Genomic DNA, 54,194 nt, shown 5'->3' with positions numbered 1-54,194 from the left:
TCGACTGGCAACGCGTCGCGGCAGACGATGTCGCCTTCGCGATCATAAAGGCAACCGAAGGCGGCACCCATGTCGATACCCAATTCGCAACCAACTTGCGCGAAGCCCGCGCGGCCGGCCTGGCGGTCGGCGCCTATCATTTCTTCACCTTCTGCCGCCCCGGCGCCGATCAGGCGAGGAACTTCATTGCGGTGGTGCCGCGGGGCGAGCCGCTTCTGCCACCGGTGGTCGACATCGAGTTCGGCGGCAATTGCCCGCAGCGTCCGTCTCCCGAACAGTTGAACGCCGAGCTCGCCGCCTTCCTCGGTCCGGTCGAGACAGCGTTCGGCAAGCAGGCGGTTTTCTATCTGACCGACGAGGCGGCGGACGCCTATTCCGGCAGCATCCTCAGCCGCCAGCGCTGGCTGCGGTCACTGGCGATCAGGCCGCGCGAGAACGACTGGATCTACTGGCAGTATCACAACATGGGCCGCGTCGACGGCATCGAAGGCGATGTCGATCTCAACGTTTTGAAGGGCAGCCGCGAGACGCTGGCCGCTTTATCCGCGCCCTGAATCTAGGTCTTCAGGAACGCCGCAATCTCCTTGAACACATTGACGAACATCTCCTGCGTCAACACGCCCGTATTGGTGTTGTAGCGCGAGCAGTGATAGCTGGAAAACAGCGCGATACCGCCGGCCTGCTGCCGGCCGCCGTGGCGGAACGGAATGGCCGCCACGCGCTCGCCCAATGCCCGCACCGTCGACTGATGCGCGATCGAGCCCAGCGTCAGTATGGCGCTGAGATTGGGAAAGCGCGCGATGGTCGGCTTGAGAAAGGTCCGGCAGGTGGCGATCTCGGCGCCCACCGGCTTGTTCTCCGGCGGCACGCAGCGCACCGCATTGGTGATGGCCGTGCCGACAAGCTCGAGCCCGTCATCCGGCCGCGCCTTGAACTCGCCGCGCGCCAGGCCATGCGCGATCATCGTGCCGTAGAGCAGGTCGCCGGCGTAGTCGCCAGTGAAGGGGCGTCCCGTGCGGTTGGCGCCGCGCAGGCCGGGCGCCAGCCCGACGATCAGCAGCCTGACGGAACCTTCGCCTTCCGGGGGCAGGAAGGTCGGCACCGGCGCGTTGAACCAGCCGGGCTCGCGCTCGCGCCAAGCCGCGATGAAATCGTGCAGCCGCGGACAGAGCGGGCAGTCATGGCCGGGTTCGGGGGAGGGCGCGGCGATCAAGGCCGCCGCTCGTCAATAATCGTCCTCGTCGACCTCGGCGGGTTCCGGCCGGCGCGCGGGCCGCTCGGACGGGTCGCGGCCGACTTCGCTCTTCAACGACATCAGGTCGATGAAATGATCGGCCTGGCGGCGCAGGTCGTCGGAGATCATCGGCGGCTGGGAAGCCATGGTCGAGATGATCGACACCTTGCGGCCGCGCCGCTGCAGCGCTTCGACCAGCGTGCGGAAGTCGCCGTCGCCGGAGAAGATCACATAGTGATCGACGACATCGGCGAGCTCCAGCGCATCGACAGTCAGCTCGATGTCCATGTTGCCCTTGATCTTGCGGCGGCCGGTCGAGTCGGTGAATTCCTTGGCGGGCTTCGTCACCACCTTGAAGCCGTTATAGTCTAGCCAGTCGATCAGCGGCCGGATCGATGAATATTCCTGATCCTCGACCAGCGCGGTGTAATAGTAAGCGCGCAGCAGGTAGCCGCGCTTCTGGAAGCTCGACAGGAGCTTGCGGTAGTCGATGTCGAAGCCCAGCGCCCGGGACGTGGCATAGAGATTGGCGCCGTCGATGAAAAGAGCGATCTTTTCACGGGGATCGAACATTGAAAAACATTCCTTTCGAAAATTTCTGTCGTCTAAAAGCGTTTGACGAATAGGTCCGACAAATGGGCCTCGGTACCGTCACATCCGAGATAACGCGCAATTTGTGGATATCCAAGGGCAGGCCCCTGCATTGCAAGCAATTGTGATCGCCACTATGTAGGCAGCTTCATGGCGTAGCGCGGTGATGAGCCAGGCAACGGCCGGCAAAGCTGACGTCGACGCCATGAAGCTTGTATTTCGGCCGCGCCCGCGTTATGGAGCGCGTCAGCTTTCCATCAAATCCATCGCATGAAAGGGGCAGTCCATGGCCCGCGTAACCGTTGAAGATTGCATCGACAAGGTCGACAACCGTTTTGAACTCGTGCTGCTTGCCGGCCACCGCGCCCGCCAGATCAGCCAGGGCGCGCAGATCACCGTTCCGCGCGACAATGACAAGAACCCGGTCATCGCGCTGCGCGAGATCGCCGACGAGACGCTGTCGCCCGACGACCTCAAGGAAGACCTGATCCACTCGCTGCAGAAGCATGTCGAGGTCGACGAGCCGGAAGCCGAGGGCGAGGCGATCACCGACGAGACCGGCGCGACCGTCGCTGCTGCCGGCACCGACGACGCTGAGGAGAACGTTACGTTCGACCGCATGAGCGAGGAAGACTTGCTCGCCGGCATCGAAGGTCTGGTGCCGCCCGAAAAGAGCGACGACTACTAAGAGCTTTTGTCCGGGTTGGATCAACCATCCAGGACTTCCGTATCTTAAGTTTCGTGGCTATCTATGAGGTGCGTCGCACGCCAGTGCGGCGCATCAATCATTTCAGCACCGCGAGATCCCGCCCATGATGCGTCAGTATGAGCTTGTCGAGCGCGTCCAGCGCTACAAGCCTGACGTCAACGAGGCGCTGCTCAACAAGGCTTATGTCTATGCCATGCAGAAGCATGGCCACCAGAAGCGCGCCTCGGGCGATCCCTATTTCTCGCATCCGCTCGAAGTCGCCGCCATCCTCACCGACATGCATATGGACGAGGCGACGATCGCCGTTGCCTTGCTGCACGACACGATCGAGGACACGACGGCGACAAGAGCCGAGATCGACGAGTTGTTCGGTCCGGAAATGGGCAAGCTGGTCGAAGGCCTCACCAAGCTGAAGAAGCTCGACCTGGTCTCGAAGAAGGCCGAGCAGGCGGAGAATTTGCGCAAGCTCCTGCTCGCGATCTCCGAGGATATTCGCGTTCTTCTGGTCAAGCTCGCCGACCGCCTGCACAACATGCGCACGCTCGACCATATGCCCGAGTCCAAACGCCTGCGCATCGCCGAGGAGACGATGGACATCTATGCGCCCTTGGCCGGGCGCATGGGCATGCAGGGCATGCGCGAGGAACTGGAAGAAATCGCCTTCCGCTACATCAATCCGGAGGCTTATCGCGCCGTCACCGCAAGGCTCGCCGAGATTTTCGAGCGCAACAAGGGCGTCCTGCAGGAGATCGAGACGGCGCTTTCCGGCCTGTTCGAGAAGCGCGCCATCAAGGCGAGCGTGAAGAGCCGGCAGAAGAAGCCATGGTCGGTGTTCCGCAAGATGGAGGCCAAGGCGCTATCCTTCGAGCAACTCTCCGACATTTTCGGTTTTCGCGTCGTGGTCGATTCCGTCGATGACTGCTACCGCGCGCTTGGCGCCATCCATACCACCTGGTCGATGGTGCCCGGCCGCTTCAAGGACTACATCTCGACGCCGAAGCAGAACGACTACCGTTCCATCCACACCACCATCGTCGGCCCGTCGCGCCAGCGCGTCGAACTGCAGATCCGCACCAAGGAGATGAACAAGATCGCCGAATACGGCGTCGCCGCCCATTCGATCTACAAGGACACAGGCGGCAAGGTGAACGGCGCGGCGCATGCGATCTCCAGGGAGACCAACGCCTATGCCTGGCTGCGGCGCACCATCGAGCAACTGGCCGAGGGCGACAATCCAGAGGATTTCCTCGAGAACACCAAGCTGGAGCTGTTCCAGGACCAGGTGTTCTGCTTCACCCCCAAGGGCATGCTGATCGCGCTGCCGCGCGGCGCGACCCCGATAGACTTCGCTTATGCCGTCCACACCGACGTCGGCGATACCTGCGTCGGCGCCAAGGTCAATGGCCGCATCATGCCGTTGATGACTGAACTGAAGAATGGCGACGAGGTCGAGATCATCCGCTCCAAGGCGCAAGTGCCGCCCGCAGCCTGGGAATCGGTCGTGGTCACCGGCAAGGCGCGGGCCGCCATCCGCCGCGCCACCAAGAATGCGATACGCAAGCAATATTCCGGCCTCGGCGTCCGCATCCTCGAGCGCGCCTTCGAGCGCGCCGGCAAGACCTTCACCAAGGAGAGCCTGAAGCCGGTTCTGCACCGGCTGGCGCGCAAGGACATCGAGGACGTGCTGGCCTCGGTCGGCCGCGGCGAGCTGAGCTCCACCGATGTCATGAAAGCGGTCTTCCCCGACTATAAGGACGAGCGCGTCACCGTCGCGCCGCCCAAGCAGCGCGAGGAAGGCTGGTCGAAGATACGCAACGCTGCCGGCATGCTGTTCCAGATGCCCGGCACTCGCGCCGCGCGAAAGGACAAGGACCAGCAACGCGACGGCGCGGTGCCGATCCGTGGCGTGCGCGGTGACCTGCCGGTGCGCTTCGCCCCGGAAGGGGCGGTGCCCGGCGACCGCATCGTCGGCATCATCCAGCCCGGAACCGGCATTACCATCTATCCGATCCAGTCGCCGGCGCTGCAGGCCTTCGACGACCAGCCCGAGCGCTGGATCGACGTGCGCTGGGACATCGACGAACGCACCAAGGAACGTTTCCCGGCGCGCATTTCGGTCACTGCCATCAATGCGCCGGGTTCGCTGGCCGACATCGCCCAGGTGGTGGCGTCCAACGACGCCAATATCCACACGCTGTCGATGATACGCACGGCGCCCGATTTCACCGAGATGCTGATCGATCTCGAGGTCTGGGACCTCAAGCATCTCAACCGGCTGCTGTCGCAGTTGAAGGACAATTCGAGCGTCAGCGATGCGCGGCGCGTTAACGGCTAAATGACTGGACCCTGACCGCGAAAAGTGGAACGGGTCAGGGATTGAATGGGGGATAAAAATGAACACCGACGAAGTGCTGGGCATTTTCCGTGAGGCCGGCGCCGTTCTCGAAGGTCATTTCATCCTGACGTCCGGCCTGCGCAGTCCGGTCTTTCTGCAAAAGGCGCGGGTCTTCATGCATGCCGACAAGACCGAGCGCCTGTGCAAGGCGCTGGCCGAGAAAATCCGGAAAGCGGTGCCGGGCAGGATCGACTATGTCGTCGGCCCGGCGATCGGCGGCCTGATCCCGGCCTATGAGACCTCCCGTCATCTCGGCGCGCCGGCGATTTGGGTCGAGCGGGAAGGGGGCGAATTCAGGCTCCGCCGCTTCGAGATTGCCGAAGGCTCGCGCGTCGTCATCGTCGAGGACATCGTCACCACGGGCCTGTCGATCCGCGAGACCATCGATTGCCTGCGCGAGATCGGCGCGGAAGTGGTGGCGGCCGCCTGCATCATCGACCGCTCGGCCGGTAAGACCGATGTCGGCGTGCCGCTGATCGCGCTTGCCGAATATGAGGTGCCGGCCTATCCCGCCGACCGCCTGCCGCCGGAACTCGCCGCCATTCCCGCCGTTAAGCCGGGAAGCCGCAACATCTGACATCGCAATGTATGAAAACAAGCACTTGGGCGCATCGCTTGAATCTCCTTCCCGGAGATGCGCGCCGAGGCGGCGATGATCGCCGGCATCGACCATTTCGTGCTGACGGTTCGCTCGGTGGAGGCGACCTGCGAATTCTACGAGCGTGTGCTCGGCATGCGGCGCCTGGATGAACCGAACCGGCCGACCGCGCTTCTGTTCGGCGTGCAGAAGATCAACCTGCATGAGGTCGGCCGTACTTTCGAGCCGAAGGCCAAGACGCCGACGCCCGGTTCCGGCGATTTCTGCCTCGTGGCGGCAGTGCCGCTTGCCGAAGTCCAGGCTAGCCTCGAAGCCAATGGCGTGGCGATCGAAGTCGGTCCGGTCTTACGAACCGGCGCGCGCGGCCCGATGATGTCGGTCTATTTCCGCGATCCCGACGATAATCTGGTCGAGGTCAGCGAATACCGGCTCGACTGAGATCGAGCAGCATGGCGCAGCGCTGGCCCAAAGCCATGCCGTGATCGGCCTCGTCGCTGAGCAGATCGGCCAGCCGTCTGTCGACCTCGGCGCCTTCCAGGATGCGAAATCCGCACCGCTGATAGAAGGGTGCGTTCCAGGCGACGTCGCGAAACGTGGTCAGCGTCACCCCTGCCAGGCCGCGCTGCCTGGCGTCCCCAAGCGCCCGTTCAAGCAAAGCCCGGCCGATGCCCGAACCCTGCCGGTCGAGGCGAACGTCCAACTCCCAGATATGCAGCGTATCGCCCTCCATCCCGGCGCTCAGGAACCCGACCGGCCGGTCCTGATCGTCGGCGGCAACCCAGCATGCGCCACCGGCGATCAGCGCGCGGTGCCGCTCCGGGCTGACATTGTCTCCGTCGGCGAGCCACGCCAGGTCCGGAATGGCGCGGAACGCTTCCCCGGCCGATTGTTCGATAGGCGGCAATGCTTCGGTGTCCTCGGCCCGCGCCGGTCGAATGGTGATCATCGGCTCCGCATCCTGGTTCTTCTCCTCAGTTTCGCCAGAATGAAGCCGTTGTTACAGCCTGCGGCAGACCATCGCGGCGGCGTTTCGTTGTTACGCGGCCTGGCCGTCGCTATATCAAAGACTTGTTGCCTTTCTGCGCCATCGAAGCGCAAGATATGTGTGGCGCGTCCCGGTGGGCAGGGGCAGCGCGTGTTGGACCGGGAACTGGAACAGAGTGCTTTTTCGACGCCGAGAGCCTGATGGCCTCCTGGAGCGGGTGCGTACTTATCTTTGGCCGCGCCGCTCGTTCTCGCGTTCCGTGCAATATTTCTCCAAACGCATCCTGCGGCTGAAGGCGACGCCGCATTCCGTCGCCGCCGGCGTCGCCGCGGGCGTTTTCGCTTCCTTCTTCCCGCTTGGCTTCCACTTCATCGTCGCTGCCGTTTTGTGCTGGATCATCGCCGGCAATCTGGTCGCGGCGGCGCTCGGCGCCGTGTTCTTCGGCAATCCGTTGACGTTCCCGCTTTTGTGGGGCGCGTCCTGGGAAACCGGCAAACTGCTCCTGCATGAGCACCTGCCGAAGCACGGCCCGCCCGAGCATTTGGGCGAAATGATGCACAAGCTCTCCTTCGCGAAGCTCTGGCACCCCGTTCTGGAGCCGATGCTCGTTGGCGCGGTGCCGCTTGGCCTCGTCTTCGGGCTCGTGTTCTACGCCATCACGCGCTGGGGCATGACCGTGTTTCGCGAGCAGCGCAGGAAGCGCATGGTCGAGCGCGCCGAGAAGAAAGCGCGGCAGGGCGGGCGGGAAGTGCCGGCGGAATGATCATCGGCATCGGCAGCGACCTGATCGACATCAGACGCATCGAAAAATCGCTGGAGCGGCACGGCGGGCGCTTCATCCAGCGCATCTATACCGAGGTCGAACAAGCCAAGTCGGAAAAGCGCGCCGCCCGCGCTGCCTCCTATGCCAAGCGCTTCGCCGCCAAGGAGGCCTGCGCCAAGGCGTTGGGCACCGGCATGGCCGAGGGCGTGTTCTGGCGCGACATGGGCGTGGTCAATCTGCCGAGCGGCGCGCCGACCATGGCGCTGACCGGCGGCGCCGCGGCCAGGCTGGAGAAAATCCTGCCGAAAGGCCACTGTGCGCTGATCCATCTCACCATCACCGATGATTTCCCGCTTGCTCAAGCCTTTGTGATCATCGAGGCAGTGCCCGCCGAACAAGCGCCACATTGATTCCATTTGACCACGAGCGGCATGACGTTGCTCAGCGCCCGCCGAGACTCTATACCAACATCGCACAATCGAGGACGACATGAGCGTGGCTGAAAAATCGCAGAAGAAATCCGGCGGGCTTGGTGAAACCTTCTCCGTCATCATCCAGGCTCTGCTGCTCGCGCTCGTCATCCGCACGCTGCTCTTCCAGCCTTTCTCCATTCCGTCGGGCTCGATGCGCCCGACGCTCCTCGAAGGCGACTATCTCTTCGTCACCAAATGGTCCTATGGCTACTCGCGGTACTCGTTGCCCTTCGGTCCCGATCTCTTCTCGGGCCGCATCTGGGGCTCCGAGCCCAAGCGCGGCGACGTGGTGGTGTTCAAGTTCCCGCCGGATCCGTCGGTCGACTACATCAAGCGCGTCGTCGGCCTGCCCGGCGACAAGATTCAGGTGAAGGATGGCCAGCTTTTCATCAATGATGTCGGCGTGCCGCGCGTAAAGACCGGCCAGATCGACAATCCCGATGTCACCGAGGAAAACCGGCCGATCGACGTCTACCGTGAAACGCTGCCGAACGGCGTCAGCTACGACACGCTCGACATCAATTCCGATTCGATCGGCGACAACACGCGCGAATTCGTCGTGCCGGCCGGGCACTATTTCATGATGGGCGACAATCGCGACAATTCCTCCGACAGTCGCTTCGCCGTAGGCTATGTGCCGGCCGAGAACCTTGTCGGCCGCGCCAACGTCATCTTCTTCTCGATCGCCGGCAAGGCGAGCCCGCTCGAGATCTGGAAGTGGCCGTCGCTGATGCGCGCCGGGCGCCTGTTCCATTTCGTCCACTAGAGCGATGGCGGCCAGCAAGCGTTTGACCGCCGATGCCCTTGCCGAAGCGCTTGTCGAGCGCACCGGCCATGTCTTCGCCGACCGCCAGCGCCTGCAGCGGGCGCTGACCCATGCCAGCGCCCGGTCGACCCATGCCGGCGTCGACTACGAGCGTTTCGAATTCCTGGGTGACCGCGTTCTCGGCCTCGTCGTGGCCGACATGCTGCTCGCGGCCTTTCCCGATGCCGCCGAGGGCGAGTTGTCGCTGCGCCTCAACGCGCTGGTCAATGCCGAGGCGCTGTCGGAAATCTCCGAACAGATTGGCCTGCCGGAACTCGTGCGCGCCGGTTCCGATGTGCGCAATCTCGAGGGACGCAAGCGCACCAATCTGCGCGCCGATGCGCTGGAATCGCTGATAGCCGTGCTCTACCTCGACGGCGGCATCGAGGCTGCCCGCGCGTTCATCCACCGCTACTGGCGGCCACGCTCGCAAGCGACAGGGGCCGCGCGGCGCGACGCCAAGACCGAATTGCAGGAGTGGGCGCACCAGGCGGCCACCGGCGCCGTGCCGGCCTACCGCGTCGACAGCCGCGAGGGACCGGACCACGACCCACTGTTCACGGTCAGCGTCAAGGTCGGCTCTTTCGCTCCCGCGACCGGCATCGGCCGCTCCAAACGCGAGGCCGAGCAGGCCGCGGCGGCTACTCTTTTGCTGCGCGAAGGCGTATGGAGCGCGGCATGACGGAAATTGAAACCCCCGAGGCCCCCGCGACGCACTCCGGATTCGTCGCGCTGATCGGCGCGCCCAATGCCGGCAAGTCGACGCTGGTCAACCAACTGGTCGGCGCCAAGGTGTCGATCGTCACCCACAAGGTGCAGACCACCCGCGCCATCGTGCGCGGCATTGCCACGCATGACAACGCGCAAATCGTCTTCGTCGACACGCCGGGCATCTTCAAGCCGAAGCGGCGGCTGGACACGGCGATGGTGACCACCGCCTGGGGCGGCGCCAAGGATGCCGATATCGTAGTGCTGCTGATCGACGCCGAGCGCGGCATCAAGGGCGATGCCGATGCCATCCTCGACCGGCTGAAGGACGTCCGGCAGCCGATGCTGCTCGTCCTCAACAAGGTCGATCGCGTCAAGCCGGAGACGCTTCTCGCCTTGGCCGCGACCGCGAACGACCGCGTTCCGTTCAAGCGCACTTTCATGGTCTCCGCGCTGACCGGCTCCGGCTGCAAGGACCTGCTCGACTATCTCGCCGAGACGCTTCCCTTGGGGCCCTGGTACTATCCGGAAGACCAGATCTCCGACCTGCCGATGCGCCAGCTCGCGGCCGAGATCACTCGCGAAAAACTTTATCTGAGGCTCCACCAGGAGCTGCCCTATTCCTCGCATATCGAAACCGAGAAATGGGAAGAGAAGAAGGACGGCTCGGTGCGCATCGAGCAGGTCATCTATGTCGAGCGCGACAGCCAGAAGAAGATCGTGCTCGGCCACAAGGGCGAGACGATCCGCGCCATCGGGCAAGCCGCGCGGATGGAGATCGCTGGCATTCTGGAGCAGAAAGTGCACCTCTTCCTGTTCGTGAAGGTGCGCGAGAATTGGGGCGACGACCCAGAGCGCTACCGCGAGATGGGGTTGGAATTTCCCCATTGATGCTTGTCGCTGAAAGCGCTTGCCGTTCAAGGGACCTTGCGTGACTGCCGCTCACTACAGGCCTTTGGCTGTGAAAGCTTCGGCGAAGGTCGCCAGTGGTATCACGAGGGTCAACGGGGCACCCGTGAGCGACTCAGCGCCATACCCGCGATACCAGTTGGCCGCGCGCTCACTCTTGGCGTCGATAATAAGCAGCAAGCCGCCGCTCTCGGTGGCGACGCGGAGACAGCGTAAAGCGGCTGCGGCTAGAAGCTGACCACCGAGGCCGTGCCCCGCCACCGTCAAGTCGGTGGCAAGGCGCGCGAGCTTGAACCCAGACACTTCATGCCTGGCAAGGCCTTTTATCATGGTTGTGGGCACCAACTCGTGGGCCACGGCCGAGGGCGCGATCGTATAGAAGCCAAGGATACGGTTTCGGGCGGCGGAGGAATCGACGGCGCAAAATGTTTTCGACGCATTTTGCTCATGGCTCTGCCTGGCGAAGCGCCGCAGAAAATCATTCATCTGCACGTCACCGCAATCGAAGGACGCGCGATCATGCGATTTTGCGATCGGCTCCTCTTGCCAGGCAGGCAACGTCATATCGTGTCGGGGAGAGCCGCGATGGCGGCGCGCAGTTTTGCATTGGGCTTCGGAGGATGCTCAAGCAGATCGAGAATGCGCCTGAAGTCTCGTTCCGAGACCTCGATCTTCTCGACCGCCTTGATTACGGCCTCCGCCTCGGGCAGCACCTTGTCGAGGATGAAGTCGGTCATGTCCTTGTTCGACAGCGCCGCCGCGCGCGCTATCATCGCCTTTTGCGCCGGCCGTATACGGATGTTGAAGCGCTCGGATTTTTCACTGGCTGGTTTGGGCATTTCAGTTTTCCTTCGTATCGAATATAACGTACGCACATCATGCGTACAATCTTTCCCTCTCTTGATTTCGCCGCGCAACAGGTGAAAAGCTCGTCTCATGGAATGGCGCGACGAGGGAATCGTTCTCGGCACTCGCAAGCATGGCGAAACCAGCGCCATCCTCGAGGTGATGACGCGCGCGCATGGCCGCCATCTCGGCCTGGTGCGGGGAGGGCGCTCGCGCAAGCAGCAGCCGGTACTGCAGCCCGGCAACCGCGTCGACCTTCTGTGGCGGGCTCGGCTCGACGAGCATCTGGGTATCTTCCAGGCCGAGGCGATCGAGATGAACGCCGCGCGTTTGATGGACAGTGCGGTCGCCGTCTACGGCCTGCTGACCATGGCCGCGCATCTCAGGCTCCTGCCCGAGCGCGATGCCCATGGCGGCCTTTACGAGGCGCTTGCCGTGATGATCTCCCATCTGGGCGATGCCGACGCGGCGGGCGAGCTGGTGGCGCGCTTCGAGCTGCTCATCCTCGATGAATTGGGCTTCGGCCTCGACCTCAGCCAGTGCGCGGCGACCGGCTCCAGGCAGGATCTCGCCTATGTCTCGCCGAGATCCGGACGCGCCGTGTCGCGCGAAGCCGGTGCGGCCTGGCATGACAAGATGCTGGCGCTGCCCGCCTTCCTGCAGCGCGGTTCCGGCCTGCGCGCCGATGCGGCAGCACTGGAAGACGCCTTCCGGCTGACCGGCTTCTTCTTCATCCGCCATGTCTACGAGCCGCGGGGCCTCGAGCCGCCCGACTCCCGCGCCGGCTTCCTGGCCGCGCTGCGCCGGCATCATACGGCGGTGAAGGCGATTGCGGGCGAAGCAGGATAGCAAGGCATTTTAGTCCGCGCCCCGCCGCTCCAGGAAATCGTCGAGCATGGCGCGCTGGCCCTTCAGGATCTTGAGCCCGGCTTCGGGCAATGGAAACCAGCCGGCTCGATCCACTTCCGGGAATTCCTTCATGCGTCCCGATTTTGGCGGCCATTCCAGGGTGAACATGTTGCTCCTGATGGCATCGGCATCGATGTCGGCCTCGACGCTCCACGCGATGACGATCTTGCCCCCCGGCTGCTTGTAGCCGCCGAGCGGCCGGAAATCGCCGTCGACGGCGACGCCGAGCTCCTCTTCGGCCTCGCGTTTGGCGGCCTCCAGCTCATCCTCATTGCCGCCGATCAGTCCTTTCGGGATGGACCACGCGCCTTCATCCTTTCTTGCCCAGAACGGCCCGCCCGGGTGGACGAGCAGGAATTCGAACACACCGGCAATGCGCCTATGGATCAGCAGGCCCGCGCTTTTCTGCGGCATTGGTCACCTCGCAGCATCTTCTTCGTCCGCGCGAGAATAGCATGGGTATTTCGCGGCTGAGGTCACCCAATCTCGCCGGCAATGCCGGCAGCCCGGCCCTTGGATAACCAGGCAAGCTGCTGGCAATCGGCGACGAAACATGCTCGATCTTGTCAGTCGGCCGATCATGTTAGTCGGCAAGACGCTGATTTGAGCCAGCCGTCCCATTGCCGCATTTGTTGGCCACGTCTGGTCTGGTTTTGAGGGAAACCGCCATGTTTTTCAGTCTGATCGCCATTGCCGCCGTCATAGCTCTTTTCGTCATCGTTTCACGCCAGCAGAACCGCATCGCGCTGGTCGAGCGCGAGCTCGGCGTCCTGCGCGGCCTGGTGCAGTCGGGCGCTTCGCTGTCCGCGCCCAAGGCGGCGGACGCCACGCAGGAGGATCTTCCCGAGGAGGCCAACGCAGCCGTGGCGCCTGCCGCGCGGTCGGCGGACGGCGTCGCCGAAGAGATCGCCGCGAAGCCCGAGGCGGCCGAACAGGCGGCAGCGGCAGGACCTTGGACGAAGGCCCAAGCGGCCACGGCGCAATCCGCCGGGCCGTCCGAACCTGTCTCAGCCACCGAGACGCCCGGAGCAGAACCGCCCGCGCCCGCGAAGGCGGCGCGCCAGAGCGATGTCGAAACGGCGCTGGGCACGCGCTGGGCGGTCTGGGTCGGCGGCATCGCACTGGCGCTGGGCGGCCTGTTCCTGATCCGCTACACCATCGAAGCCGGCATCTTCGGCCCCGGCGTGCGCCTGACGATGGCCGGCGTCCTCGGCCTGGTGCTGGTTGGCGGCGCCGAATTCATCCGCCGCACCGGCTTCAAGGTGCCGGTGCAAGGCGCCGGCGCCTATATCCCCGCGATCCTGACCGGGGCGGGCGCCTTCATCCTGTTCGGCACGGTCTACGCCGCGCACGGCATGTATGGCTTCATCGGCCCGGCGACGGCCTTCGTGCTGCTTGGCGCCATCGGCGTCGCGACCATTGGCGCATCGCTCCTGCATGGCCTGGCGCTGGCCGGCATCGGCCTCGTCGGCGCCATGGCCACGCCGGCGCTGGTCGCCTCGCAGGCGCCCAATCCCTGGGCGCTGTTCGTCTATCTGGCGATCGTGCTCGCCGCCACGGCGGCAATCGCCCGCATCCGCGACTGGAGGGCATTGGTTGCCGCCGCTTTCGCCGGCGCCGGCATCTGGACCATTCTTTACATGGTCGACGCGCCGGACGTGAATCTTGCCGCCGTCCTGTTCATCAGCCTGGCGACGCTCGCCGTGCTGGCTTTCGTCTGGCTCGGCCTTTTCTTGGTTACTGGCCGCGACGATGCGCCCCGCGGCTTCGACTGGCCGTCGATCGTGCCCGGCTTCTTCATCGCCTTGAGCGCGCTTGGGCTGTCCGTTGATCCGGCCTTTGCCAGCGCCGGCGATGCCTTGCACGGCGCGGTCCTTTTGGCCGCGCTGGTCGCGGTGGCGCTCTACCGGCCGCGCGCGCTGCCGCTGGTCTTCGCCGCCGGCGTCGCGACAGTGCTGATCTATCTCGGCATCATCCCGCCCGCCACGATCGGCGCCAACGCGCTCGATGTCGGGCTGGACGCTCAGCCCCTGGCGTCGTCCGACACGCTGACTTTCCGCATTGGCATCGCGCTCGGCCTGATCTTCCTCGCGGCCGGTTTCTTGGCGGCGCGCCGCTTTGCCGCCACCGCTTCGCTGCGCGCGGCCTGCTGGGCCGCCTGGGGCGTCATTGCTCCGCTGACGGTGCTCACCGCGCTGTGGCTGACCTTCGGCGATATCGACCGCGACCTCGGCTATGCGCTGCCGGCGCTGTTGCTGGTGCTCGCATTTGCCGCCGGCGGTGAGTGGATCGCGCGCGCCGAGGAGCCACCGCTGGCCGGCGGCCCGGCTGTGTCCTTCGCGCTCGGCGGCGCCGGCGTCGCCGGCCTGCTCATGCTGCACATGGCCTTCGGCTCCGGCTGGACGACCATGCTGCTTGGAGCAGCCGCGCTGGTCCCGGCGCTGGCCACGCGCTGGCGATCCTACCCCGTGCTGGGCTGGGTCGCGGCGGGCGCGGCGGTCGCCGTGCTCGCCCGTGTCGCCTTTGATCCAACCATCGTCGGCGCGGCGTTTCTGTCCAGGACGCCGGTCTTCAACTGGCTGCTGCCTGGCTACGGCGTGCCGGCGCTCGCCTTCGGCTTCGCCGCCTGGCAACTCGCCCGCACCACCAGCGGCCGGCCGCGCCAGGCGATGGAGGCTGCCTCGGCGCTGTTCGCGCTGCTCACCATCGCCATGCTGGTGCGCCACGCCATGCATGGCGGCGTCATCGACACCGGCACCGTGACCCTTGCCGAACAGGCGATCTACACGCTGATCGCGCTCGGCGCCGGCGCCATGCTGGTCGCCATCGACATGCGCTCGCCAAGCTCGGTGCTGCGCTATGGCTCGATGGCTGCCGGCGTGATCTCGGCGGGCCTGATCGCCGTGCAGCATTTCGTGGTGCTGAACCCGCTGCTGACGGACGAGTCGACCGGCACGGTTCCTGTGTTCAACCTTTTGTTCCTCGCCTATCTGCTGCCGGCGATCGCGGCGGGCGCGCTGGCGCTCTATGTCCGCGACAAGCGTCCGAGATGGTATGCGGCGATGCTGGCGCTGGTCGCCTCGCTGCTTGCCTTCGCCTTTGCAACGCTCTCGGTGCGCCGCCTGTTCAAGGGCGAATTCATCGCCTTGTGGAGCGGGCTCGGCCAGCTCGAGACCTACACTTACTCGGCGCTCTGGCTGGTCATCGGCGTTGCGTTGCTCACCGCCGGCGTCTGGCTGAAGTCGCAAGTGCTGCGCATCGCCTCCGCGGTGCTGATCGCAGTCGCGGTGCTGAAAGTCTTTCTGTTCGACATGTCGGAGCTGGAAGGCGTGCTGCGCGCGCTCTCCTTCATCGGCCTTGGCGCGGTGCTGATCGGCATCGGCCTGTTCTACCAGCGGCTGCTGACGCGGGCGGCGAGGAAAGGGTGAAAGTCTGGGGTTTCCTTGACTGCTGCCACTATTTCCGGACAACGCCGCGCAGGCGGCGCTCTTCGGCTGCCTCTTTGATGAGGCCAGCAATCTTGCGGACGAATGCCGGACTGAAGGAACCGATCGGCTTCGTCGTCACGAGGTCGTAAGCTTCGTCAACACGCGCACGGTTGTACTCGTCGAGGATCAGCCATGACGGAAAATCGAGGCCGCCCCTACGGCACTCGATCTCACTGATGGCAATATAAATGCGGGTCGCGTGGGGTTGCTGCGAGGTGAGCGGGAACAGGAACAGCGCTGCCGGCGTAGTCGGCGTTCTGACCACGATGCAGACAGGGCGCGCTTTGCGGCCGGACTCCTCACCAGCGTCAGCCTGCCGGGCCCACAAATAGTAATATCGAAGCAGATCGCCGGGCTTAAACATCCGGCTCATCGCCACTTATGGTGGCTTCCAACCCCGACATCAGTTCGTTGTGGATCTCGTCAGGCGCATTCTCGAGCGTGTAAGCCGCGGCATGAGACGAACCAACGAGTTGCCGGTATTGCCTGGCCGACAGGATGACCAGCTTTTCCTTGCCGCGTTTTGTCAGCGCGACAGGCTCGATCATTGCTGTTTCGAGGATTTCGCCCGATACGCGGTTCATGTCTGAAAAGGTGAATTGTTTCATCGATTGCCTCATACGCGATATACGCAATATACGTATCTTACGTAATTAAACAATGAGTCGGTTTGGGACTCGAACGGGAATAAGCCGGCCCACGCCATCGTTATTCTCTTGCTTGGGTAACCGCAGCGGTTGGGCCGCTTCGCGCAGACTGCTTGCACCGCGCCTGGAAGGCGCGTTCTATCCGGATGGAAAGCGACCTCGAAACAAGCGGTCATGGACGACAAAAAGGCAGCGATCCTGAGCGAAATACCGCGGTTGCGGCGCTATGCGCGCTCGCTGCTGCGCGACCGCGATTCCGCCGACGATCTCGTCCAGGATTGCCTGGAACGGGCGCTTTTGCGGCTCGACAACTGGCAAACGGGAGAAAGCCCCCGGAGGTGGCTGTTTACGATCATGCATCACTTGTTCATCGACCAGATGCGCAAGGTCAACCGGCGCGGCGAGGCAGCGATATTGCCTCTCGAAGCCGGTGAGGCCCAGTCCGCGCCCGCCGATCAGGTCGAGACCATCGCCTCGCGCGAGATCATGGATGCCTTGCAGGCGATCAGCCCCGATCGCCGCGCGGCCCTGGTGATGGTCGCCATCGAGGGCTTTTCCTATGCCGAGGCCGCCAACATCCTTGGCGTGCCGGCCGGTACGCTGATGTCGCGCATCGCCCGCGGCCGCGAGGAATTGCGAGGCCTGCTCGAGGACTCATCGCGCCGCCGCTCGCTGAGGATCGTCGAGAAATGACCCGGCACGATTTTTCCGAACGCGATATCCATATGGCCCTCGACGGCGAGCTGCCGGGCGAGGAGCGCATGGCCTATGACGCCTGGCTCGAAGCCAATCCCGAGATGAAGGCGCGGTCCGCGCGCTACATCGCCGACCGTGCCGCCATGCGCGCCGCCTTCGCCGGCGTGATCGACGAGCCGGTACCGGCAAGGCTGCGGCAGGCATTGCTCGGCCAGGCCCCTGCAAAGGCATCGGCCTGGCGCTCGCGCTGGTGGCTTTCGGCCGCGGCTGCCGTGGTGCTCGCCGTCGGCGGCCTCGGTGGCTATGTCGTCGGCATCGACAGCATCGGCCGTGGCGGTGACGGCGATGACCAACTCGCCGAGCAGGCGATCGCGGCCCATGTCCTCTACGCCGCCGAGAAGCGTCATGCCGTCGAGGTTCCGGCGAGCGACAAGGATCATCTTCAGACCTGGCTGTCGAACCGCGTCGGGCTGAAGCTGGTTGCGCCCGACCTGACGACCGAGGGCTTCGAACTGATCGGCGGCCGGTTGCTGCCGGCCGGTGAGCAAGGCAAGGCGGCAATGCTGCTCTATGAGGACGCCAAGGGCGAGCGCATTTCGCTCTTCGTCACCGCAGTATCGTCGACGACGTCCAAGGGCACCTACACGGCCGAGGCGGGCGGACCGGAGGCGGTCTATTGGCTCGACAAGGGCTATGCCTGCGCCGTCGTCGGCTCGTTGCCGCCTGAGCGATTGTCGGGTGTCGCAAAGAGCGCCTATGGCCAGCTCCTGGCCGGCATATCGAGCTGAACCGGCTGCGTTTTTCGGCGGCCGGCAGTCCTTTGAACGGCAATCCTGTTCAAACATTTCGCCCTTTCCTGCCGTGGCGGAAACCGTCACAATTCGGCCCAAATCAAGGAGCGATAGCGCTTGATGAATGCTGGCGCTTCGGCCGGGTCTGCGACGCATCCACCGGGGCCGTTTTCTTAACCCAATCGAGGTTCTCCCAAGCCCGCATGCCTGCCGAGATCCGCAAGGCCCGCGCGTCAGACGTCGATGACCTCGCCGCCATCGAGAAGGCCGTTTTTCCGGGCGACAGGCTCTCTCGCCGCTCTTTCCGCCAGTTCATCGAACGTGAAACCGCCGAGATGCTGGTGGCCGAGAACGAGGGCCGTGTCGCCGGCTATGCCGTGGTGCTGTTTCGCAAGGGCAGCGGCGTGGCGCGGCTCTATTCCATCGCCGTCGGTCCCTTCTTCGGTCGGCTCGGCATCGGCCGCCTTCTGCTGGCGGCCGCCGAGGAAGCGGCCTTCGAGCACGACCGGCTGCTGCTGCGCCTCGAAGTGCGCGAGGACAACGATCGCGCCATCCGTATCTACGAGCAGGCCGGCTATCGAAAACTGGGCCGCGAGCCCGACTATTACGAGGATGGCGCGACGGCGCTGCGCTATGAAAAGACGCTGCGCGGCGACACCCCGACCGCGACCAGGGTGCCGTTCTACCAACAGACCTGCGAGTTCACCTGCGGCCCATGCTGCCTGATGATGGCAATGGCCAATTTCGACCGTGGCTTCGTGCCGGACCCGGTCATGGAAATCCGCCTGTGGCGCGAGGCGACCACGGTCTTCATGATGTCCGGCCCTGGCGGCTGCGAGCCTTTCGGCCTGGCGGTCGCCGGCTGCGAGAGTGGGCTTGCGGCCGAGATATTCGTCTCCTTCTACGGCGCGTTGTTCCTGCAGTCGGTGAGGAGCGAGGACAAGCGCCGGGTGATGGAACTCGCCCAGGTCGATTTCCGCCGCCGCGCCGAACTCTACGGCATTCCCGTCAATTACCGTCCGTTCGGCATCGGCGACATCCGCGACGCCCTTGCCCAGGGCAAGCTGGTTGTCGTGCTGGTCAGCGGTTTCCTGATGTTCGGCAAGAAGGTGCCGCATTGGGTGCTGGCCATCGGCGACGACGGCGATCATATCTTGATCCACGACCCATGGGTGGAGGATGAAAGGCAGGAAACGATCCTCGATGCCGCCAACATTCCGGTGCCCTACGACATTTTCATGAACATGGCGCAGTTCGGCCGCGACGGCTTGCGCGCAGCCATCACTCTGGGAAAACGCTGAGACAATGACCTGGGTTATCCTCACGGGCAGGCAGAACGACATCGATCAGGTGGCCACACCCCACAAGATCATCACCAACCGCGACTATCTCGCGCATCCGGCGCTGTTCCGCGGCCAACGACCGAAGGTGATCAACCTGTCGAACAACTACGGCTACCAGAGCCGCGGCTACTATGCCTCGCTGCTGGCCGGCTCGCGCGGTCACAGGGTGATCCCGACCGTCGAGACCATGATCGACCTCTCGGAGCGCAAGCTCTACGAGCACGCGCTGCCGGAGCTTGAACTTGCCTTGAACAAATGCAGGAAGGACCTCGGCGGGACTTTCCCGGCCAAGGTCGCGATCTTTTTCGGCATCGGCCCGTCGAAAGTGTGGGACCGTTTCGCCAAGCTGCTGTTCGACTGGTTCCGCGCCCCGGCGCTCGAGGTCCACATCAAGGACAGCGCCGAATGGGCCTCGATCCGCAAGATCGGCTTCCTGCCGCTTGCCCGCATGACCGAGAGCGAGGAAGAGTTCTTCCTGCAATGCCTGGACACCTACACCAACCGCGAGTGGCGCGACACCAAGGGCCGCACGCCGGCGCGCTATACTTTCGCCACGCTGGTCGATCCGCATGAGGAACTGCCGCCGTCGGAGATCTCCTCGCTGCGCTATTGGGCGAGGATTGCCGAGAAGATGGGCGTCGAAGTCGAGCCGATCACCAGGAAGGACTTGGCTAAGCTCGCCAACTACGACGCGCTGTTCATCCGCGAGACCACGTCGATCTCCAACCACACCTACCGCTTCGCGCGCCGCGCCCAGCAGGAAGGCATGCCGGTGATCGACGATCCGCTGTCGATGATCCGCTGCACCAACAAGGTCTATCTCAACGAGCTGATGACCTACAACAAGGTGCCGGTGCCGCCGACGGTGATGATCGCCGGCACGTCCGACTTCGAGGTGGCGGCGCAGGCGCTCGGTTTTCCGCTGGTGCTGAAGATCCCGGATTCGTCTTTCTCGCGCGGCGTCAAGAAATGCGAGAACATGGCCGAGTTGACCAAGCTCGCGACCGACTGGCTCGACGATTCCGATCTCCTGATCGCGCAGAAATTCATTCCGACCGAATATGACTGGCGCGTCGGCGTGCTCGGCGGCCAGCCGCTGTTTGCCGTGCACTATCTGATGGCAAAGAAGCACTGGCAGATCGTCAACCACAAGGCCAGCGGCAAGCCCGACCAGGGCGGGATCAAGACGTTCACGCTGAAGCAGACGCCGCCCCATGTCGTCGAGACGGCGGTCAAGGCCGCAAAATGCATCGGCGACGGGCTCTACGGCGTCGACCTCAAGGAGACCAAGGACGGCGTCTTCGTCATAGAGGTCAACGACAATCCCAATCTCGACCATGGCTGGGAGGATTCCGGCGAGAAGGACGAGCTCTGGGTGCGGCTGACGCAGTGGTTCCTGGAGCGCCTGGAGAGACCGGATAAATAGCGGCCGGACAAGTCGCGGCCGGAGAAAACCGCCTGATTTGAGGGAACAAAAATGCTGTTTTTCGTGATCGAGGATTTCCACGGCTCGGACCGCAAGGAGATCTATCGGCGCTTCCGCGACAAGGGCCGCCTGAAGCCCGACGAGCTCGTCGTGCATCACAGCTGGATCGCAGGCGACATGAGCCGCTGCTTCATGCTGGTGGAAGCCGACGATGCGACGGTGCTGCAGCGCTGGGTCATCGAATGGGCGGATTTGGTCGAGTTCGAGATCGTTCCGGTGGCCAACAGCAAGGACATGGTCGTCGCGCTGGCCGGGCATCTCTGACCGCATTTTTTGCAGGCCGTCAGATTGACGGCGTGACCAGCGCCGGGGAGCCGACGGCGCGCCGGCATTCCTCTATCAACCATTGGCGGAACGCCGCCACGATATCGCGTCTTGCGCTGCGTTCCGGGATCGTCAGGCAATAGGGTTGGCGCAGGTCCAGCGATCGGGCAACAGGCCGGACCAGCAGGCCCGCTTCCAATGCTCTGGCGCAATAGATGCCTTGCGCCAGCGCCACGCCCAGTCCTGACATGGCGAGATCGAGCGCTGCCCGAGACGAGTTCGCTGAGAGACCGCGCTGTGCCGCGCGGCCGGGCTCGCTTTCCGCCGCCTCGAACCAGTTGCGCCAGGATGGAAAGGATGCCCCCGTCGGTCCCCAATCGGTGTGAATGAGCGGCAGGCCGGCAAGGCCGTGGGATTTGATCGCGCCGGCGAGCGTCGGCGCGCAGACGGGATAGACGGCATCCTTGACGATCTCCTCGATCGGATGCTCCCGGTAATGCGGACCGTAGGAGAGGCGGATGTCGATCAGTTCATGATCGAACGGCACCGGATCGTCGTCGCCTCTCAGCGATATGTCGGCGGCGCCGTGCGATGCGACAAAGCCGGCGATGCGCTCGGAAAGCCAGCCCATCGCCATGGAGGGCGGCACCGAAACGACGAGCCTCGGCCGGAACGCATCGCCGCCGACGTCGCGTGCGACACTGCCGATTTCCCGGAAGGCCATGCTGAGCCGCGGCAGCATCTCCACCCCGGCCTCGGTCAGCACCGCGCGCCGGTTGACCCGATGGAACAGCTTTCGTCCCATCTGCTCCTCGACGGTGCGGATAAGCTGGCTGACGGCCGCCGCCGAAATCGACAGTTCCTCCGCCGCGGCCGCGAAGCTGCCTGTGCGCGCCGCCGCTTCGAAGGCCTGAAGTCCGCGCAAGGAGGGAAGAGCGACCATGGCAATCCGAAAGATAAGTCTACCTTATCTATTTCGCAGAAATCCTCGTTTTTCGAAAGGTTTCTTTCTAGGTATCGTGGCCTCATGAACGCAATCGACCACGATGCAGCCATAGACCACCGCTCCGTGATAGCCTCGCTGACGAATGAGGAGCGCAGCCGGCTGACCGGAAAATCGGATGGGCCGGGCCTTGCCCAGTTCGCGCTCCATCTCGGCGCGATTGTCGTCCTTGGGGCGCTGATCGCGGCCAAGGTGCCGTTCTGGCCGGTCCTGATGCTGCCGCAGGGCGTCCTGATCGTGTTCCTGTTCACGCTGCTGCATGAAACGGTGCACCGGACGGCGTTCGAAACGCAGTGGCTGAACGATATGGTCGCGCGCTTCTGCAGCCTGGCCATTGCGCTGCCAGCCGACTGGTTCCGCTATTTCCACTTCGCTCATCACCGCTTCACCCAGGACCCCGAGAACGATCCGGAGCTCGCCTTCCCGAAGCCCGAGACGATGCGGCAATACATCGTCCACGTCTCCGGCCTTCCGGTGTGGTGGGGCCATTTCAAGACGCTTTACACCAATGCAACGGGGCGCTGCCGCGACAGCTACGTGCCGCCAAAGGGCTTGCCGAAGGTGAAGGCCGAGGCGCGGGCGATGATCGCCTTCTATGTCGTCCTGCTGGCGCTTGCGGTCTGGTTCCAGGCATCGGTGCTGCTCTATGTCTGGATCGTGCCGGCGCTGCTCGGACAGCCGTTCCTCAGGCTCTATCTGCTGGCCGAGCACGGCCGCTGTCCCTTCGTCGCCAACATGCTGGAAAACACCCGCACGACGCTGACCAACTGGTTCGTGCGCAAGCTCGCCTGGAACATGCCTTACCATGCCGAGCACCACGCCTATCCCGGCGTGCCGTTCCACCAGTTGCCGCAATTCCACCGGCTGATAGAGCGGCACCTCAAGGTGGTCGAGCCCGGCTATGTCAGCTTCCATGAGAAGTACATCGAGACGCTGCGCTAGCGCGTATTGATATTCAGGGGATGCCGGCCTGCAAATGCCCGCTTCCTGCGCTTCCGGTGCTCACGTACTTCAAGTACGCTCCGCTCCGGTTCTCGGAATCCGCCATTTTCGGCGCGGCCTAACCCGAATCTCAACACGTGCTCGGGAAATCAGCCCGATTGGCGCAGCAGCGCCTGCGCACGCAGCAGCCGGTTCACCTCGGCGGCCTTGGCCGGCACGCCGATCAGATAGCCTTGCGCCTCGCCGCAGCCGGCCTTGCGAAGCATGTCCAGCTGCGCCTCGGTCTCCACACCTTCGGCGGTGACGGTGATGCCGAGCTCGGCGCCGAGCCCGATCACCGTGCGCACGATAGCCGCCGTGTCGCGCTTGTCGAGATCGCTGGTGAAGGAGCGGTCGATCTTGATCTTGTCGACGGGGAAACGCCGCAGGTAGCCAAGCGAGGAATAGCCGGTGCCGAAATCGTCGAGCGCGATGCGCACGCCGAGACCGCGCAACTGGCTTAGCGTCTTCAGCACGGCGTCGCTCTCGTCCATCATCACCGTTTCGGTGATTTCGAGCTCCAGTCGGTTGGCCGGCAGGCCGGAGAAGGCAAGCGCCGCGATCACGCTGCGGGCGAAGCCGCCGCTCTTGATCTGCGCGGCCGAGACATTGACGGCCATGCGCATGTCCGGCGGCCAGTTCGCCGCCACGTTGCAGGCCTTGCGCAGCGCCCAGTCGCCGAGTTGCACGATCAGTCCGGTTTCCTCGGCGACGGCGATGAAGTTCTCCGGCGACACCAGGCCACGCGACGGCGAGCGCCAGCGCATCAGAGCTTCCGCGCCGACAATTCTGCCGGAGCCGATGTCGAGGATCGGCTGGAAATCAAGCTCGAATTCGCGCCTGGAGAGCGCCGCCTCGAGATCGGCCTCAAGCGCCCGGCGCTCGCGCATCAGCGCATCCATGCCCGGCTCGAAGAAGCGATAGACATTGCGTCCTTCGCTCTTGCCCCGGTAGAGCGCCATGTCGGCGTTGGTGAGCAGCGTGTCGGCGTCGTGCCCGTCGCCGGGATAAAGCGCGATGCCGAGGCTCACGCCGACATGCATCTCGCGCCCCTTGTCGCGATAAGGCTTGCCGACGATCTCGACGATGCGCTTGGCGAGCTTCTCGGCGTCGGCGACGCTCCTGATGCCGAACTGGATGATGGCGAATTCGTCGCCGCCGAAGCGCGCCACCACGTCCTTGCTGCTGCGCACCGAATGCTGCAGCCGCTTGGCGACGCATTGCAGCAGCCAATCGCCGGCCGGGTGGCCGAACGTGTCGTTGACGGCTTTGAAGCGGTCGAGGTCGAGCGATAGGATCGCCAGCAGCTTTGCCTCGCCAAGCGCCTGGTCCAGCCGATCGCGAAACATCGAGCGGTTGGGCAGATTGGTCAGCGTGTCGTGATGCGCAAGATGCGTCATGCGCTCTTCGGTGCGCCGGCGCTCGGTGACGTCCTCGAAAGTCGCCACCCAGCCGCCGCCGGCCAGCGGCCGCCGCAAGACGAAGAGCGTTCGGCCGTCGACCAGTTCGCGATAGCTCGAGCGCGACTGACCGGCATCCAGGCTGGCCTTCGTCTTGTCGACCTCGACGTCGATTTCCAGCGGCGCGAAGATGCCGAGTCGAATGAGCTTGTCCAGCATCTGGCGATGCGTCATGCCGAGCGCGAAATCCGACGCCTTGGCGTTGCACAGGTCCAGAAAGCGCTGGTTGCGCACGATGAGCCGGCCCTTGGCGCTGTACATCAGCAGGCCTTGCGACATGTTGGCAAGCGCGGCGTCGAAGCGGCGGTGTTGCTCCTTCAACTCCGCCTCGGCGCGCCGCTCCTCGGTCACGTCCTCGTAGATCGACACCCAGCCGCCGACGGCGATCGGCCGGTGCGAAATAACGATGATGCGCCCGTCGGAGAGGACTTCCTCATAGGTCGAAGCCTTGGCGCCATCGATGTAGGGCTTGCGGATGGCATAAAGCTCGTTCGCGCTCTGCGAAGCGATGCCGATGTCAACGCTGTGCTGCAGGATGTCGAAGAAAGGAATGCCGGGCTTCACCACTTTGGCGTCCAGGCTGAAGATGTCGATGTAGTTGTGGTTGCAGATGATCATCCGCTCGTCGGCGTCGAACATGCACAACCCGTGCGACATGTTCTCGACAGCCGCCGCGAAACGCTCGTTCTGAGCCCGCAATTCTTCCGCGATCCGCCGCGCCGGACCAATGGCGGCCGTTCTTCGCTTGCCGGCGGTGGAAGCAGTCTTGACATGTGCGCCGGGCATGAGCACGCCTTCGGATCGTGACCGAACGCAATACTGTCGCGGTCGCGGGTTAATTTAGCGTTCTTTTATGGGGTTGTATTCACCGCAAGCGAAGACTGGCGCTTGGCTTCCAGCATCTTGAAACGCTTGAGAAAAGCCGTTTGCGCCCAAGTCACGGATTTAGGAGTGAAGTCGAAACGGTCGGCGGAGAAGCCGCGCGGCCGCCCGAAATACTCGGTCGCCTCAGCGGTCGAAAAACCGGCCAGCAGCGTCGCTTCGTAATAGGCGGCGATCTGGTCGGCGCGCTTGATGTCGTTGCGCAAGGAGGCGGCGAGCTCCGCCGGCAGCGAGAAACGCAGATGGATGGCGCGCTGCAGGCGCAATTCGCAATCCTTGTAGGAACCGCCCATTACCGATTTGAACGGTGAGATCATGTCGCCGATGACGTATTCGGGCGCGTCGTGCAGCAGCGCTGCAAGACGCGCCTCGGCCGGAGCGGCAGGCACCAGTTCACCGTAGAGAGCTTCGACCAGCAGCGAATGCTGTGCCACCGAGAAGGCATGGTCGCCGCTGGTCTGGCCGTTCCAGCGCGCGACGCGCGCGAGTCCATGAGCGATATCGGCGATCTCGATGTCGAGCGGCGAGGGATCGAGCAGATCGAGCCGGCGGCCGGACAGCATGCGTTGCCAGGCGCGCAGCGGCGCGCCGGCCCGGTCGGCCGCCATCAGGCCTCCTCCGCGCTGACCGCACCTTCAGGGAAGGTGAACTTCGCCCAGGCGGGAATGGCGAGCGCTACCGGAACCTCATCCGCCATGATTGCCTGGCCCGCATCGACCGCCGCCTTGACGCGGTCGATGCGGGCAACGGCAAGACCGGTCCGGCCGTCGACAGACCCGAGCGTGCCCACCGGCCGCCCGGCGACCGTGAGCTCGGTGCCGGCAGCGGGCAGGGGACCATCGGCCGACGCGATCAGCACACGGCGCCGCGCGGTGCCGCGATGCTGCATGCGCGAGACCACTTCCTGGCCGATATAGCAGCCCTTCTTGAAGCCAACGCCGCCAGTTTCGTCGAGCAGCACGTCATGCGGAAAGGCATCGCCGAGCTGGTAGTCGGAACCGCTCTCCGCAATGCCGTTCGCGATGCGCAGCATCTGCCATGCATCGGGAACCGTGCCGTCCGTTGCTTCACTGCCATAGCTACGCCTGACCGCCACATCCCGGAAGCGCGTGTCGGCAAGCGCTGTTGAATCAGAAAGCGAGGCGGTTGAATCATCGCCCCATGCGACCGTGACAAGCATCTGATCCTGTTTGGCAATCGCGGCCTTGGCCCTTAGCCGGTAAAGCATCAGCCGGCGCACGAAATCGTCGGCGATGTCGGCCCGGCATTCCAGTTGGAAGCCGCCGTCGCCGGCGCGCGAGATCAGAAAATCAAACAGGATCTTGCCCTGCGGCAAAAGCAACGCGCCGGGTTTGGCTTCCCCGGGCCGAAGCGCGTCGAGGTCGGTGGTTAGGATGTTCTGCAAAAAATGCTCGGCATCGGGGCCTGACACGGAAATGAGCGCGCGGTCTTTGAGCTGGGCAACGGGCATGAGCGTAAAATCGGCCTGATCTTGCAAAACGTCCGGTCATTACGTAAGCCGGCCACACTCCCCCCGCAAGAGATTGGACCTGCCCATGGCAACCACCTTCGACCTCATCCTGACAGGCGGCACGGTGGTCAACCATGACGGCGAGGGACGGCGCGACATCGGCGTGAAGGCCGGACGCATCGCGCGGATCGGCGATCTCGGCCAGGCTTCGGCCGGCGAAACCATCGACTGCATGGGCCTGCACATCCTGCCGGGCGTCGTCGACAGCCAGGTGCATTTCCGCGAACCGGGACTGGAGCACAAGGAGGATCTGGAGACCGGCTCCCGCGCCGCGGTGCTGGGCGGCGTCACCGCCGTCTTCGAAATGCCCAACACCAATCCGCTCACCACCAGCGAGGCCGCACTTGCCGACAAGGTGCGCCGCGCCACCGGCCGCATGCATTGCGACTTCGCCTTCTGGGTCGGCGGCACGCTCGACAATGCCGGCGATGTCGGCGAATTGGAACGGTTGCCCGGAGCGGCCGGCATTAAAGTGTTCATGGGTTCGTCCACCGGCGACCTTCTGGTCGAGGACGATGAAGGAGTCGCCTCGATCCTGCGCAACACCCGCCGCCGCTCGGCTTTTCATTCGGAGGACGAGTTCCGCCTGCGCGAGCGGCTCGGCGAGCGCGTCGAGGGCGATCCGTCGTCCCATCCCGTCTGGCGCGACGAGATCGCGGCGCTGCGCTGCACCGAGCGGCTGGTGCGCATCGCCAGGCAGACGCGCGCGCGCATCCATGTGCTGCACATCTCGACAGCCGAGGAGATCGTCTTCCTCGAACAGCACAAGGATGTCGCGACCTGCGAGGCGACGCCCCACCATCTGACGCTGAGCGCCGACGACTATGCGCGGCTGGGTACGCTGATCCAGATGAATCCGCCGGTGCGCGCCGCTCGCCACCGCGACGGCGTCTGGCATGGCATTTCGCAAGGCATCGTCGATGTGCTGGGCTCCGACCACGCGCCGCACACGCTGGCAGAAAAGGCAAAACCCTATCCGGCCTCGCCGTCGGGCATGACCGGGGTGCAGACCTTGGTGCCGATCATGCTCGACCACGTCAACGCCGGTCGGCTCACTTTGCAGCGCTTTGTCGATCTGACCAGCCATGGTCCGCAGCGCATATTCGGCATGGCCAGGAAAGGCCGCATCGCCGCCGGCTACGATGCCGATTTCACGGTCGTCGACCTGAAGCGCCGCGAGACCATCACCAACGCTCAGGCTGGCTCCAAGGCCGGCTGGACGCCCTATGACGGCAGGGAGGTCACCGGCTGGCCGGTCGGCACGGTCGTGCGCGGCAGGCGCGTCATGTGGGAAGGCGAGATCGCGACGCCCGGCCAGGGCGCGGCGGTGGAGTTCTCCGAGGCGCTGCCGGCCTAGCCCTTGCCAAGAATTGGATTTATTAAGCGCTCTGCATTATCGTGGATGCACCATGACCGCGAATATTGCGCCGATCATTCCTGCGGAGTTTCCTGAACTCCAGGCGCTCGCCTGGAACCGCGATGTCGCGTGTCTTATCCCCGCTAAAGAAGCCTTTGCGCTTTGCGAACGCAACTGGCGCTTTGTCGACCAAAAGCGCCTTACGGCGCGTGAGAAGCTGCTTATCATGAAATTGTCCGACGAGTTTGGCCACGGTATCCCTTCTGACCACGGCCTGAGCCGTAGCGACAATCCCAGCCGCTGTCGTTGCGCTGTCCCGCCAACATTGCCGTACCTGTTGCGTCTCAATCCCCGGCGACGAAGAACAGCCACTGTCCGGTCGGCGTGATGCCGACGCGGTAGAAAATGTAGGCGCCGAACTGCTTCATGTCGTCATAATCGCTGGCCGTGACCAGCTTGAACAACTCGACACGCTGCCTGGGATCGAGCTTGTCGAGCGGCAGCGCGAAGAAATACGGCCAGACATAGAGTTCCTGCGGCGTGCCGGTGTCGACATGGACATAGCCGGCCGAAAGCACCTCTTCCAGGATGGCGAGGATTTCCTGGCCGTCGCCGTCGCCCGAGAGGCTCTTGAGGAAGGTGATCGGGTCGCCGTCGCTGTCGCCCAGCGACAATTGCGTCATGGAATCACCCTTGCCGATCAGCGATCTCAGCTTCTCGATGTCACCGGTCCGGCAGGCTTCGATGATCAGCCCATGCATGCGCTTGACCGGTTCGGGAAGCGTGTCGAGGTCATAGACGACCGCAGGCGGTGGTGCGTCCGGATCGGCGCGCGGGCTGGTGATGCCGCCATTGGCGGGCGTCTCCGGCTCCGACTTGTCCGTATCGTCGGCAGGTTGGTCCGAGGGCTTGGTGCCGGGTGCCTGCGGCATCGGCACGGTGGCGCCGGGCGCGGCGCTTTCGCCAGTTGCGGGCGGGGTGACCGGCGAAGGCAGGTCCTCGCGCTGGATTTCGCTCAGCGCGTAGGAAGGCGTGCTGGTGAGACACAGGGGCAGCGCCAGGCAGGAGGCGGCGATCAGGATGATGAGGGCCAGCCCGCGCGGCCGGCCTGACATCGAAAATCTCACCGCTTGCCTCTCCATGGTTCCCGGATTCGGCCCCGGCCAGCGCTCTGAGCGTCCAGACACGTGGGCATGATGCCCAAATGGCGTGTCGCCGTCAAAAACTCGTGGTCAAAAAACAGGTGGCTAGTGCTTCGGCCGTTCCGGCTCGAAGGCGCCGGCGATCACCTTTTCCCGCATGCGGTCGAGGAGCGCGAGCGCAGAGGTCTCGCCATTGGCGCGCAACATCTCGCCGAAAGCGGTCTCCAGCGCTGCCTCGGCGATAATTTCCGGCTCGATGCCGGCCGACAGGCCTTCGGCCCACGCTTCGCTGTGACTCTCCACGGCGGTCAGCCGCTTTTCTTCCCTGACCAACGCGTCGATGTCGCTGACGCCATGTTCCATTGCGATGTCCACCTTCTGCAAGCATCGATCCGACGAGAGATCCCGCTTGGTCTGTCAGCTCGTCCGCAGTCTCAATTAAGTCTTTGTAAATACGACATTTTTACGGTCGGAATCTACATTCCGATCGAGACTGCGCTCAATCGATGCCGAGCTTAGCCGATTAGACCGGCTTGGGGCATCGAAACCTTCAGTTTGAGTTAATTCCACAACCGCGCGCTAACGTTTCATTAACGCTGTTGCGCAAGTGCAACACATGATTGCACCAGAGCGGGACAGGACACAATAAGGCGCGTCACATTGGCGCCGATTGCCCGCAAAAAATCTGTGCGAAATGAGCAGCGGCCGAGCCGGCTCAATTCCCGTAGCGGGAAGCGATGTCGCGCGACAACGTCTCGCCTTCCTTCATGTAGCGGGCGATGGCCTCGGTCGCCGACGGCGTGCATTGGGTGTAGGTGCCGCTGAAGGAGCGGTAGCCGCGATTGAACGATGCGATGAAGCGGGCGCGCCGGTCGGGATCTGGATTTTCCGACTCGAGCAGCTTTTCCATCTCGGCCCGCCACTGGTCGCCCTTCTCGCCGCACAGGTTGCGCAGGAAATGCAGCGATCCGAGCACTTCCGCCAGCCGCATCAGGCCGGGCTCGAACGGCGCCTCGGCGGCAATCGCCGGCCGCGCGGCAACTGCCATGCTGACGGCGAGGCACGCGGCGAGAAGAACAGAAGCGCGGGTCATCAAAGCCTTGGCGTGAGGGGGGCTAAAGCTTTGTGACGAAACATTTTGTCGCCCGCAAGGCGATTTTTTCGGCGTCTACGCGCCCGCGGCGGGCCCGAGCAATTCCTCGGCGACCGAGAACACATCGCCCGCAAGCGGCATCTGCGCCATTTCCGCCAGCGTGTAGAACGCCGCCGTCTCGGCGTCATCGCTGGCCACGGGCTCGCCGCCGGCATAGGCGGCGCCGAACACGCTCAGCAGATAGTCGACCGCGTGGTTTTCAGCACGACCGTCGATATGGATGTCGCGCAACGGCCGGTAGCCTGCCGCCTCGAGCCCGGTCTCTTCCTGCAACTCGCGCGCCGCGGCTTGCGCCAGCGTTTCGCCCGGCTCGACCTTGCCGCCGGGATAGGCGTAGAGCCCTTGCGACGGCGCCCGCGCACGTTTGACCAGAAGCACCGTCTCGCCGCGCACGACGGCGACGGAAACGGCCGGTATGAGCTTGCGCTGTTCCATGCGTGTCGATCTTTCCGCAGCCTTTTGTGGACCGATTGGGCGAAACAACCTTTAGCCGTTGCGGCGTGGCGGTTCCATCGCCACTTTCATTGCACGTCAATCGAAGAGCCAGATCCATGTGCGGACGCTTTGCCCTGACCGCCACGCCGGACCAGACCGCCGCCTTCCTCGGCCTGGCCGAGCTGGAGGAATTTCCGGCGCGCTACAACATCGCGCCGACGCAGCCGGTGCTGATGGCGCTTGCCGGCCCGCAACGGGAGCCGGGCTCGAACCTGCCGGACCGCCAGGCGATGCTGGTGCGCTGGGGCCTGATTCCTAGCTGGGTCGAGGACACCAAGGCGTTTCCGCTGCTCATCAACGCCCGCTCCGAGGGTGTGCTGCAAAAGGCCTCGTTCAAGACCGCCATGCGCCACCGCCGCGCTCTTGTGCCGGCATCGGGTTTCTACGAGTGGCAGCAGTCGGGCAGCGGCAAGGGCCAACCTTACTGGATCCGCCCGCGACGCGGCGGCGTGGTCGCCTTCGCCGGCCTGATCGAAACTTTTTCCGAGCCCGGCGGCTCGGAGATGGATACCGGCGCGATTCTTACGATCGAGGCCAATGCCGGCATCGCCCATATCCACGACCGCATGCCGGTGGTGATCGAGGAACGCGACTTCGCCCGCTGGCTCGATTGCCGCACTCAGGAGCCGCGCGACGTGCTCGATCTGCTGAAGCCCGCCGAACCCGATTTCTTCGAGGCGATTCCGGTTTCCGACCTGGTCAACAAGGTCGCTAACACCGGGCCGGAGATTCAGGAGCGCGGCATCGTTTCGCCGCAGGCCGAAAAACCCGGGCGCCAGAAGCCTGGCGCAGACGAAAACCAGATGAGCTTGTTCTAGCGAAGGTTATCAGCCTTGCGAGGCTGCTTCCGGAGGCCTTCATCTCCAGGGCGCTCTCTGGCGCCCTCATCGCCGGCGTCCCCATCGTCAGGGACCGTGCTGGCAATGCCCTTTCAGGCAACGCGCGGCGAAACGATCTTCTGCGCGGGCTTCTTCTTCTTCGCGGTGTGGAGGAGGGCCGCGACGATTGCCGCCGGGCCGATCGCGCGGTAGTGGCTGGCCAGTGCGGGCTGCGTTTGTCGGTTCTGTTCCTGCTTGGTGCGAGCCATGATTCTCTTCCCTGGTAACGGTTTCGTGTCCAGCGTTTGGCGGCCGATTCCGACCAAATCGTGACATCTGACGGTCTAGCCGGCGAATGTTTCATCACTGTGCCGACATGTTTAATAAAATGTTTCGTCCTGTCTTTACCTGTGATTCAGCCACATCTTTCCTGAGCGGAGCGACTTGACGGCAACACCTGCCAGCGCGATAAAGCCGCCCATGAAAACGTCTTTCGCCATTTGTGGCATTTGCATTATTGGCTAGCCTCGCGCTGGTCCGGACGTTTTCGCCTCATCTTTCCCCAGATCGGAAAAACGCCCCGGCCAGCAGGCTGGAGCCTGATTTGTGCCTTCGGCGCGAAGTTGGTTCCGGCAAACACAAATTAAGGACCGGGACCGCATGTCTGACGCATCGAAGGGCCTCAACCTCTACAACACGCTAACGCGGACGAAGGAGCGATTCATCCCGATCGATCCGTTGAACGTGCGCATGTATGTCTGCGGCCCGACCGTCTACGACTTCGCCCATATCGGCAATGCGCGTCCGGCGATCGTCTTCGACGTGCTTTTCCGTCTGTTGCGCCAACTCTATGGCGAAACGCATGTCACGTATGTGCGCAACATCACGGATGTCGACGACAAGATAAACGCCCGCGCCCTGCGCGACTTCGGCGGCGAGATCGCGGCCGGCAAGCTCTCCCTCAACGATGCGATCCGCAAGGTCACCGAAAAGACCGCCGACCAGTATCGCAAGGATGTCGCCGCACTTGGCTGCCTGCAGCCGACCTACGAGCCGCGAGCGACCGAATTCGTCGCGCCCCGGGCCGACGGCAAGGCCGACATGCTGTCGCTGATCCGGCAGCTGATCGAGCGCGGCCACGCCTATGTCGCCGGCGGCGAAGTGCTGTTCGACACCGCTTCGATGCCCGACTATGGCGAGTTGTCGAAGCGCAATCTCGACGAGCAGCAGGCGGGCGCGCGCATCGCCGTCGACGCGCACAAGAAGAACCCCGGCGATTTCGTGCTGTGGAAGCTGTCTTCGCCTGAGGAACCCGGCTGGGAGAGCCCATGGGGCAGGGGCCGGCCCGGCTGGCACATCGAATGCTCGGCCATGTCCGCCGCCTATCTCGGCGAGGTCTTCGACATCCATGGCGGCGGGCTGGACCTGATCTTCCCGCACCACGAGAACGAGATCGCCCAGTCGCGCTGCGCCCACGGAACCAAGGTCATGGCCAATGTCTGGATGCATAACGGCTTCCTGCAGGTCGAAGGCCAGAAGATGTCGAAGAGCCTCGGCAATTTTTTCTCCATCCACGAATTGCTGGAGACCAGCACCTTCGGCGGCCGCACCTGGCCGGGCGAGGTGCTCAGGCTGGCGATGCTGATGACGCATTATCGCGAGCCGATCGATTTCTCCGTGCGCAAGCTTGAGGAGGCGGAAAACACGCTGCGCAAGTGGAAGCGCGCCGCAGACCTTGCACCGGCGGCCGCGAAGGACCTGCCGGCCGAGGTGGTGCAAGCGCTGTCGGACGACCTCGCCACCTACACGGCCTTCCAGCGGCTCACGCAGCTCGCCGGCGAGGCGGGCGATGCCGGAGGCGAGGAAGCCGCCGGGTCCTTGAAGGCGGCGCTGGCCTTCCTGGGCTTCGACGTCGGCGCCGCCAAGGTGGACGAGGAAGCGATCGCCAAGGCGATAGCCGATCGGCTCGCGCTGATCGCCGCGAAGAACTGGGCCGAAGCCGACCGCCTGCGTGATGAGCTGCTGGCGCAAGGCGTGCAGTTGAAGGACGGCAAGGACCCCGCCACCGGCGAGCGCGTGACGACGTGGGAGATCAAGCGGTGAGACAACTTCGGCGATTGGCGAAACCATCGGCGACGGCCAATCTCCCCCCTTGCGGGGGAGATGTCCGGCAGGACAGAGGGGGGTGTGAAGGAACGCCAGCGTTCAAACTTCCCCATTCTCATGCCAGCCATTTCCTGAGAGTGCAGCGCTCCCTAGTTGCTACGCTGGCGGGACAGAACCCCCCTCTGTCCTGCCGGACATCTCCCCCGCAAGGGGGGAGATCAGATGTCGCGTGCGGTTTCGCTAATCTCCAGCGTAGGACGGCCTGAGCATGGGTCACGACCGCGTTCCCTCTCATCAGCGCAAAAACGCCAAATCGATGCGGCGCGCGATGACCGATGCCGAGCTGAAGCTTTGGAACGAATTGCGTGCGCACAGGCTCATGGGCATGAGCTTTCGGCGGCAGGTGCCGATTGGACCTTACATTGTTGACTTCGCTTGTTCTGCGCATCGCCTCATAGTTGAGGTCGATGGCAGCCAGCATGGCGATGGGGAACACTCCCGCCGCGACGAGGAGAGAACTGCCTATCTAGCCGCCACTGGCTGGACCATCCTGCGCTTCTGGAACGACGACGTGATCCGCGATATCGACAATGTCTGCCAGCACATCGTCATCGTAGCCGACCTGGCCGTCGCGGCCGCGCCACCAACGGAGGAGCTTTTCCCGTGATCGACCATCTTGGCATCAACGTATCCGATTTCGACGCATCCAAGACCTTCTACGACAAGGCGATGGCGCCGCTCGGCGCTTCGCTGCTCTACATGGTGCCTCAGGAATATACCGGCGGCGCCAAGGTAGGCGGCTATGGCCGCGACCGGCCGGTGTTCTGGCTGAGCGACAGCACGGACAAGCCGAAATCCGCCCAGCATGTCGCCTTCACCGCGCGCAGCCGCGCCGAGGTCGACGCTTTCCATGCGGCGGCGCTTGCCGCAGGCGGCAAGAACAATGGCGGACCGGGCCTGCGGCCGCATTACCACCCCAACTATTACGGCGCCTTCGTCTTCGATCCCGACGGCAACAATGTCGAGGCGGTCTGCCATGACCCGGAGTGAGCCCCAAAAGCAGCCCATGATCGGGAGTGTGTCATGAGCCTCGACAACCGGCCTGTCTACACCGGCGGCTGCCAGCGCGGCGCCGTGCGTTTCCGCGTCGAAGGGGCGCTCGGCGAGGCCTCTGTCTGCCATTGCCGCATGTGCCAGAAGGCGAGCGGCAATTTCTATCTGCCGCTGGTCTCGGTGCGCGGCGCCACGCTCGACTGGACGCGCGGCGAGCCCAAACGCTTCCGTTCGTCCAATGCCGCTTGGCGCGGCTTCTGCGCCGAATGCGGCACGCCGCTGACTTTCGAGGCACCGGACGGCGCAGCACTGGCGATCGCCACCTTCGATGACCCGACGGGCATCGCGCCCACCATCCAATGGGGCGTCGAAGCAAAACTTCCCTATGTCGACGGCATCCCGAAGCTGCCGTCCGAGGACACGATGGCCGATATCGCCTCGGCGCCTTACCTCGCCGAGCTCGTCTCGTACCAGCATCCCGATCACGACACCGACCAATGGCCGCCGGAGGAAAGATGATGACCGAAAACGTTCGAACCGGAGGCTGCCAGTGTGGCGCCGTGCGCTTCCGCATCAAGGGCAAGCTCGGGCGCCCGTCCATCTGCCATTGCCGCATGTGCCAGAAACAGTTCGGCTCCTTCTTCGGCGCGCTGGTGACGGTGCCGAAGGACGGCGTCGACTGGACCCATGAGGAACCGAGCTATTTCCAGTCCTCGGTCAACATCGACCGCGGTTTCTGCGCCCGCTGTGGCACGCCGCTGACCTACCGCCAGCCCGGCGCGCTGGAGATTGCCATCGGCGCCTTCGACGACCGCTCCGACCTCGCGCCGCAGATCCAGGTCAACTATGCCGTGCGGCTGCCCTGGGTGGAAAAGATCTTCGAGGCGCCGGTCCACGACGACCCCGACTATTACAGGAAGCAGGAGCAGATCATCTCCTTCCAGCATCCCGACCACGAGACGGCCAACTGGCCGCAGCAGGGCTTGAAATTATGACGGTCCACGGCAGCTCCTTGCGTACGCTCTATCCGGAGATCGAGCCGTTCGAGTCAGGCATGCTCGATGTCGGCGACGGCCACACCATCTATTGGGAGCGCTGCGGCACCAAGGGCGCCAAGCCCGCCGTGTTCCTGCATGGCGGCCCGGGCGGCACGATTTCGCCAAAACACCGGCGTCTGTTCGACCCGAAGCTCTACGACGTTATCCTGTTCGACCAGCGCGGTTGCGGCAAGTCGACGCCCAACGCTTCGCTCGAGGCCAACACCACCTGGCATCTCGTCGCCGACATCGAGCGCCTGCGCGAAATGGCGGGTTTCGACAAATGGCTTGTCTTCGGCGGCTCCTGGGGCTCGACGCTGGCGCTCGCCTATTCCGAGACGCATCCGGACCGCGTCAGCGAATTGGTCGTGCGCGGCATCTATACGCTGACCCGCGCCGAGCTCGAATGGTATTATCAGTTCGGCGTCTCGCAAATGTTCCCCGACAAATGGGAGCGGTTTCTGGCGCCGATCCCCGAGGCCGAGCGCGGCGACATGATGGCCGCCTATCGCAAGCGGCTGGTCGGGTCCGACCGCAAGGCTCAAGTTCAGGCAGCCCTTGCCTGGAGCCTCTGGGAAGGCGAGACGATCACGCTGCTGCCAGAGCCGGAAACCAGCACGCCGTTCGGCCAGGACGACTACGCGGTGGCCTTCGCCCGCATCGAGAACCATTTTTTCGTCCATGCCGGCTGGCTGGAGGAAGGGCAGCTGCTGCGCGACGCCTGGAAGCTGAAGGACATCCCCGGCACCATCGTCCACGGCCGCTACGACATGCCGTGTCCGGCAAAATATGCCTGGGCGCTGCACAAGGCCTGGCCGAAAGCGGATTTCCACCTGATCGAAGGCGCCGGCCATGCCTATTCGGAGCCGGGGATTCTGGATCGGCTGATCCGGGCGACGGATGTGTTCGCGGGGAAGAAGTGACATTACCGGCCGCTAGGCCAGAGGAGGGTGCTGAAGCACCCACGCAGCCATGACAAAGCAACGCCTTTATCTCTTCGACACCACCCTTCGCGACGGCCAGCAGACGCCGGGCATCGACTTTTCCGTCGAGGACAAGATCGCCATCGCCAAACTGCTGGACGAGTTCGGCATCGACTATGTCGAGGGCGGTTATCCGGGCGCCAATCCGACCGACACAGCTTTCTTCCAGAAGAAGCGGACTGAGCGCGCGAAATTCGTCGCCTTCGGCATGACCAAGCGGGCAGGGGTCTCGGCTTCCAACGACCCGGGTTTGGCGGCGCTGGTGCAGTCGAAGTCTGACGCCATTTGCTTCGTCGCCAAGAGTTGGGACTATCACGTGCGCGTCGCGCTCGGCTGCACCAACGAGGAGAACCTCGAGTCGATCAAGACCTCGGTGGAAACCGCTGTCGCGGCTGGCAAGGAAGCCATGGTCGACTGCGAGCATTTCTTCGACGGCTTCAAGGCCAATCCGGACTACGCGCTGGCCTGCGCGAAAACCGCTTATGAATCCGGCGCGCGCTGGGTAGTGCTGTGCGACACCAATGGCGGCACGCAGCCTTCGGAAGTGCGCGAAATCGTTGGCAAGGTGATCGCGCACGGCATCCCCGGCGGCCATCTCGGCATCCACGCCCATGACGACACCGGCCAGGCGGTGGCGAACTCCCTTGCCGCGGTCGAGGCCGGCGTACGCCAGATCCAGGGCACGCTGAACGGCATCGGCGAGCGCTGCGGCAACGCCAACCTCATCTCCATCATCCCGACGCTTTCGTTGAAGCCCGCCTTCGCCGATCGTTTTGAGACCGGCATTTCGGCCGAGGCGCTGACCGGAATATCGAGGCTTTCCCGTGCGTTCGATGAATTGCTCAACCGCGCGCCGGAAGCGCAGGCGCCCTATGTCGGCTCATCGGCCTTCGCCACCAAGGCCGGCATCCATGCCTCGGCTTTGGCCAAGGAGCCGGCGACCTATGAGCATGTCCCACCGGAAGCCGTGGGCAACCGTCGCCGCGTCATGGTCTCCGACCAGGGCGGCAAGGCCAATTTCCTCGCCGAGCTGAAACGGCGCGGCATCGACGTGCCGAAGGACGATCACCGGCTCGACGCGCTGATTGCCGTGGTCAAGGAGCGCGAGGCCGAAGGCTATGCCTATGAAGGCGCCGACGCCTCGTTCGAATTGTTGGCCCGCAAGATGCTGCACGGCCTGCCGGAGTTCTTCAACGTCACCTCCTTCCGCTGCATGGTCGAGCGCCGCTTCGACGCCAACGGCAATCTGAAGACCGTTTCCGAGGCGATCGTGAAGGTCGAGGTCGACGGCGAGGAGAAGATGTCGGTGGCCGAAGGCCAGGGCCCGGTCAATGCGCTCGACATCGCGCTGCGCAAGGACCTCGGCAAATACCAGAGCGAGATCGTCGACCTAGAGCTCGCCGACTTCAAGGTGCGTATCCTCAACGGCGGCACCGAGGCCATCACCCGCGTCCTGGTCGAATCGCACGATTCCACCGGCGCCCGCTGGTGGACGGTCGGCGTGTCGGAAAACATCATCGACGCCTCCTTCCAGGCGCTGATGGATTCGATCGTCTACAAGCTGATGAAGAACCGCGAGATGGCCGGGCTGGTGGCGGCGGAGTAGGGCTCCTTTCCTCGCCCCGCAAAGCGGGGGAGAGGTGGCCCGGCGCAGCCGGGACGGAGCGGGGGAGCGACCTGCGCGAAGCCAGGGTCCAAGAAGGAAAGGGCGCAGCAAGGTCGCTAATTCCCCATTTTCTACACTTTGCGAAAATCCCTCTCCGTCCCGGCTCCGCCGGGCCACCTCCCCCACTGCGTGCGGCGAGGAACTTGCGCAAGCCTTGAACCATCACGAAAAGTCCGTTGATCCATCATGATTTTGTGATGGTCTTGGGCGGTCCGCTGGGCCATAGCGTTGGGCCATGGTCACTGCCACAGCCGATCTCGATCAGGATGCCAAGGCCCGCCGCGGTTTCCTCCTGGCGCTCGGCGCCTATTTCCTTTGGGGACTGCTGCCCTTCTACATGAAGGCGGTGGCGCATCTGCCGCTTGCCGAGGTGATCGCCAACCGCGTCGTCTGGTCGGTGCCGATCGCGGCGGCGGTGCTCATCTGGGCCGGTCGCACCGCCGACTTCAAGGCGGCGATCCGCTCGCCGAAGAGCCTTGCCATGGCGGCGCTGACGGCGGCGCTGATCTCGATCAACTGGGGTATCTATGTTTGGGCGATCGCGGTCGATCGCACCGTCGAGACCGCGCTCGGCTATTACATCAACCCACTGGTGGTCGTCGTTGTCGGCGCGGTGCTGCTCGGCGAGCGGCTCGACCGGTTGCAGATCGCCGCGGTGGCGCTGGCCGCGGTCGCGGTGATGGTGCTCACAATCGAGGCCGGCAAATTGCCCTGGGTGTCGCTGGCGCTCGCCTTCTCCTTCGCCGCCTACGGCTTCTTCCGCAAGACGCTGCCGATCGGCCCGAGCCAGGGGTTCCTGCTCGAAGTGCTTTTGCTGTCGGTGCCGGCGCTCTGCTACATCGTCTACCTGATCGCCACCGGCCAGGATCATCTGATTTCCGGCACCGGCGCCGACACGGCATTGCTGATCGGCTGCGGCCCGGTCACCGCGGTGCCGCTGCTGCTCTTTGCCTTCGGCGCCAGGCTGCTGCGCCTGTCCACCATCGGCATTATGCAATATATCGCGCCGACCATGGTATTCCTGATCGCCGTGCTGATCTTCGACGAGCCGTTCGGCGGCACCCAGGCTGTCGCCTTTGCGCTGATCTGGGCAGCTCTGGCCATGTATAGCTGGTCGATGTTCAGGGGGCGCGAGGTCCGCCCGCCAGCTCCCGCGACGAGATAAACAAAAGTGCGAGACGGTTTTCCGTCCGGAATTGCGTAAACAAGAAGCAGAGGGCGCCCGATGTACGTTCTGCATATCGGCAACAAGAACTATTCGTCCTGGTCGCTGCGGCCGTGGCTGCTGATGCGTGTCCTCGATATTCCCTTCGAGGAGCGACTGACGCCGTTCCCGACCGGATCGAGTTTCGGCCTCTACCGGCAGTTCTCGCCAAATGGACGCGTGCCCTGTCTTGTCGATGATGGCTGGGCCGTCTGGGATTCGCTCTCAATCGTCGAATACCTTGCCGAACGCCATCAGGGCGTCTGGCCGTCGGAGACGAAGGCGCGCGCCTGGGCGCGCTCGGCCGCAGCCGAGATGCATTCGAGCTTCATCGCGCTGCGCAATGACTGCCCGATGAGCTGCGGCGTGCGGGTAAAGCTTTCGCCCATGTCCGGCGCGCTGAAGCACGACATCTTCCGGATGGGAGACTTGTGGAACGATGGCCTTGCGCGTTTCGGCGGACCTTTCCTGGCCGGCGATCGTTTTGGTGCCGTCGATGCCTTCTTCGCCCCCATCGCGTTCAGGGCGCAATCCTATGGCCTGGCATTCGAAGGCGCAGCCGCCGCCTATCCGTCGCGGCTGCTCGATCTGCCGGCCATGCGCGAATGGTTTGCGGCCGGACTTGCCGAGACGTGGCGCGAACCCGACCACGACGCCGAAGTCGCCGCCGCCGGCGCCGTCGTCGAGGATCTGCGGGCAACCGCTTGAGGCGAGGGCGCGGGCGACAACTTCACCACCCGCGCCGGGCTGACCTACTGGATTATGCCGACGGCATTGGGGGCTGGTGTCTTGGCGTGGATCTTCGCCGCTCCGGCCTTGCCGATGACCGCGACGTCGAGGATGCAGGCATCCAGCAGCGGGCCCTTCTCGACGCCGGCCTTGCCGCAAATGGCCTCGGCCCGCTTAAGCTGGTCCCGCTTCAGGTCCTTCGCATAAAAGGGCTTGCCGGGGATGCCGGTCTTGATCTCCCTGCCGCATACCGAAAGCAGCGAATCCTTGGGATCGACGCGCCAGCTCTCGGCATAGGGATGGTAGATATCCTCGAAGGAAAACGGCGTCTTGAGGATACGGCCTTCCCGTGTCGCCAAAAGGTTGACGTCGTTCTTCGGGTTGGCGAGCAGGCCCTCGACCTTCTCCGGCCATTGACCGAGACCGACCTTGACGTCGATATAGTTTGGCGGATTCAGCGTCGCGACGACGGAATCGCCGCGCGCGTTCCTGATGACATAGACATTGCCGGTTCGCGTCACGTCGGCGCCGTCGGCGAGTTGCAAGGCGCCGCCGCGCAGGCTGACCGGCTTGCTGTCGACGACAAGCCTCTGGGGATTGGCGCAGATGGCGACCGTGGTCTTGCCGAGTCGGGCCGCGACCGCGCTGTTGACGGCCGCGTTCGGCCATGTCGGCGCACCGGAGACCTGACGGTTCTGGACGATGAAGTCCGGCCCGGAATCCGCCAGCACGAAGTCGCCCGAAGCCTGGAAGTCGTAGAGCAGGCCGCTGAACGTCGTCAGATGGGTGTCGCCGACACCGGCCGCGGCCGCGCAGTTCGACGCCGCGCCGCCGGCTGTGCTTTCGACGAAGAGCAGCGCCGGTCCGGGCGGCGGGGCCGAAGGCGCCGTCGGGCCAAAATTCAGGTTGTTGGTCTCGGCGGTGAACCCCTGCGCCACGCAGGTCGGCGAGGCGTTGCCGCCATAAATCACCTGCACCCTCGGCGTCAGCGATGCGCCGCTGTTGAAACTCGCCTGACCGCCGCCGGCGCTGTTGCCGCCATCGCCGAAGATATTGAACTCGGCTGTCTGCCAGCCGGACGCCGCGTTGACGGCGTTGTCGCCGGTGCGCGAATAAATCGTCCCGCCGACCGTCACGTTGATGCTGTCGCCGCCAGCGCCGACATTGCCGGTCAGGCTGAGCTGGGCAAGATTGGTGACTGGCTGCAACGGCACTGGCACCGCGCCCAGGCTGTTGTTCTTCCAGCAATAGATATCGGTGTCGCCGGTGAACGAGAACTGGTTCCAGCTCGCGCCGGATGGGCAGGTCTTGTTGTACTTGATCAGCCAGTACTGGATGTAGCCCCGGGCGATGCTGCCATTGTTCTCGAAGACGAATTGCTGCCAGCCCTGGCAATTGGGATTGGGCGAGCCGGTACAGGACACGGAGCTCGGGAAGAAATTGGTGTTGAGCTGCAATGTATAGGCATTGGCTATCGACGGCCCCGAATTACCGATCGGGCCGCTTTCGCTGGTCACGTTGGTGACGTTGTCGAAGGAGCCGATCGCCGTCGAGATGAAGCCTGAGGGCGCTTGCGCCGCGACGTCGTTGCTGTTGCCCACGGTCAGCGGATGCGGCCCACGCCGCGGCGGCTGCGGATAATTGGGTGTCTCGGTGCAGGTGATCTCCTGCCATTCACGGCTGGGATATTCGGCCTTGAAACAGCCCTTTTTCGGCTGCGGCACCTGCGCCATCGCATTTCGCCAGTCGATTTGCCGGGCGCGTTCCTCCGGCGAGACGGCGGTCGTTGCCTGACTGGCAGTGGCCGCGGCTGGTTTGGTCGTCTCGGCGGCGGCTGAGGCGCCGGAAAGGGCGCCGCACAGCATGGCCGCCAGCGATAGCATGCGCAAGATTCCGGGACTGCTCTTGGGAATGGAATGAAGTTTCATGGGTCAACTCCTGGCTTTTGCTGGCGCCCCCGTTCAATCGGGCGCCCAGACAACCGGGCATCGAAAAAGAAGCCGCGCCGGAAAATTAGCCTGACCACGACTCTTGCCGCCCGGGCTGAACCTATGATCGATTAGAAACGGCGAATGTAACGCCCTTCACGCCCCAAATGCTTCACAAGAAAAATGGCGTGCCAGCCGCGATATACTGAAAATGCGAAGGTCCGTTGCTTTCCTTACACCCGCCCCAGCCGCCGCACGATCGTATAGATGATGCCGGCGATGACGACCGAGATCGCCGTCACCACCCAGAAACCCAGCGGCGTGTCGACCAGCGGCAACCCGCCGACGTTCATGCCGAACAGGCCGGAGATGATTGTCATTGGCAACAGCACCGCCGTCATGACGGACAGGATATAGAGCAACTGGTTCGACCGTTCGGTGAGCTTGGCCATCAGCTCGTCCTGCAACAGGCGCGTGCGCGCCTGCAACTGCTCGCCGTCGTGATGCAGCGTGTGCGCCCGGTGCGATAGCCGCGTCGCCATGTCGTTGATCGGGTCCGGCAGCTCGTTGCGATGTGAGTGGTCGAGGTGGCGGAAGAGGTTGGTGAGCGTCGCCATCTGCCGATGGATCAGCACCAGCTGCCGGCGCGCATCGACCAGCGCCTGGCGCTCGCTGTGCCATGCATCGACGACGATCCGGTCCTCGATGCCGTCCAACGTATCGCCCATCTTGTCGAGCTCGGCCGCCATGCCGTCGAGCGACTGGCCCATCACCGCCTCGATCAGTTCGGCCGGCGTGCAGAATTTTCGCGTGCCGCTCTCCACCAGCTTGCGGATCTTGTCGACCGATTCCAGCGGCTGCTTGCGGGCGCCGACCAGCATCTTGTCGTTGAAGGCGAAACGGAAATGCGTGAGCCCGCGCGCCTCGGCGAAGTCGTGTCTGAGGTCGGGCAGGTCGCCATAGAGGAAGTCGCCCTCGAAATCGATCTGGCAGCCATGGCTGGGCGACAGGAAAGCATCGCGCACCGGCTGCGGCAGAGCCTGCTCGGCGCCGATCTCCTGGCGGGCGCGCATGTCGGTGATCTGGTAGCTGCGCCAGCTCCAATGCGCCTCGGCGGGATCCTTGGTGCGTGAACCGTCGGCCTTGAAATGATAGATGAAGAACAGCCCGTGCTCGTCGGGCAGATAGGGCGAGAGATCGGTGCCTTCGGCGGGGAGGGCGATGTTCATGGCGGCTTCGCCGGCTCTTGATGCGGTCGAGGTCGCGGGGGGCGGCCAGGCAGCGTTTCTAGCATGCGCCACCCGTTTGGGTGTGACAGTTCGATGACGGCCGGCGTCCGGCCCGCCTCAATCCTGATTTCATGTATTCCGAAAAAATTCTCCCGCGCCCGGGAATAAAGCCCGGGCCTTCCGGGTCTTGGCTGTAGCGAGACCGTCCTCCCAAGGCACGCATCAACCAACCCGGAAGGAATACGCGTATGAATAGAACCGTCTTCACCGCTCTCGCCATCCTCGTTGCCACCGGCAGCGCCTTTGCCGGCGGCGACCACTTCCCCTCGACGAATGGCGGCCAGCAGGCCGCCGCCGTCGACACCACCACCACCGCTTCTATCGCGAAGCCCGACATGGACCGCCACGAGATGAAGCCGGCGGCCAGGATCGCTGCGGAAGAGCCCGGCCAGGGCATCTGGGGTCGCTGAGCTAGGAGTCAGGACCGAAAGGTCCTCGCCCAGGAGGCGGGGCCGAAGGTCCTGATGCCGGTGCGAGGAAGGCACGCCTCGCCCTGGGTCAACGACCAGACGTCCCGATCTCCCCGGCGCCGGCCGGTCTTCAGTCGGACCGGCCGGCTCCGGTTTCCGCAGCCGGCGGAGGGTCGCACCGGGCCCTCCGCCATTCTCTCATACCGCCTGAAACCCTGAAGCAAACGCGCAAGCCACAAGAGGAGATTTCTGATGTTCAACATGACACGCCGCATGGTGCTCGGTTCCGCCGCCGCCGCGGCAGTCTTCGGCATTGCCGGCAAGCTGGAATTCGCGCCCGCGGCTTACGCCGAAACCCCGGTCGAGCCGCTGGTCGGCTTCTACAAATACAAGGTCGGCTCGCTCGAGCTCACCGCCATCTATGATGGCATCTGGCGCAAGCCGCACGACCCGGCCTTCATCAAGGATGTGTCGGTCGACGACACCAAGGCGGCGCTCGCCAAGGCCGGACTGACCACCGAATTCATGCCGATCCCGCTCACCGTCGTGGTGCTTCAGATGAACGGCCGCACCATCATGATGGACGCCGGCTCCGGCGTCGGCCAGTGGCAGGCCAACGCCACGCATCTGCCGGCCAACATGAAGGCCGCCGGCATCGACTACAAGGCGATCGACACCATCATGATCTCGCATTTCCATCCCGACCATGTCTGGGGCCTGATGGAGAAAGGCACCAACAATCCGGTGTTCCCGAATGCCGAGCTGATCGTCAACGCCACCGAATACAATTGGTGGACGGATCCGAGCCGCCTCGCCAAGCTGCCCGAGGGCCGCAAGCCGGCGGGCAAGCGCATCGCCGAGAACTTTCCGAAATGGAAGAACTGGAAGCTGGTCGACGACGGCACGGAAGTGGTGCCCGGCATCCGCCTCATGGCGGCGCCCGGCCACACGCCCGGCCATTCCGTCTACCATGTCGATGCCGGCTCCGAGCAGTTCCTCGTCTCGGCCGACACCATGTACGTGCCGGCGCTGCTTGCCCCGCATCCCGAATGGCAGGGCGCTTACGACCAGGATGGGCCGATGGCGATCACCACGCGCCACCGGATCATCGACCAGGTGATCGCCGACAATGTCCGCATCTGCGGGTCGCACTTCCCGTTCCCCGGCACAGGCAGCTTCGTCAAGGACGGCAACGCCTACGCCTTCACCCCAACCCAGATCTGATCAGAATCGGATCCTGAACAGAAAGCGGCAACTCCAATGAAACATGCACTTTTCGCGGTGCTCGGCGCCATTGCGGTGCTCACCGCGGCCCCCATCGCCATCGCCGTGCCGGCCTATGCCGTGGACGACATCGAAGGCGCCGACGCGCCGGATCTGACGGCCGTCAAGGCCAAGATCGAGGCCAAGGACTACAAGGGCGCGCTGGCCGACCTGCGCGACCTTGCGCAGGACACCCAGCAGGCCGACGTCTACAACCTGCTCGGCTTCACGCTGCGCAAGACCGGCGACTACCAGACCTCGCTCACTTACTACACCAAGGCGCTGGAACTTCAGCCCGACCACAAGGCCGCGCATGAATATCTGGGCGAGCTCTATGTCGAGACCGGCGACATGGCCAAGGCGAACGAGCAACTCGCCTCGTTGCAGAAGCTCTGCCCGTCGGGCTGCGAGGAGTTCTCCGACCTCAAGCAGGCCATCGACACCAAGGTGACGAAGTAGGCGGCCCATAAGGGCTCGCCATCCTTTTGGGCGCCACGGCGGTAGCGCCCGAAAACCGGAGCCGGCGTTCCTCTCCCTCGCGCCGGCTCCGACCCTTCAACGCGCGCGTCCATAGGGACGCGCGGCGCGACCTGTTTTCCAAAGATTGGAGCCGACCATGTCACCGATCGAACTTGCCGAAAGACTTCACGCGAGGGACGCGGTCCTGCTGGCCGGCCGGCTGCTGCTGTCCTTGATCTTCGTGCATGAGGGACTGGAGCTGGCGACCCATTTCGAAGGCGCTCAGAAGGCGATGGCCGCGCTTGGCGTCGGCACGCCGCTGCTTTTGGCCACCATCGCGCTGCAGCTCGGCGCCGGCCTCTCCGTGGCGCTCGGCATCCTGGCGCGGCTCGGCGCGATCGGGCTCGGCCTGTTCTGCCTGATGACGGCCGGCCTCTTCCACACCAATTTCGCCAGCCAGAACGAATTGCTGCATTTCGAGAAGGATCTCGCCATCGCCGGCGGCATGTTCATCCTGGCGCTCAGCGGCGCGGGCGGGCTGTCGCTCGATCGAGTGTTGATTGGTGGGATGAAGGGCAGGACGGGCGCAGGCACAAATATTGACACCACAGCCACGCCCGGCGAGCCCCATCTTTCGACCGGTGCGACAAGCCTGCCTGTGTGACAGCCACCCCGCCGCCTTCGCCCTCAGCACTGGCTGGCGAGCGCCGAGAGGCTCCCCAGCAGCTTCGTCCGGTCCTTGCCGATCATCAGCACGCTGCTGTCGGGCGCGAGCAGCGCCGAGAAGGGCAGCATCGCCGCGCCGATCGGCGAGGCCTCGGGGCCGAACTGTCCAGGCACGATTTCCGGCGCGACGATACCGATGGCGCTGACCCGATTGAACTGGCTTTGCACCTTCGCCAGCAGTTCGAGATGGATCGAGCGCGGCAGGATCGAGTCCAGCACGATCGCCTCGATGTCGATGACCGAGGTGATCGCGATGATCGCCTCTACCAGCGCGTTGGCGCAGTCTTCGATCCATTCGAACAGCGGCTCGCGCGCGCCGGCCGGCATGGGGTCGAGCTCCCGCACCCGGACGATCTCGATGCCGCGTGATTTGAGATGGTTGACCAACACATAGATCGAGGCGCGGTGCAGCAGGCTCTGATAGCGCGCGGGCTTGGCCGCCACCGAATCCAGGCTTGACGGCGACACCGGCAGCGGGCCGAGCGCGGCGCTGTTGCCATGCGGGCCGGTATGCACCTTGCCGCTCTGCACTAGGCCGCCGCCGACGAAGGTGTCGATCGAGATATGCATGAAATCGTGAAAGCGCGCGCCGGCACCTTGCACGAGCTCGGCCAACGCCGCCGATGTGGCGTCGTTCTCGGTGAACACAGGGACCTTCGGCGGCGTCGCGAAGAAGGTCATGAGGTCGATCGCTTCCCAGCGATCGCCGAGATCATCGGGAAAGCCGAGCTCCTCGCTCCAGCCGCCGAGGAAATAGGGCGAGGCGATGCCGACGCCGACGATCGAGGCATCGTCGAGGCCGTCGACCAGCGCCTCGAAATTGGTAAGCGAGGTGTTGCCGGCCCTGCGCACCAGATCCGGGTCGGGATAGCGGTATTCATGCGACGCGCGCGCCCGCACCTCGCCGGCGAAGTCGACCAGCACGGCTTCCAGCGCACGCCGGCCGATCTTGATGCCGACGCTGTAGATGCGCTCCGGCGCCAGCCGGTAGAGGATCGAGGGCGACCCGCGCTGCCCGAACCTTTTTCCCACTTGCTTTACGAAACCGGCTTGCTCCAGTCCGTCGACGATGTCGGCGACGGCGGCGGGGGTGAGGTGTGCAGCACGCGCCAGATCGGACTTGGATGCTTCCTTCAAGCGGCGGATGGCGTCGAGAACGAAACGTTCGTTATAGTGCCGAACCTTGACCGAATTACTGCCTTTTCCCGACAAAACGCCATCTCCCAAGTCTGCCGCAAGCGCGGCCGGCTCCATCCGTAGTCACGGCCATAAGGATCCGAGACCACGAGCGAGCGCGACGCGACACTGCGCGTTGCGCACAAGGAAGTCAATTTTCCGGTTGCGAGTTTGACATATTTAATATAGCAAACTGAAAAAATAACTACGACCTGGGAGGAAACGTGCTGCGGCAAGGCGCGCTTGGCGAAGCCGTCGCGACGGCGGCAGAGGCAGTTGCACCGGTGGCGCTGGTCGGCGCCACCAAGGCCTTTGGCGGCACTGTTGCGCTGAAGAACGTTTCCTTCGAATTGCGCTCGGGCGAGGTGCTGGCGCTGCTCGGCGAGAACGGCGCCGGCAAGAGCACCTGCGTGAAGCTGCTCGCCGGCGTGCATGCGCCGACCGATGGCCATGTCGAGGTTGACGGCAAGGCCGCCAGCTTCCGCTCGCCGCATGACGCTCAGGCCGCCGGCATCGCGGTCATGCATCAGCATCCGGGCCTCTTTCCCGACCTGTCGGTCGCGGAAAATATCTATCTCGGTCACATGCCGCGCGACCGTTTCGGCGGCATCGATAACGCCGCCATGCTCGCCGGCGCGCGAAAAGTGCTGGCGACTGTCGGCCTTGCGGTGCCGGCCGACACCAGGCTCGGCGCGCTGCGCACCTCCGAGCAGCAGCTGGTCGAGATCGCCCGCGCGCTCTCGCTCGACGCCCGCGTGCTGATCATGGACGAGCCGACCGCCGCGCTCTCGCAGCGCGAGGTGGAGCGGCTATTCGCCGTCGTCGCCGATCTCAAGTCGCACGGCGTGGCGATGATGTTCGTCGGCCATCGCATGGATGAGATCTTCCGCGTTGCCGACCGTATCGCAGTGCTGCGCGACGGCCGCCTCGTCGGTGTCCAGCCGAAGGCGGAGCTCGGCCGCGCCGCGGCGATCTCCATGATGGTCGGCCGCGAGGTAAGCGATCTCTATCCGGATCGCCGCGAAAAACCCAACGCGCTGGTGCTGGAGGCGAGGGCGCTCTCGCGCGCCGGCGCCTTCGCCGATATCGACCTGAAGCTTCATGCCGGCGAAGTGGTCGGGCTCGGCGGTCTGGTCGGCAGCGGCCGCACCGAGATCGCGCGCGTGCTGTTCGGCATCGACCAGCCTGACGGCGGCGAAATCCTTATCGACGGCAAGCCGGTGCGCTTCACCTCCGCGCGAGACGCCATGGACGCCCGCATCGCTTATGTCTCGGAAGACCGCATGGGCCAGAGCCTGGTGATGGATTTCGGCGTCCTCGACAACGCCGTGCTGCCGGTGCTGGACAAGGCCGCGCGCTTCGGCCTCTACGGCGCCGACCGTGCCATCCGCCTCGTCGCCGATTGGCTGCAGCGCATGAAGCTGCGTTTCGCCGGCTATGGTCAGCCGGTGAAGGAGTTGTCCGGTGGCAACCAGCAAAAGGTGGTGCTGGCCAAATGGCTGCGCACCGAGCCGCGCGTCCTGATCCTCGACGAACCGACACAGGGCATCGACGTCGGCACCAAGGCCGAGGTGCATGCCATGATCGCCGACCTTGCCGCCCAAGGCATGGCGATCCTTTTGATCTCGTCCGAAATGCCCGAGCTCATCGGCATGTGCGACCGCATCGTCGTGCTGCGCGAAGGTCACTGCACCGCGGAGTTTTCGAGCCGTGAGGCGACCCAGGAAAAAGTGCTCGAGGCCGCGACCCGCACGGTCGAGCAGGCCGGCGCGACGACGCAAACAGAGCAGGGCGCGCTCGAGGAAGCAAGCAAAGGCCCCGCGAATATCCTCAAGCGCCGCGAGTTCGGTCTGCTTGCCGCGATGCTGGCGGTCGCCATTCCGGTCACCATCATCAACCCGCGCATGGTCAGCGCCGCCAACCTGACGGCCGTCTCGATGGACGCGGCGCTGCTGGTGGTCGCGGCACTTGCCCAGATGCTGGTGCTGATCACCCGCAACATCGATCTCTCCATCGCCTCGGTGATCGGCCTGTCGGCCTATATGGCGGCCAGCATGGTGCAGGTCTATCCGGGCCTCGACATTACCATTGGCCTCGCGACCGCCTGCGCCGTCGGCACTGTCTGCGGGCTCATCAACGGCCTCGTCGTCACCCGGGGAAAGATCCCGGCGATCGTCGTCACCTTAGCCTCAATGTCGATCTTCCGCGGCTTCAACTCGATCTGGGCCGCCGGTGACCAGATCAGCGCCGACGAGGTGACGCAAAGGTGGCTCGACATGACCGGGCTGAAACTCGCCGGCGTGCCGCTGATCGTCGCCATCGCGGTCCTTATCCTCGGCGCCGGCTATGTGCTGCTCTACCGCACGGCGATCGGGCGCGAGCTGTTCGCCACCGGCTCCAATCCCGATGGCGCGCGCCTCATCGGCATTCCGGTCGACCGGCGCATCCTGATGGCCTTCGGCCTGGCGGGGCTGCTCGGCGGCTTCTGCGGCGCTCTCTGGGCCTCGCGCTACGCGACCATCGACGCGCGCGTCGCGCTCGGTTTCGAGCTGACGGTGATCGCGTCCGCCGTGGTCGGCGGCGTCGCCATCCGCGGCGGGTCCGGCACGCTGCTCGGTATCGTGCTCGGGTCGCTGACGCTGCTGGTGATCAAGAACGGGCTGACCCTGGTGCGCGTCGATCCGCTGTGGCTGCAGGGTGTCTACGGCCTGGTGATCCTCGTCGCCATCGGCATCGACACTTTCATCGTGCGGCGCGCCGAGCAGGCCAGACAGGCGAGGATGAGATGACCAAATTCCTCCGCTCGATCGACTTCTGGGACCTGCTGCTCGCCGCCGCTTGCTTTGCGGTTTTCCTCTATGCCGCGATCTTCGTGCCGAACTTCGTCTCCGGCTTCAACCTGTCCCAGCTTGCCGCCAGCGCTTCGGAGAAGGCGCTGCTGATCCTGCCGATGACGCTGCTGATCATCTGCCGCGAGATCGACTTGTCGATCGCATCGGTGCTGGCGCTCACCTCGGTGATCTTCGGGCTGGCCGTCCAGGCCGGCATGCCGACCTTCGCCGCGATCCCGCTGACGCTTGTCTTCGGCGCGTTGCTCGGCGCCTTCAACGGCTTCCTGGTGTCGGCGCTCGGCCTCCAGTCGCTGGTGGTGACGCTGGGCACAATGGCCCTCTATCGCGGCATCGGCTACATCCTGCTCGGCACCGGTTCGGTCAACATCCTGCCGCCCGAAATCGTCGATTTCGGCATAAACAACCTGCCGGGCACGCAGATCCCCTGGACCATCGTGCCGTTTCTCCTGCTGGCGCCGGTCTTCGCGATCGTCTTGCAGAAGACCGCCACGGGCAAACGGCTCTATGCGCTCGGCGGCAGCCCCGAAGTCGCGCGCTACTCCGGCATCGACACCCGTCACATGGTGCTTTCGCTGTTCGTCGTGTCGGGCGTCGTCGCGGCCATCGCCGGCGTCGTCTACACGGCGCGCCTTGCCAATGCGCGCGCCAACAACGCGCTCGGCATGGAGCTCGACGTCATCACTATCGTGCTGCTCGGCGGCGTCAGCGTCTTCGGCGGCAAGGGCAAGCTCACTGGCGTCATGCTGGCGCTGGTGCTGATTGCCATCATCCGAAACGTGCTCGCGCTCAACCAGATCGGCGGCGACGCGCAAGGCATGATCATCGGCCTGCTTCTGATCGGCTCGCTGCTTATCGGCAATTACTGGCGCTCCCTGGAGGAGCGCCTCTCAAGATCGCGCGCCTTGCGCGAAACCAAGGGGTGATCTCGGGCCCCTTCCTGCAAGCCCGAATTCTTAAACGGAGGAGTGTACAATGAAAGCGTTTCGACTGGCCCTGCTTGCATCCGCGGTTCTGCTTGCCCCTGCTTCGCTGGCCTTCGCCGACGAATGCGCCAAGGAACCGGTGACCGTCGGCTTCCTGCCGAAGCTCGACACCGATCCCTATTTCAAGGTCGCCCAGCAGGGCGCGGAGGAGGCCGCCAAGGAGATCGGCGGCAAGGCGATTCAGGTCGCGCCCTCGCAAGCTACGGCGGAAGCGCAGATCGATTTCATCAACAGCCTTGTCACCCAGAAGGTCGGCGTCATCGCCATCTCGGCCAATGACGCCAACGCCGTCGCCCCGGCGCTGAAGCGCGCGGCGCAGCAGGGCGTCAAGGTCGTGTCCTACGATTCCGACGTCGCCGGTGACGCCCGCGCGGTGTTCGCCAACCAGGCCAAGGGCGACAGCCTCGCCGAGATGATGCTGGAAAGCGCCTACAATCTGATAGGCGGCGAGGGTGATTTCGCCATCCTGTCGTCGACGCCGACCGCCACCAACCAGAACGCCTGGATCGATTTCATGAAGAAGAAGATGGCGGCCGAGCCGAAATTTTCGAAGATGAAGCTTGTGCAGGTCGCCTACGGCGAGGAGAGCGAGCAGGTCAACCAGCAGCAGGCGCTGGCTCTCGTCCAGGCCTTCCCCGACCTGAAGGCGATCATCGTTCCGGCCGGCATCGGCCTGCCGGCCGCGGCACGCGCGCTGGAGGAAGCCGGCCTGATGGGCAAGGTCAAGCTGACCGGCCTCGCGCCCGCGACGCTGATCTCGAAATACATCAAGGACGGCTCCGCCCAGGACATCTGGTGGAACGTCTCCGATCTTGGCTACCTGACCTACCAGGCCGCCCAGGCCCTGGCGCAGTGCAAGATCACCGGCAAGGAAGGCGAGAAGTTCAACGCCGGCCGTCTCGGTGAATACACGATCGGCGCCGGCGGCGAACTGGTGCTGGGCCCGGCCAAGATCGTGACGCCGGAAAACCTGGCCGAGTTCAAGTTCTGATACTTTCCAACCCGGCGGGCGCCTCGGCGCCCGCCGCTCTTTTCTCGATCGCGCGGACGGTTAGGCATGAAGATCCTGCTTGCGGGCGAAACCTTTTCGGCCACCACATCGGTGGCTTCCGGCACCGAGGTGCTGACGAGCGCCGCCTATGTCAACGGCGCCGTCGCCTTCAACGCCGCTCTGGCCGCCGAAGGCATCTCGATCACCCAGATCGGCGGCGAACGCTGCCCGGCCGAATTCCCCTACGACCTCGAAGCGCTGGCGCCCTATGGCGCTGTGGTGATCTCCGATGTCGGCGCGCTGAGCCTGCTGGTCACGCCGCAAGCGCGCGCCGGCCGTGTCGGTGTCAACCGCCTCGACGTTCTGAAAGCCTATGTCGAAAGCGGTGGCGGGCTGATGCTCGCTGGCGGCTATATGGGCTTTCAGGGCATGTTCGGCACGGCGCGCTTCCACGACACGCCGGTGGAAGATGTGCTGCCGGTGCGCTGCCTGCCTTTCGGCGATGGGCTGGAGGTGCCGCAGGGCTTGCAGGCGTCCATCCTTCAGGCGTCTCATCCGATCCTTGCCGGCATCGACGGACCGCTGCCGCCGATCCTCGGCATGAACAAGACGGACTTGCGCCGCGACGGCAGCTCCAGGCTGCTCGCCTCCTGCCATTATCGCGGCGCCGACTGGCCGCTGCTTTCGGTGCGCGAGCACGGCAAGGGCCGGACCGCCGCCTGGACGACCGACATCGGCCCGCACTGGCTGTCGCAGGATTTTTTGGCATGGCCGCTTTACGGCCGGCTGATGGCCAACATCATCCGCTGGATTTCGGGCGACTGACCCGCACCGCTTTGACCGTGCCGCCGCCCGGCGCTCCCTTCGGGCATCGCCAGCTTGACCGCATTGGCGGCGCGGCACTGGTCACCCCCTTTTTTCATTTTGCAACAAGCCAAGACCTAAGGACCGACCATGAGCGACTGGAACGATCTCGTCTCGCATCCTTGCGGCCGAGGCCGGCGGCGCACGTACCATGATCGCCATCGCCGGACCGCCCGCCGCGGGCGCGAGAGCACTGCAAGCGTCGCCGTGCCGACCTTCGACCGGCCGCTCGACCTGTCGCGCGCCGCAGCCCGGCTGATCGCGCCGGCGACCCGCTATGTTGTCGTGGAGGGCAACTACCTGTTGCTCGGCCGCGCGCCATGGTCCGGCCTTGCCCGCCTGTTCGACCTGACGGTCTTCCTCACCGCGCCGCGCGCCGAGCTCGAACGAAGGTTGCTCAAGCGCTGGACCGATCTCAGCTACCCGGATGAATATGCGATCGCCAAGGTTCGCGGCAACGACATGCCCAATGTCGACCTCGTGCTGGAACACAGCATGCCGGCGGATGTGGCGTGGGAGTCGAGGTGAGGGGCCGTCACAATACGCTGGTGATCCCGCCATCCACCAGCAGCGTCTGTCCAGTGACAAAACTCGCGGCGTCCGACGCCAGGAACACCGCCGCGCCCGCCAGTTCCTCGACATCGCCCCAGCGCCGCATCGGCGTGCGGGCGGTGAGCCAACTTGAGAATTTCTCGTCGGCGACGAGTGCGGCATTCAGCTCGGTCTTGAAATAGCCCGGCGCGATGGCGTTGACCCGCACGCCGTGCTGGCCCCATTCGCCGGCCATCGACTTGGTCAGCATGGTAATCGCCCCCTTGCTGGCCGCGTAAGGCGCGATCGAGGGGCGGGCGAGCGCGCTCTGCACCGAGGAGACGTTGATGATTACGCCCTTACGGCGTTGGATCATACCCTTCGCCGCGGCGCGGCTCACCTTGAAGACGCCGTCGAGATTGGTCGCCATCAGCGCGTCCCAGTCGGCATCGGAAAAAGTCTCGAGCGGCGCACGGCGCTGG

General features: G+C 64.4%; 59 protein-coding genes and 1 pseudogene (2 of these 60 cut by a window edge). 39 read left to right on the top strand and 21 right to left on the bottom strand.

Going from position 1 to position 54,194, the window contains the following annotated elements:
* Positions 1 to 554: the 3' portion of a glycoside hydrolase family 25 protein gene (locus tag FJW10_RS15530; RefSeq protein ID WP_246674274.1), read on the top strand. It extends 151 nt beyond the left edge of the window; the window shows 554 of its 705 coding nt (coding positions 152-705); its start codon lies beyond the left edge, outside the window; the stop codon is at positions 552 to 554.
* A 2-nt stretch (positions 555 to 556) separates the two neighbouring features.
* Here the strand turns inward: FJW10_RS15530 and FJW10_RS15525 are convergent, their stop codons facing one another.
* Both FJW10_RS15525 and FJW10_RS15520 read right to left on the bottom strand, forming a co-directional pair.
* Positions 557 to 1,210 carry a uracil-DNA glycosylase gene (locus FJW10_RS15525; protein ID WP_140900778.1) on the bottom strand — a complete coding sequence of 218 codons (654 nt, stop codon included), beginning with the start codon at positions 1,208 to 1,210 and terminating at the stop codon, positions 557 to 559.
* A 15-nt stretch (positions 1,211 to 1,225) separates the two neighbouring features.
* Positions 1,226 to 1,807: an NYN domain-containing protein gene (locus FJW10_RS15520; protein ID WP_140644365.1), complete on the bottom strand. Its 582-nt coding sequence runs from the start codon at positions 1,805 to 1,807 to the stop codon at positions 1,226 to 1,228.
* 304 nt (positions 1,808 to 2,111) lie between these two features.
* On the opposite strand from FJW10_RS15520, the gene rpoZ reads away from it, so the two are divergent.
* From rpoZ to FJW10_RS15500, 4 genes are all read left to right on the top strand, one after another.
* Positions 2,112 to 2,513: a DNA-directed RNA polymerase subunit omega gene (rpoZ, locus tag FJW10_RS15515; RefSeq protein ID WP_140831104.1), complete on the top strand. Its 402-nt coding sequence runs from the start codon at positions 2,112 to 2,114 to the stop codon at positions 2,511 to 2,513.
* Between the two features lie 124 nt (positions 2,514 to 2,637).
* Positions 2,638 to 4,869 carry a bifunctional (p)ppGpp synthetase/guanosine-3',5'-bis(diphosphate) 3'-pyrophosphohydrolase gene (locus FJW10_RS15510; RefSeq protein ID WP_140831106.1) on the top strand — a complete coding sequence of 744 codons (2,232 nt, stop codon included), beginning with the start codon at positions 2,638 to 2,640 and terminating at the stop codon, positions 4,867 to 4,869.
* Positions 4,870 to 4,927: 58 nt separating this feature from the next.
* The gene (pyrE, locus tag FJW10_RS15505; protein ID WP_140644371.1) at positions 4,928 to 5,506 is read left to right on the top strand and encodes an orotate phosphoribosyltransferase; all 579 of its coding nucleotides are present in this window, start codon (positions 4,928 to 4,930) and stop codon (positions 5,504 to 5,506) included.
* 75 nt (positions 5,507 to 5,581) lie between these two features.
* Positions 5,582 to 5,965 carry a VOC family protein gene (locus tag FJW10_RS15500; RefSeq protein ID WP_140900759.1) on the top strand — a complete coding sequence of 128 codons (384 nt, stop codon included), beginning with the start codon at positions 5,582 to 5,584 and terminating at the stop codon, positions 5,963 to 5,965.
* On the opposite strand, the gene FJW10_RS15495 is transcribed toward FJW10_RS15500, so the two are convergent.
* Positions 5,943 to 6,473: a GNAT family N-acetyltransferase gene (locus FJW10_RS15495; protein ID WP_140900758.1), complete on the bottom strand. Its 531-nt coding sequence runs from the start codon at positions 6,471 to 6,473 to the stop codon at positions 5,943 to 5,945. The two genes, FJW10_RS15500 and FJW10_RS15495, sit on opposite strands and share 23 nt — an antisense overlap.
* 214 nt (positions 6,474 to 6,687) lie before the next feature.
* Between FJW10_RS15495 and FJW10_RS15490 the strand changes: the two genes are divergently transcribed.
* The 5 genes from FJW10_RS15490 to era all read left to right on the top strand — a co-directional run bounded on the left by FJW10_RS15490 (position 6,688) and on the right by era (position 10,152).
* Positions 6,688 to 7,275 carry a DUF2062 domain-containing protein gene (locus FJW10_RS15490; protein WP_140900757.1) on the top strand — a complete coding sequence of 196 codons (588 nt, stop codon included), beginning with the start codon at positions 6,688 to 6,690 and terminating at the stop codon, positions 7,273 to 7,275.
* Positions 7,272 to 7,685, top strand: a complete 414-nt coding sequence (acpS, locus tag FJW10_RS15485; RefSeq protein ID WP_140900756.1) for a holo-ACP synthase — start codon at positions 7,272 to 7,274, stop codon at positions 7,683 to 7,685. The genes FJW10_RS15490 and acpS overlap by 4 nt, the downstream gene beginning before the upstream one ends.
* Before the next feature lie 79 nt (positions 7,686 to 7,764).
* Positions 7,765 to 8,514 (top strand): signal peptidase I, encoded by a 750-nt coding sequence (lepB, locus tag FJW10_RS15480; RefSeq protein ID WP_140831116.1) that lies wholly within the window; start codon positions 7,765 to 7,767, stop codon positions 8,512 to 8,514.
* A gap of 4 nt (positions 8,515 to 8,518) precedes the next feature.
* On the top strand, positions 8,519 to 9,235 hold the full coding sequence (rnc, locus tag FJW10_RS15475; RefSeq protein ID WP_140900755.1) for a ribonuclease III: 717 nt from the start codon (positions 8,519 to 8,521) through the stop codon (positions 9,233 to 9,235).
* A complete protein-coding gene (era, locus tag FJW10_RS15470) occupies positions 9,220 to 10,152 on the top strand; it encodes a GTPase Era (RefSeq protein WP_181177543.1) in 933 nt (310 codons plus the stop codon). Before rnc ends, era begins: the two co-directional genes overlap by 16 nt.
* Positions 10,153 to 10,206: 54 nt before the next feature.
* Here era and FJW10_RS15465 read toward each other — a convergent pair whose 3' ends face one another.
* Together FJW10_RS15465 and FJW10_RS15460 are read right to left on the bottom strand one after the other, a co-directional pair.
* Entirely contained in the window at positions 10,207 to 10,734 is a 528-nt protein-coding gene (locus tag FJW10_RS15465; RefSeq protein ID WP_140900753.1) for a GNAT family N-acetyltransferase, read from the bottom strand.
* The gene (locus FJW10_RS15460; RefSeq protein WP_140900752.1) at positions 10,731 to 11,009 is read right to left on the bottom strand and encodes a DUF1778 domain-containing protein; all 279 of its coding nucleotides are present in this window, start codon (positions 11,007 to 11,009) and stop codon (positions 10,731 to 10,733) included. The genes FJW10_RS15465 and FJW10_RS15460 overlap by 4 nt, the downstream gene beginning before the upstream one ends.
* Positions 11,010 to 11,106: 97 nt before the next feature.
* Here FJW10_RS15460 and recO point away from each other — a divergent pair, with 97 nt between their 5' ends.
* Positions 11,107 to 11,865, top strand: coding sequence for a DNA repair protein RecO (gene recO / locus FJW10_RS15455; RefSeq protein WP_140831124.1), 759 nt, complete (start codon positions 11,107 to 11,109; stop codon positions 11,863 to 11,865).
* Between the two features lie 9 nt (positions 11,866 to 11,874).
* Here the strand turns inward: recO and FJW10_RS15450 are convergent, their stop codons facing one another.
* Entirely contained in the window at positions 11,875 to 12,339 is a 465-nt protein-coding gene (locus FJW10_RS15450) for an NUDIX domain-containing protein (RefSeq protein WP_140900751.1), read from the bottom strand.
* 254 nt (positions 12,340 to 12,593) lie between these two features.
* Here FJW10_RS15450 and FJW10_RS15445 point away from each other — a divergent pair, with 254 nt between their 5' ends.
* The gene (locus tag FJW10_RS15445; protein ID WP_140900750.1) at positions 12,594 to 15,353 is read left to right on the top strand and encodes a DUF2339 domain-containing protein; all 2,760 of its coding nucleotides are present in this window, start codon (positions 12,594 to 12,596) and stop codon (positions 15,351 to 15,353) included.
* Between the two features lie 28 nt (positions 15,354 to 15,381).
* On the opposite strand, the gene FJW10_RS30450 is transcribed toward FJW10_RS15445, so the two are convergent.
* Both FJW10_RS30450 and FJW10_RS15435 read right to left on the bottom strand, forming a co-directional pair.
* Entirely contained in the window at positions 15,382 to 15,777 is a 396-nt protein-coding gene (locus FJW10_RS30450) for a hypothetical protein (protein WP_181177542.1), read from the bottom strand.
* Positions 15,770 to 16,021: a type II toxin-antitoxin system prevent-host-death family antitoxin gene (locus tag FJW10_RS15435; protein WP_140900749.1), complete on the bottom strand. Its 252-nt coding sequence runs from the start codon at positions 16,019 to 16,021 to the stop codon at positions 15,770 to 15,772. The genes FJW10_RS30450 and FJW10_RS15435 overlap by 8 nt, the downstream gene beginning before the upstream one ends.
* A 213-nt stretch (positions 16,022 to 16,234) precedes the next feature.
* Here FJW10_RS15435 and FJW10_RS15430 point away from each other — a divergent pair, with 213 nt between their 5' ends.
* The 5 genes from FJW10_RS15430 to FJW10_RS15410 all read left to right on the top strand — a co-directional run bounded on the left by FJW10_RS15430 (position 16,235) and on the right by FJW10_RS15410 (position 20,640).
* Complete coding sequence (locus FJW10_RS15430) at positions 16,235 to 16,753, top strand: RNA polymerase sigma factor (protein WP_140900748.1); 519 nt, start codon at positions 16,235 to 16,237, stop codon at positions 16,751 to 16,753.
* Positions 16,750 to 17,544: an anti-sigma factor gene (locus tag FJW10_RS15425; protein ID WP_140900747.1), complete on the top strand. Its 795-nt coding sequence runs from the start codon at positions 16,750 to 16,752 to the stop codon at positions 17,542 to 17,544. The genes FJW10_RS15430 and FJW10_RS15425 overlap by 4 nt, the downstream gene beginning before the upstream one ends.
* A 206-nt stretch (positions 17,545 to 17,750) precedes the next feature.
* Positions 17,751 to 18,848, top strand: a complete 1,098-nt coding sequence (locus FJW10_RS15420) for a GNAT family N-acetyltransferase/peptidase C39 family protein (RefSeq protein ID WP_140900746.1) — start codon at positions 17,751 to 17,753, stop codon at positions 18,846 to 18,848.
* A 4-nt stretch (positions 18,849 to 18,852) separates the two neighbouring features.
* Positions 18,853 to 20,316, top strand: coding sequence for a RimK family protein (locus tag FJW10_RS15415; protein WP_140831134.1), 1,464 nt, complete (start codon positions 18,853 to 18,855; stop codon positions 20,314 to 20,316).
* 51 nt (positions 20,317 to 20,367) lie between these two features.
* Complete coding sequence (locus FJW10_RS15410; RefSeq protein WP_140831136.1) at positions 20,368 to 20,640, top strand: DUF3303 family protein; 273 nt, start codon at positions 20,368 to 20,370, stop codon at positions 20,638 to 20,640.
* Between the two features lie 19 nt (positions 20,641 to 20,659).
* On the opposite strand, the gene FJW10_RS15405 is transcribed toward FJW10_RS15410, so the two are convergent.
* The gene (locus tag FJW10_RS15405; protein ID WP_140900745.1) at positions 20,660 to 21,583 is read right to left on the bottom strand and encodes a LysR substrate-binding domain-containing protein; all 924 of its coding nucleotides are present in this window, start codon (positions 21,581 to 21,583) and stop codon (positions 20,660 to 20,662) included.
* Between the two features lie 111 nt (positions 21,584 to 21,694).
* Between FJW10_RS15405 and FJW10_RS15400 the strand changes: the two genes are divergently transcribed.
* Positions 21,695 to 22,585 carry a fatty acid desaturase family protein gene (locus tag FJW10_RS15400; protein ID WP_140900777.1) on the top strand — a complete coding sequence of 297 codons (891 nt, stop codon included), beginning with the start codon at positions 21,695 to 21,697 and terminating at the stop codon, positions 22,583 to 22,585.
* A gap of 149 nt (positions 22,586 to 22,734) precedes the next feature.
* On the opposite strand, the gene FJW10_RS15390 is transcribed toward FJW10_RS15400, so the two are convergent.
* The 3 genes from FJW10_RS15390 to FJW10_RS15380 form a co-directional block, all read right to left on the bottom strand.
* The gene (locus FJW10_RS15390; RefSeq protein ID WP_140900743.1) at positions 22,735 to 24,870 is read right to left on the bottom strand and encodes an EAL domain-containing protein; all 2,136 of its coding nucleotides are present in this window, start codon (positions 24,868 to 24,870) and stop codon (positions 22,735 to 22,737) included.
* A 65-nt stretch (positions 24,871 to 24,935) separates the two neighbouring features.
* The gene (locus FJW10_RS15385; RefSeq protein WP_140900742.1) at positions 24,936 to 25,574 is read right to left on the bottom strand and encodes an HD family hydrolase; all 639 of its coding nucleotides are present in this window, start codon (positions 25,572 to 25,574) and stop codon (positions 24,936 to 24,938) included.
* Positions 25,574 to 26,437 (bottom strand): folate-binding protein YgfZ, encoded by an 864-nt coding sequence (locus FJW10_RS15380; RefSeq protein WP_140900776.1) that lies wholly within the window; start codon positions 26,435 to 26,437, stop codon positions 25,574 to 25,576. Before FJW10_RS15380 ends, FJW10_RS15385 begins: the two co-directional genes overlap by 1 nt.
* Before the next feature lie 85 nt (positions 26,438 to 26,522).
* Here FJW10_RS15380 and FJW10_RS15375 point away from each other — a divergent pair, with 85 nt between their 5' ends.
* Positions 26,523 to 27,854, top strand: a complete 1,332-nt coding sequence (locus FJW10_RS15375) for a dihydroorotase (RefSeq protein WP_140900741.1) — start codon at positions 26,523 to 26,525, stop codon at positions 27,852 to 27,854.
* A 52-nt stretch (positions 27,855 to 27,906) separates the two neighbouring features.
* Positions 27,907 to 28,113: pseudogene (locus FJW10_RS15370) on the top strand (hypothetical protein); the annotation flags it as partial.
* Positions 28,114 to 28,198: 85 nt separating this feature from the next.
* On the opposite strand, the gene FJW10_RS15365 reads toward FJW10_RS15370, so the two are convergent.
* The 4 genes from FJW10_RS15365 to FJW10_RS15350 all read right to left on the bottom strand — a co-directional run bounded on the left by FJW10_RS15365 (position 28,199) and on the right by FJW10_RS15350 (position 30,584).
* A complete protein-coding gene (locus FJW10_RS15365; protein WP_140900740.1) occupies positions 28,199 to 28,981 on the bottom strand; it encodes a hypothetical protein in 783 nt (260 codons plus the stop codon).
* A gap of 120 nt (positions 28,982 to 29,101) precedes the next feature.
* Positions 29,102 to 29,359 carry a hypothetical protein gene (locus FJW10_RS15360; protein WP_140831875.1) on the bottom strand — a complete coding sequence of 86 codons (258 nt, stop codon included), beginning with the start codon at positions 29,357 to 29,359 and terminating at the stop codon, positions 29,102 to 29,104.
* Between the two features lie 352 nt (positions 29,360 to 29,711).
* A complete protein-coding gene (locus FJW10_RS15355; protein WP_140900739.1) occupies positions 29,712 to 30,089 on the bottom strand; it encodes a TIGR02301 family protein in 378 nt (125 codons plus the stop codon).
* A 75-nt stretch (positions 30,090 to 30,164) separates the two neighbouring features.
* Entirely contained in the window at positions 30,165 to 30,584 is a 420-nt protein-coding gene (locus tag FJW10_RS15350; protein WP_140831152.1) for an NUDIX hydrolase, read from the bottom strand.
* Positions 30,585 to 30,700: 116 nt separating this feature from the next.
* Between FJW10_RS15350 and FJW10_RS15345 the strand changes: the two genes are divergently transcribed.
* Positions 30,701 to 31,462, top strand: a complete 762-nt coding sequence (locus FJW10_RS15345; protein WP_140900738.1) for an SOS response-associated peptidase — start codon at positions 30,701 to 30,703, stop codon at positions 31,460 to 31,462.
* Between the two features lie 113 nt (positions 31,463 to 31,575).
* Here FJW10_RS15345 and FJW10_RS15340 read toward each other — a convergent pair whose 3' ends face one another.
* The gene (locus FJW10_RS15340) at positions 31,576 to 31,731 is read right to left on the bottom strand and encodes a hypothetical protein (protein ID WP_140644414.1); all 156 of its coding nucleotides are present in this window, start codon (positions 31,729 to 31,731) and stop codon (positions 31,576 to 31,578) included.
* Between the two features lie 391 nt (positions 31,732 to 32,122).
* Between FJW10_RS15340 and cysS the strand changes: the two genes are divergently transcribed.
* The 9 genes from cysS to FJW10_RS15290 all read left to right on the top strand — a co-directional run bounded on the left by cysS (position 32,123) and on the right by FJW10_RS15290 (position 40,219).
* Positions 32,123 to 33,565 (top strand): cysteine--tRNA ligase, encoded by a 1,443-nt coding sequence (gene cysS / locus FJW10_RS15335; RefSeq protein WP_140900737.1) that lies wholly within the window; start codon positions 32,123 to 32,125, stop codon positions 33,563 to 33,565.
* 271 nt (positions 33,566 to 33,836) lie between these two features.
* Positions 33,837 to 34,235 (top strand): endonuclease domain-containing protein, encoded by a 399-nt coding sequence (locus tag FJW10_RS15325; protein ID WP_140900735.1) that lies wholly within the window; start codon positions 33,837 to 33,839, stop codon positions 34,233 to 34,235.
* Entirely contained in the window at positions 34,232 to 34,618 is a 387-nt protein-coding gene (locus FJW10_RS15320) for a VOC family protein (RefSeq protein ID WP_140900734.1), read from the top strand. The genes FJW10_RS15325 and FJW10_RS15320 overlap by 4 nt, the downstream gene beginning before the upstream one ends.
* A gap of 33 nt (positions 34,619 to 34,651) precedes the next feature.
* Complete coding sequence (locus FJW10_RS15315; protein ID WP_140900733.1) at positions 34,652 to 35,140, top strand: GFA family protein; 489 nt, start codon at positions 34,652 to 34,654, stop codon at positions 35,138 to 35,140.
* Positions 35,140 to 35,616, top strand: a complete 477-nt coding sequence (locus FJW10_RS15310) for a GFA family protein (RefSeq protein WP_140900732.1) — start codon at positions 35,140 to 35,142, stop codon at positions 35,614 to 35,616. The genes FJW10_RS15315 and FJW10_RS15310 overlap by 1 nt, the downstream gene beginning before the upstream one ends.
* Entirely contained in the window at positions 35,613 to 36,581 is a 969-nt protein-coding gene (gene pip / locus FJW10_RS15305) for a prolyl aminopeptidase (protein ID WP_140900731.1), read from the top strand. The genes FJW10_RS15310 and pip overlap by 4 nt, the downstream gene beginning before the upstream one ends.
* 49 nt (positions 36,582 to 36,630) lie before the next feature.
* Positions 36,631 to 38,247, top strand: coding sequence for a citramalate synthase (gene cimA, locus FJW10_RS15300; protein ID WP_140900730.1), 1,617 nt, complete (start codon positions 36,631 to 36,633; stop codon positions 38,245 to 38,247).
* 295 nt (positions 38,248 to 38,542) lie between these two features.
* Positions 38,543 to 39,472: an EamA family transporter RarD gene (gene rarD / locus FJW10_RS15295; RefSeq protein ID WP_140900729.1), complete on the top strand. Its 930-nt coding sequence runs from the start codon at positions 38,543 to 38,545 to the stop codon at positions 39,470 to 39,472.
* Positions 39,473 to 39,532: 60 nt separating this feature from the next.
* On the top strand, positions 39,533 to 40,219 hold the full coding sequence (locus tag FJW10_RS15290; RefSeq protein ID WP_140900728.1) for a glutathione S-transferase: 687 nt from the start codon (positions 39,533 to 39,535) through the stop codon (positions 40,217 to 40,219).
* Between the two features lie 44 nt (positions 40,220 to 40,263).
* Here the strand turns inward: FJW10_RS15290 and FJW10_RS15285 are convergent, their stop codons facing one another.
* Together FJW10_RS15285 and FJW10_RS15280 are read right to left on the bottom strand one after the other, a co-directional pair.
* A complete protein-coding gene (locus FJW10_RS15285) occupies positions 40,264 to 42,168 on the bottom strand; it encodes a VWD domain-containing protein (protein WP_140900727.1) in 1,905 nt (634 codons plus the stop codon).
* A 233-nt stretch (positions 42,169 to 42,401) separates the two neighbouring features.
* A complete protein-coding gene (locus tag FJW10_RS15280; protein WP_140831169.1) occupies positions 42,402 to 43,397 on the bottom strand; it encodes a transporter in 996 nt (331 codons plus the stop codon).
* Positions 43,398 to 43,645: 248 nt separating this feature from the next.
* Here FJW10_RS15280 and FJW10_RS15275 point away from each other — a divergent pair, with 248 nt between their 5' ends.
* From FJW10_RS15275 to FJW10_RS15260, 4 genes are all read left to right on the top strand, one after another.
* Complete coding sequence (locus tag FJW10_RS15275) at positions 43,646 to 43,867, top strand: DUF680 domain-containing protein (RefSeq protein ID WP_140900726.1); 222 nt, start codon at positions 43,646 to 43,648, stop codon at positions 43,865 to 43,867.
* A 252-nt stretch (positions 43,868 to 44,119) separates the two neighbouring features.
* Complete coding sequence (locus FJW10_RS15270; protein WP_140900725.1) at positions 44,120 to 45,091, top strand: MBL fold metallo-hydrolase; 972 nt, start codon at positions 44,120 to 44,122, stop codon at positions 45,089 to 45,091.
* 36 nt (positions 45,092 to 45,127) lie between these two features.
* Positions 45,128 to 45,589, top strand: coding sequence for a tetratricopeptide repeat protein (locus FJW10_RS15265; RefSeq protein WP_140900724.1), 462 nt, complete (start codon positions 45,128 to 45,130; stop codon positions 45,587 to 45,589).
* A gap of 157 nt (positions 45,590 to 45,746) precedes the next feature.
* Entirely contained in the window at positions 45,747 to 46,253 is a 507-nt protein-coding gene (locus tag FJW10_RS15260) for a DoxX family protein (RefSeq protein WP_140900723.1), read from the top strand.
* Between the two features lie 23 nt (positions 46,254 to 46,276).
* Here the strand turns inward: FJW10_RS15260 and FJW10_RS15255 are convergent, their stop codons facing one another.
* Entirely contained in the window at positions 46,277 to 47,527 is a 1,251-nt protein-coding gene (locus FJW10_RS15255) for an ROK family transcriptional regulator (RefSeq protein ID WP_140831180.1), read from the bottom strand.
* Between the two features lie 188 nt (positions 47,528 to 47,715).
* On the opposite strand from FJW10_RS15255, the gene FJW10_RS15250 reads away from it, so the two are divergent.
* The 5 genes from FJW10_RS15250 (at position 47,716) to FJW10_RS15230 (ending at position 53,709) form a co-directional block, all read left to right on the top strand.
* Entirely contained in the window at positions 47,716 to 50,280 is a 2,565-nt protein-coding gene (locus FJW10_RS15250) for an ATP-binding cassette domain-containing protein (protein WP_140900722.1), read from the top strand.
* Entirely contained in the window at positions 50,277 to 51,266 is a 990-nt protein-coding gene (locus FJW10_RS15245; RefSeq protein ID WP_140900721.1) for an ABC transporter permease, read from the top strand. Before FJW10_RS15250 ends, FJW10_RS15245 begins: the two co-directional genes overlap by 4 nt.
* A gap of 49 nt (positions 51,267 to 51,315) precedes the next feature.
* Positions 51,316 to 52,317, top strand: coding sequence for a rhamnose ABC transporter substrate-binding protein (locus FJW10_RS15240; protein ID WP_140831186.1), 1,002 nt, complete (start codon positions 51,316 to 51,318; stop codon positions 52,315 to 52,317).
* 66 nt (positions 52,318 to 52,383) lie between these two features.
* Positions 52,384 to 53,142 (top strand): glutamine amidotransferase, encoded by a 759-nt coding sequence (locus FJW10_RS15235; protein ID WP_140900720.1) that lies wholly within the window; start codon positions 52,384 to 52,386, stop codon positions 53,140 to 53,142.
* 129 nt (positions 53,143 to 53,271) lie between these two features.
* Positions 53,272 to 53,709 carry a hypothetical protein gene (locus FJW10_RS15230; protein WP_140900719.1) on the top strand — a complete coding sequence of 146 codons (438 nt, stop codon included), beginning with the start codon at positions 53,272 to 53,274 and terminating at the stop codon, positions 53,707 to 53,709.
* A 7-nt stretch (positions 53,710 to 53,716) separates the two neighbouring features.
* On the opposite strand, the gene FJW10_RS15225 is transcribed toward FJW10_RS15230, so the two are convergent.
* On the bottom strand, positions 53,717 to 54,194 hold the 3' portion of the coding sequence (locus FJW10_RS15225) for a glucose 1-dehydrogenase (RefSeq protein WP_140900718.1). It continues 305 nt past the right edge of the window; only the last 478 of its 783 coding nucleotides appear in the window; the start codon falls outside the window, past its right edge; the stop codon is at positions 53,717 to 53,719.

It is taken from the genome of Mesorhizobium sp. B4-1-1, assembly GCF_006439375.1.
Lineage (GTDB): Bacteria > Pseudomonadota > Alphaproteobacteria > Rhizobiales > Rhizobiaceae > Mesorhizobium.
The sequence above is the reverse complement of the archived record's forward strand: the minus strand, read 5'-3'. Positions and strand labels throughout refer to the sequence as shown.

What these genes read in the sequence shown, in the direction of transcription:
- FJW10_RS15520 (WP_140644365.1), bottom strand. Translation starts at nt 1,807, where the DNA reads ATGTTCGATCCCCGTGAAAAGATCGCTCTTTTCATCGACGGCGCCAAT.
- rpoZ (WP_140831104.1), top strand. Translation starts at nt 2,112, where the DNA reads ATGGCCCGCGTAACCGTTGAAGATTGCATCGACAAGGTCGACAACCGT.
- FJW10_RS15510 (WP_140831106.1), top strand. Translation starts at nt 2,638, where the DNA reads ATGATGCGTCAGTATGAGCTTGTCGAGCGCGTCCAGCGCTACAAGCCT.
- pyrE (WP_140644371.1), top strand. Translation starts at nt 4,928, where the DNA reads ATGAACACCGACGAAGTGCTGGGCATTTTCCGTGAGGCCGGCGCCGTT.
- FJW10_RS15500 (WP_140900759.1), top strand. Translation starts at nt 5,582, where the DNA reads ATGATCGCCGGCATCGACCATTTCGTGCTGACGGTTCGCTCGGTGGAG.
- FJW10_RS15495 (WP_140900758.1), bottom strand. Translation starts at nt 6,473, where the DNA reads ATGATCACCATTCGACCGGCGCGGGCCGAGGACACCGAAGCATTGCCG.
- acpS (WP_140900756.1), top strand. Translation starts at nt 7,272, where the DNA reads ATGATCATCGGCATCGGCAGCGACCTGATCGACATCAGACGCATCGAA.
- lepB (WP_140831116.1), top strand. Translation starts at nt 7,765, where the DNA reads ATGAGCGTGGCTGAAAAATCGCAGAAGAAATCCGGCGGGCTTGGTGAA.
- rnc (WP_140900755.1), top strand. Translation starts at nt 8,519, where the DNA reads ATGGCGGCCAGCAAGCGTTTGACCGCCGATGCCCTTGCCGAAGCGCTT.
- era (WP_181177543.1), top strand. Translation starts at nt 9,220, where the DNA reads ATGGAGCGCGGCATGACGGAAATTGAAACCCCCGAGGCCCCCGCGACG.
- FJW10_RS15465 (WP_140900753.1), bottom strand. Translation starts at nt 10,734, where the DNA reads ATGACGTTGCCTGCCTGGCAAGAGGAGCCGATCGCAAAATCGCATGAT.
- FJW10_RS15460 (WP_140900752.1), bottom strand. Translation starts at nt 11,009, where the DNA reads ATGCCCAAACCAGCCAGTGAAAAATCCGAGCGCTTCAACATCCGTATA.
- recO (WP_140831124.1), top strand. Translation starts at nt 11,107, where the DNA reads ATGGAATGGCGCGACGAGGGAATCGTTCTCGGCACTCGCAAGCATGGC.
- FJW10_RS15450 (WP_140900751.1), bottom strand. Translation starts at nt 12,339, where the DNA reads ATGCCGCAGAAAAGCGCGGGCCTGCTGATCCATAGGCGCATTGCCGGT.
- FJW10_RS15445 (WP_140900750.1), top strand. Translation starts at nt 12,594, where the DNA reads ATGTTTTTCAGTCTGATCGCCATTGCCGCCGTCATAGCTCTTTTCGTC.
- FJW10_RS30450 (WP_181177542.1), bottom strand. Translation starts at nt 15,777, where the DNA reads ATGTTTAAGCCCGGCGATCTGCTTCGATATTACTATTTGTGGGCCCGG.
- FJW10_RS15435 (WP_140900749.1), bottom strand. Translation starts at nt 16,021, where the DNA reads ATGAAACAATTCACCTTTTCAGACATGAACCGCGTATCGGGCGAAATC.
- FJW10_RS15430 (WP_140900748.1), top strand. Translation starts at nt 16,235, where the DNA reads ATGGACGACAAAAAGGCAGCGATCCTGAGCGAAATACCGCGGTTGCGG.
- FJW10_RS15425 (WP_140900747.1), top strand. Translation starts at nt 16,750, where the DNA reads ATGACCCGGCACGATTTTTCCGAACGCGATATCCATATGGCCCTCGAC.
- FJW10_RS15420 (WP_140900746.1), top strand. Translation starts at nt 17,751, where the DNA reads ATGCCTGCCGAGATCCGCAAGGCCCGCGCGTCAGACGTCGATGACCTC.
- FJW10_RS15415 (WP_140831134.1), top strand. Translation starts at nt 18,853, where the DNA reads ATGACCTGGGTTATCCTCACGGGCAGGCAGAACGACATCGATCAGGTG.
- FJW10_RS15410 (WP_140831136.1), top strand. Translation starts at nt 20,368, where the DNA reads ATGCTGTTTTTCGTGATCGAGGATTTCCACGGCTCGGACCGCAAGGAG.
- FJW10_RS15405 (WP_140900745.1), bottom strand. Translation starts at nt 21,583, where the DNA reads ATGGTCGCTCTTCCCTCCTTGCGCGGACTTCAGGCCTTCGAAGCGGCG.
- FJW10_RS15390 (WP_140900743.1), bottom strand. Translation starts at nt 24,870, where the DNA reads ATGCCCGGCGCACATGTCAAGACTGCTTCCACCGCCGGCAAGCGAAGA.
- FJW10_RS15385 (WP_140900742.1), bottom strand. Translation starts at nt 25,574, where the DNA reads ATGGCGGCCGACCGGGCCGGCGCGCCGCTGCGCGCCTGGCAACGCATG.
- FJW10_RS15380 (WP_140900776.1), bottom strand. Translation starts at nt 26,437, where the DNA reads ATGCCCGTTGCCCAGCTCAAAGACCGCGCGCTCATTTCCGTGTCAGGC.
- FJW10_RS15375 (WP_140900741.1), top strand. Translation starts at nt 26,523, where the DNA reads ATGGCAACCACCTTCGACCTCATCCTGACAGGCGGCACGGTGGTCAAC.
- FJW10_RS15360 (WP_140831875.1), bottom strand. Translation starts at nt 29,359, where the DNA reads ATGGAACATGGCGTCAGCGACATCGACGCGTTGGTCAGGGAAGAAAAG.
- FJW10_RS15355 (WP_140900739.1), bottom strand. Translation starts at nt 30,089, where the DNA reads ATGACCCGCGCTTCTGTTCTTCTCGCCGCGTGCCTCGCCGTCAGCATG.
- FJW10_RS15350 (WP_140831152.1), bottom strand. Translation starts at nt 30,584, where the DNA reads ATGGAACAGCGCAAGCTCATACCGGCCGTTTCCGTCGCCGTCGTGCGC.
- FJW10_RS15345 (WP_140900738.1), top strand. Translation starts at nt 30,701, where the DNA reads ATGTGCGGACGCTTTGCCCTGACCGCCACGCCGGACCAGACCGCCGCC.
- FJW10_RS15340 (WP_140644414.1), bottom strand. Translation starts at nt 31,731, where the DNA reads ATGGCTCGCACCAAGCAGGAACAGAACCGACAAACGCAGCCCGCACTG.
- cysS (WP_140900737.1), top strand. Translation starts at nt 32,123, where the DNA reads ATGTCTGACGCATCGAAGGGCCTCAACCTCTACAACACGCTAACGCGG.
- FJW10_RS15325 (WP_140900735.1), top strand. Translation starts at nt 33,837, where the DNA reads ATGGGTCACGACCGCGTTCCCTCTCATCAGCGCAAAAACGCCAAATCG.
- FJW10_RS15315 (WP_140900733.1), top strand. Translation starts at nt 34,652, where the DNA reads ATGAGCCTCGACAACCGGCCTGTCTACACCGGCGGCTGCCAGCGCGGC.
- FJW10_RS15310 (WP_140900732.1), top strand. Translation starts at nt 35,140, where the DNA reads ATGACCGAAAACGTTCGAACCGGAGGCTGCCAGTGTGGCGCCGTGCGC.
- pip (WP_140900731.1), top strand. Translation starts at nt 35,613, where the DNA reads ATGACGGTCCACGGCAGCTCCTTGCGTACGCTCTATCCGGAGATCGAG.
- cimA (WP_140900730.1), top strand. Translation starts at nt 36,631, where the DNA reads ATGACAAAGCAACGCCTTTATCTCTTCGACACCACCCTTCGCGACGGC.
- rarD (WP_140900729.1), top strand. Translation starts at nt 38,543, where the DNA reads ATGGTCACTGCCACAGCCGATCTCGATCAGGATGCCAAGGCCCGCCGC.
- FJW10_RS15290 (WP_140900728.1), top strand. Translation starts at nt 39,533, where the DNA reads ATGTACGTTCTGCATATCGGCAACAAGAACTATTCGTCCTGGTCGCTG.
- FJW10_RS15285 (WP_140900727.1), bottom strand. Translation starts at nt 42,168, where the DNA reads ATGAAACTTCATTCCATTCCCAAGAGCAGTCCCGGAATCTTGCGCATG.
- FJW10_RS15280 (WP_140831169.1), bottom strand. Translation starts at nt 43,397, where the DNA reads ATGAACATCGCCCTCCCCGCCGAAGGCACCGATCTCTCGCCCTATCTG.
- FJW10_RS15275 (WP_140900726.1), top strand. Translation starts at nt 43,646, where the DNA reads ATGAATAGAACCGTCTTCACCGCTCTCGCCATCCTCGTTGCCACCGGC.
- FJW10_RS15270 (WP_140900725.1), top strand. Translation starts at nt 44,120, where the DNA reads ATGTTCAACATGACACGCCGCATGGTGCTCGGTTCCGCCGCCGCCGCG.
- FJW10_RS15265 (WP_140900724.1), top strand. Translation starts at nt 45,128, where the DNA reads ATGAAACATGCACTTTTCGCGGTGCTCGGCGCCATTGCGGTGCTCACC.
- FJW10_RS15260 (WP_140900723.1), top strand. Translation starts at nt 45,747, where the DNA reads ATGTCACCGATCGAACTTGCCGAAAGACTTCACGCGAGGGACGCGGTC.
- FJW10_RS15245 (WP_140900721.1), top strand. Translation starts at nt 50,277, where the DNA reads ATGACCAAATTCCTCCGCTCGATCGACTTCTGGGACCTGCTGCTCGCC.
- FJW10_RS15240 (WP_140831186.1), top strand. Translation starts at nt 51,316, where the DNA reads ATGAAAGCGTTTCGACTGGCCCTGCTTGCATCCGCGGTTCTGCTTGCC.
- FJW10_RS15235 (WP_140900720.1), top strand. Translation starts at nt 52,384, where the DNA reads ATGAAGATCCTGCTTGCGGGCGAAACCTTTTCGGCCACCACATCGGTG.
- FJW10_RS15230 (WP_140900719.1), top strand. Translation starts at nt 53,272, where the DNA reads ATGAGCGACTGGAACGATCTCGTCTCGCATCCTTGCGGCCGAGGCCGG.